Genomic DNA, 57,185 nt, shown 5'->3' with positions numbered 1-57,185 from the left:
CGCGGGGTCACTGCCGGCGATGGCTGCCGGTACGGATACGGACAGCGCCACTGTCTCCAACGCGGAGAGCGCGACGACCGGCAAGTCTTCCAGGCAAGGTTCGCATTCGCAGAAAAAGCAGTCCGCCCATCGCAAATCTACGCGCGCGGCATCGAAATCTGCCGAGAGCCAGAAAACCGAGGAAAAACAGGTCGCTGACGCGAACGGCGGCGCATCGCCAGCGACTCCCAGCGGCACCTCGCCAGCGATTCCGGAATGGCTAGCCAACGCCAACGCGCAAATGACTGCAGCCGATGCGCCCTCCGATAGCGCCAAGGCGATGTCGGCGGCAATGTCGGAGAAGGCCAACACTGTCCTGCAGTCGGCGGCAGACAAGCCCGCCGACACGGAAGCGCAGGCTGATGCCGGGGTGGTTGCCTCCGACCAGCTCAACGACGTCGATCGAGCGCTGCAGGAAACGCCCTCCTCTGAGACGCCTGCGACGCGAACGGTCGCCATAGCCTCGACCTCCAGAGCGGCGTCGGAGATCGCCACGCAGGCAGCCAGCAACGACAGTTCCACGCTGGACAAGACCTCACTGATCGGAAAGATCTTTATCGCTTTTGGCGCCCTGCTGACGGTGGCATCAGCCGCGCGCATGTTCATGGCCTAGCGGTTCGGGCGCCGGGCGCGGCAACGCCGCGTCCGGCCGATGCCGCCCCACTTGAAGCCCACCCTCGCAGCGGGCACATTGCGCGCAAATCGGTTACGCGGGGTGGATCATGGCGACGTTCGAATACATCATTGTCGAGAACAAAGGGCCGGTCGGCATCATCACGCTGAACCGGCCGAAAATGCTCAATGCGCTGTCGTTCGGCGTATTTCGCGAAATCGCGGCGGCCGTCGATGACCTCGAGGCGGACGATAAGATCGGCTGCATCCTGCTCACCGGCAGCGAAAAGGCGTTCGCCGCCGGCGCCGACATCAAGGAGATGCAGCCGAAGAGCTTCATCGACATGTTCTCCAGCGATTTCACCGCGATCGGCGGCGACCGCGTCGCAACCTGCCGTAAACCGACGATCGCGGCCGTCAGCGGCTACGCGCTGGGCGGCGGCTGCGAGCTCGCCATGATGTGCGACATCATCATCGCCGCCGACACCGCCAAATTCGGCCAGCCTGAAATTACGCTCGGCACCATCCCCGGCATCGGCGGCACCCAGCGCCTGACTCGCGCGATCGGCAAGTCCAAGGCGATGGATCTCTGCCTCACCGGACGCATGATGGATGCGGCGGAAGCCGAGCGCTCCGGCCTCGTCAGCCGCGTTGTGCCGGCGGACAAATTGATGGAGGAAGCGCTGTCGGCGGCCGAGAAGATCGCTGCGATGTCGCGTCCCGCCGCTGTCATGGCCAAGGAAGCCATCAACCGCGCCTTCGAGACGCCGCTGTCGGAGGGCATGAACGTCGAGCGCAACCTGTTCCACTCGACCTTCGCGCTGGAAGACCGCGCCGAGGGCATGGCCGCGTTCATCGAGAAGCGCAAGCCGGTGAACAAGAACAGATAGCGCCGAGCTCTCTCCGCATGTCGTCCCTGCGAACGCATGCGAACGCAGGGACCCATACGCCGCGGCCGTCGTGTTGATGCCCTGGTGCATTCGGAGGGACGACGTTGGTTATAGTGTGCCACTCCGCGCCAGCGCCGCGTTGACCAGCGCGCGGTAGGCCCACTCGGCAAACGTCTTCGGCTGACCGAGACCCAGTCGCGCCAGGCATTCGCGCTTTGAGGCATCTGGCGGCTGTGTCATCCCCTGCCACAGCAATCCGGGAAGAAGCAGCGGCGTCCGCTGCGCTTCCCGTAGCAACTGCAGCGCCGGGATCAGCCGCTGCTCGACCTCGGTGAAGTCGCTGCCGAACGGGAATGACGGCAAGAGCCCGGCCTCGCGCGCGGGTTTCAAGGCATCCGCGATCCGCTCCGGAAAGTTCTCGCGATGGCCGCGCGAAATTTCGAACTCCTTCGGCAGCTTGCCCGCATCCTTGGCGATCCTGGCAAGCTCGTCCTGGAACCGGGAGTCCGTGACCTGCAACATCGCGGCAATGGTCTCGGCGTCCGATTTGCCTCTGATATCGGCAACGCCGTATTCGGTGATGAAGACATCGCGCAAATGCCGCGGGATAGTCTCGTGACCGTAGCTCCAGCGGATATTCGAGTGCGTCCGCCTGCCCGCCTGGCGCGTTGCGTCCAGCGTCAGAACTGAGCGCGCGCCGGAAAGTGCGAAAGCCTGCGCGACGAAATTGTACTGGCCGCCCACGCCGCTGACGACGTGGCCGTTGTCGAGCCCATCGGAGACCGCCGCCCCCATCAGGGTTGCCATCATCGCATTGTTGACGAAGCGGGCACCAACGCGTGCACGGCGCTTGGCCTCCTCCTCGCCATAGAGCTGGTTGGTGAAGGACACCGGCATCATCTGGATGCGCGCGAGTTGTTCTTCCGGCATCTCGCGCAGCGCGCGATAGAGCGATTTCGGACCGAGGAAGAACGCGCCGTGCAGCGCCACGCCATCGACCTCGCGCTTGAGAATACCGGAGTCGATCAGGCCGAGAAATGCCTCGATCAGCATTTCGCTGACGCCGTAGAGTCCCTTCTCGAATGGCGCCGTCTGCACGGGCTCGGCTGCCGGCGCGAGCCGCTTCATGATCGCGCGAAACTGCGCATTGTCACGGTGGCGAACGATCAGCCCCTGCGCCAGCGCATCGCCGACCTGCCCGATGCCGATCTGCAGCGTGCCGCCATCAGGGACGAGGCTCGCGGCATGAAGACCGATTGCGTATTTGGTGTCGCTGACAGGCTCGGCCGGCGGTGCAAACAGCGGAAAATCAGTGGCGGGACTATCGAGCACGGCGGAAAATTCATCTGCCGGCAAATCGCCTGGACCCGGCATGAAAGGCAGCTCTGAATTGACCTGGCCGATCAGCTTGAACGATGCTCGTCCCTCGCCGCGGGCACGCAAGATGTCAAGCGTGGTGTCGGTATTGCAGCTCAAGCTATAGCGTGTCACGCCTTCGACCACACGTTTGGCCACCAGTTGGGTAACGACGTTCAGCCCGCGCGTCAGCAGGTAGGACGATGCGTGGGTATAATTCGCGGAGATGTAATGCTGTTGCGCGTATGGCACCTGCAACCATTTGCCGGCCAGGAAGAAAAACTCGATCACCTGGATGTTGGGCGGCAGTTCGCCGGCATGCAGAGCATTCGCATAGGACAAGTCGGGATAGCCGCCAAACAGCCGATCGATCACCGGGTCGATGAAGCGGCGTTCGAGCAGGCTTGAGGGTCGGGGCTTTTCCAGCGTCAGCGCCGAAAACAGGGTGAGCTTGATCGAACGATCGGCGGCAGCGCGCGCGTACAGCGCGTTGACGACATGATTGGCTTTGCCTAGCCCGAGCGGCAAACCGACCACGAGGTCGGTTCCAACATCGCGGATGATGTCCTCCGCAATCGATTCGGGATCGGAAAACAGCTTTGGCATCAGTTGCAGATCCGGGGCATAGCTGGAGAACCAACCGCCCTGAATCGGACGCCAGCCACCAGAGCATAGCGCATTTGCCGCGAAGTGTTGTCTGTGACGAACCGGCAACAGCCAAGCACGGATTTCACCGAATTAATGTACTGATGTCGCGCGGCAGTTTGCCTGTGGCGTCGGTGGCCCCTAAACAGGTAGACGAACCGCGGCTGCCGGGGGCGGACGGGCAGTGCGTGATCCGGAATGACGGGTAGCCGTCGTTCCTGAAGATCATGCTCAAACAAGAAGATGGAGCGGGATGGCTCGATGCAGGGTTATCGCGTTCTCGTGTCGACTACGGGATCAAATGGCTAGGCGCACCGCAAGGGTTGGCCGCATTGAAAGACGGTTGCTTCGAGCAGGCATTTGCCTTGCGGCAGCTTGTCTCGCGTTTGCCGCGCCGGCCGCGCATGGCGAAAGCCTGCCCGAGGCGCTGGCCAAAGCCTACCAAACCAATCCCGCGCTCAATGCCGAACGCGCCCGCCAGCGCGCCACGGACGAGAACGTGCCGCAGGCGCTTTCGGGTTATCGGCCGCAGATCGTCGCTACGCTGTCCGCCGGCTTTCAGGCGGTGCGCAACCTCTTGCCCGACAACACGGTCCAGTCGGCAAACCTGAAGCCCTGGACGATCGGAGTGACCGTCTCCCAGACGTTGTTCAACGGATTCAAAACCGCCAACAGCGTGCGCGTGGCGGAACTACAGGTTCGGTCCGGCCGCGAGGCGCTACGCAATGTCGGTCAGGGCGTGCTGCTCGATGCGGTTACGGTCTATACCAACGTTCTCGCCAACCAATCACTGGTCGAAGCCCAGCGCGCCAACGTGGCGTTCCTGCAGGAAACGCTGAGCATTACCCAGAAGCGCCTGAATGCCGGCGACGTCACCCCAACCGACGCCGCGCAGGCCGAGGCACGTCTGAGCCGCGGCCGCGCCGATTTGAATGCCGCCGAGGTCAATCTGGCTGTCAGCCAGGCGACATATACCCAGGTGATCGGCAACGCGCCCAGCCAGCTCCGCCCCGCTGACGCCGTGGATCGCCTGCTGCCGCGCAGCCGCGATGACGCCACCGGGCTTGCCTTTCGCGAGCATCCGGCGGTGATGGCGGCAAGCTTCGATTTCGATGTCGCCTCGACTTCAATCCGCGTCGCCGAAAGCAGCCTGATGCCGACCATCACGCTGCAGGGCAGCGCCAGTCGCAGCAAGGACTCCGATCCAACCCTCGGCACCTTCGGCACCGACCAGGCCTCAATAACCACCCAACTCACCCAGCCAATCTATGATGGCGGTATGGCCGCCTCGCAGACCCGGCAGGCCAAGGAAATTGCAGCACAAAGCCGGCAGGTGCTGGACCAGGTCCGCAACCAGGCCCGCACCGCCGCGGTCGGCGCCTGGGTCGCCAATGAAGGCGCCAAGATTGCAGTCACCGCTTCCGAAGCCGAAGTCCGCGCCGCCACCGTCGCGCTGCAGGGCGTGCAGCGGGAGGCGACCGGCGGCCAGCGCACCACGGTCGACGTGCTGAACGCGCAGCAGGACCTGATTCTGGCGAAGGCCCGGCTGATCGGCGCACAGCGCGACCGCGTGATCGCCTCCTACACTTTGCTCAGCGCCATCGGCCGGCTCGATGTCAGGAATCTCGGTCTCAACACACCGGACTATCTGCCGGAGGTGCACTACCATCAAGTGCGCGACGCCTGGCACGGCCTGCGGACGCCGTCCGGGCAGTAGGTTGTGTTTCCTGTCGTTCCGGGCGATGCGAAGCATGCGCAATTTGCGCACCTGGGAATTTATCGAAACGCCTATGCGAACCTGGAAGTCCCTGTCGGGATCCTGTGGGGCGATGAGGACACCATCAATCCGGTCGAGCAGGCCCGCGACGCTGCTGCCATCCGATACGGACCTGACCTTGCTGCCGGGGCTCGGCCACATTCCACAGATCGAAGACCCCGGCATGTTCAACGATGCCCTGCTCAAGACGCTTGCAAGACTCTAGACTGGGCAGAGATTCGAATTGGCCGGAGACATCATGGACCTCATCAGACTGTGCGGCTGGGGCTATGCAGCCCTGCTCGGCTTTGTGATTCTCACCGGCTACATCCCGGCCTTCATCGACGCCAACGACATGATCTTCGGCCTGTTTCGCCGCACCTGGTATGCCGACGGACTGCATCTGGTCTCAGCGCTATGGGCGGCAACGGCGGCGATGACCTCGCGCCGCGCTTCGGAATTGTTCTTTCAACTATTCGGCGTGTTCTATTTCGCCGACGGCATGCTCGGCCTGCTCACCGGCAGCGGCTATCTCGATTTCGGCATCCTGATCAACGGCGTTCTCAACCTGCCGCTCTCGACACGGTTTTTCGCCAACGCCCCACATCTCGCTCTCGGCGGCGTCGCAATCCTGATCGGCTATCTGCTTGCGCCGCGGACGCGGACCGCCGTTCATGCTTAAATGGCTGCGACGCATCCTTGCTGCTGTCGCGATCCTGATTGTGCTGACGGTGCTTGCACCACTGGCCTATATCGAGGGGACATGCCGGCCGTCTTCCGGCGCGACGGCTGCAAGTGCACCGGCCGCCGCTCTGCCGGCGATCGAGGAGCCGGGTTACCGGCGCAAGCTGAACAATACGTTCTTCACATTCCCCGAATGGTACATCGTCTATTCCTTCGAGGATTTCGGCCGCTTCCTCGACCGCTCCAGCGAGAGCCATTTCAACTATCTCGGACATATCTTCGGCTTCTGGCAGAGCTTCTGCACGATCAACCGCGCCGTGCCCGCGAAGGGAGAATCGCTCGCCGAAGTGAAGACGATGATTTACGTGATCGGCATCAGTTATTCCGTCGAATACGCCATCAAGGGATTCTACGAGAAGACCATTGGCCGCGTGTTCGAATGGATCAGGGGCGAGAAGCGCACGCCGCAGGATGAATTCGGCCGCGCGGTGCTGCAGGACTATGCCGCGTTCCTCTACACCATCCCCTGGTACAAATATCCGTTCCAGGAGAAGCTCGACGGACTGATGGCGATCTCGGTCCCGACACCGAGTAATTTGCGCAGTTTGGAGCGCGAGTTCGCGCTCGGTGCCGAATATTTCGTCAAGATCGGTTACGCCTCGCTGATCCAGAAGGCGCTCGACGCCAGCAATGACAACGAGCCGCGCGACATTATGTTCGCGGTCGCGACATTGCCGCCTGAGGTGCTGGCGAAGGAACCTCGCATCAAGCCGATCCGTGCGCTCAGCGCCCAATGGCAGCTGGTGCAAACGCCACGCTACAAGGCCTTTACCGATATCCTGCGGGATCTGCTGGATCAGGGTTATGGGGTTGCCGAAATCGCCGGCAATCACGACATCCTCATCACGGTGGTTGCACCCGATGCGGCCAAGCTCGACATCAATGGCACGACCGAGTTGTTCTCACTGGAACTGGATGCGCGGCCCGGCTTTCGCCGGGCGGGCCTGAAGGTCAGGATCGACCGCCTCGTGGATATCAACCGTGACCTCAAGGCCAGGGGTGCTGCGATTGAACATTTCTATGACTACTAACAAGTCTTTGCCGGCCAGAGCGACGGAATTGGGCCGGATCGCCGGCGTCATCGCCATCGTGATCTGCGGCTGGCTTGTGGTGGTCACCACGTTGACCTTCGGCTCGGCCCCCGGCAAGTCGATCGCCGTCATTGGTCCGCCGTCCCAGGCGCTGGCTGCGATCGCCAGGGCCAATGGCCGCATTCTTGCATCGAACAACTTCGTCACCATCGCGCGTTCCGACGATGTCGATTTCGTCGGCCGTCTTTACGCGGCCGGGGCGCTATTGGTGCTCGACGCCGAGCAGGCGGGCGGCTGCAGCGGCCTGCCGCCCAGGCGATTCGCCGCGCAGCTTTGATGGACCAGAGCTCCAGCCCCCCTGACCGGCCTACCTGGAACGGCTTAATCCTTTTGTACTTGCGGCGTGTCTCACTGCTTGACCCGCCCTTCGGCAACCTTGTCCACGACGATCGGGCTATCCCGGTTAACGAGTACCCATTTCGACCGAAATCGCTGTATAGTGGCGGCGGGCTGACGTTCCGGCCGATGGGAAGACCATGATCAAGACATCAATGAACCGCGTGGTCCTGCCCGTGATCGGGCTTGTTATGGCGAGCGGCATCGCGACGGCGGTCGCCGTCCACTACATCTGGCGCGAGCCCGTTGTTGACCGGAGCGGCACAAGTGTCGCGCCAAAGCCGGTCGCCGACGAGCGAACCAAGGGTCCGGCGGCGCTTGCAGCCGCGCAGAGCGAGGCAAACGCGGTCGCAGCCGCGCTGGCCGGATCGACGGCGCCCGAGAGCGGCGACGGCAATCCGGCGTTCGATGTCGCCCGCATCGAACCGACTGGCGAAGCGGTGATCGCGGGACGCGCGACGCCGGGCGTGACGGTGGAATTGCTGCGCAATGGCGAATTGCATGATCGCGTGATCGCGGATCAATCCGGGCAATTCGCCATGGTCCCGCCCCTGCTTCCGCCAGGCACTTACGACCTGACGCTGCGCGCCAAACAGCCGGACGGCAGAGTGACCACGTCCAAACAGAGCGTGACGGTGGCGCTCGAGCCGAATCTGAGGGAGCAGCCGGTCGTGGCGCTGATGACGCCAAACAAGCCCACCGTCGTGTTGTCCCAGCCGGCCCAGCCAAAGCAGGAAACCGCTGCAGTGGTGGTGGAGGCGGTCGAGATCGAGGCCGGCGGAAAGTTCCACGTGAGTGGCCGCGCGCGCTCCGGCGCTCCGGTGAGGCTCTATCTGAACGACAGCTTCATTGCGTCGGTGACGGCGGGAGCGGACGGACGCTTTGCCGTCACGGTCAATGAAGGCATCGGGCCCGGGAACTACCGCGTGAGGCTGGACGAGGTGGATTCGAAGTCCGGTACAGTGCGTGGGCGCGCCGAAGTGCCGTTCAATGCTCCCGACCCCGTGGTAACCGCGTCGGTGCCCCCGCGGACCTCACCGACCAAACAGCCAGACTCCGGCGCCCTACCGCAGTCCAAGGTGGCGGATGCCGCAGGCGCCCCCCTCCCCGACGTCACGAACGCCTCCACCGTGGTAGTGCCGAAGATCACGACTACCACGGTATCGCGCGGCGACAGCCTGTGGCGCATCAGCCAGGCCACCTATGGCGCGGGCACACGCTACGCCACGATCTACAAGGCGAACCGAGAGCAAATCCGCAATCCCAACCTCATCTACCCCGGCCAGATCTTTGTCATTCCCAACCGAGAAGCAAATCCTTAGGGAGCACCTTCAAACGGACTTCTCCGCTTCTGCCGTTTTAAAAAAGTGGCCTTCGAAAAACAACGAGCGCGTCAAGGATACTGCTTGGCCCATCCCGTACTCCATCCTTGATGGCACCTTGGACGAATGTATCACCAAGTTCTTGGAGCTGCCGCTGCGCCAGCGTCATCTCTACGAGATTCATACTGCCCCGCAGGGCGAGTTGATTCCCCGAGTCATCTCCGCCGAACTGGTCGTTGAACTCGCGAGGCTGCGCGATTTTTTGTGATGCCCAGGATCATCATTTCGCTTTGCCGCGCGATGGACGCTCGGTATGGCCGATAGGCGTCATGACGCGTACCTCTGGTAGAACGTGTTGGTGAACAGCTCGCCCGGATCGTACTTCCGCTTCGCTGCGAAGAAGTCATTGATCTGCGGGTACGAGCGCTGCAGCTGATCCTTCGAATAATGGAGCTGGTAGGGCAGGAAAAACCGGCCCTTGTGCGCGATGGTGAGGTCGATCAGTTCTTCCGTCGCCTTCTTCATGCGCCGGTTGCCCTCTTCATCGGTGGTCTGGTTGATATAGAGCACCAGCGAGAACGCCGGCTCCGGCGAATAGGTCAGGAAGTTGTTCTCCTGATGCACGACACGCACCGACGCGTTCAGCAGATTGGTCCTGTTGTCGGTCAGCACCTTGCGCATGCCGTCGACGAACGAGACGAACTGGCTACGCGGGATGAAATATTCGTGCAGGATGTCGGTATCGTTGGGCAGCGAATTGCGCAAGTAGGGCACCGAATCGTGCATCGGGTCGTTGCGGTTGACGAGGCAGGCCTCCGCCGATCCGATGGCCTGCGCCCGCGTCACGGTGCAGTTCTCCATGCGGTGCTCGATGTGCTTTTCCGACAGCCATTTCATTTCCTGAAACAGGGGGCCCTGCTTGGAGAGATTGACCGTCAGCCGGCGCAGCCTGACGCCGGAAACTTCCCCCAGCGGCTGCCGCTTGAAGTCGCTGCCATCCACCTTGGTATAAGTATAGAGCAGCAACTCCTTCAGAAAGCTGCTCGGCGCGGTCGAGAGGTGACCGTACATCAGTCCGATATCGGCATTCTTCTCGATCTCGCCTGCGAACAGCGCCGGAAACTCCTTGTAGTCCATCACGCGGCGCCCGGTCTGGTAGACCAGATTGTCGGCAATTTCGAGCTCGGCCTCGACGATCACGCCGAACAGGCCATAGCCGCCGACCACAAGGTTGAACAGGTCTGCATTCTCGGCCGCCGAGACAGTCTGAAGCGAGCCATCGGCCAGCATCACCTTCATTGACTTGATCGATTTCGCGAGCGCGCCGGCCTGATGGTCCATGCCGTGGGCATTGACCGAGATCGAGCCACCGACGGTGAAGATGTCGGTCGACTGCATGGCGCGGACGGCAAAGCGCGGATGCAGCACGTTCTGTATATCGTGCCAGGTTGCGCCCGGCTGTACTGTGACCGATCGCGAACGCTCATTGAGCACGATCTTGTTGAAGCCGCGCATGTCGAGCATGATACCGCCCTTGCGGAAGGCGTGCCCACCCATGCTGTGGCGCACGCCGGCGCTGGTAACCGCGAGCTTGTTGTCGCGCGCAAAGGCCAGCGTCTTCGCGATATCCTCGACGCTGCGAACCTCGACCACGCCGTAGATTTCGGTCTTGTTGAGACAGCTCGCATCGTTGATGCTGCCGCCAAGCTGCGACCATTTCACATCCTTGAGCGGCGCAATCGCCTTGATCCGCTCCAGATCGATTTTCGCCTGCTCGCCGCTGCCAACTGCGGGACCGCAATCCTTGTCGGCTGCAGGATCGGCCGCCAGCGCCTGAAGCTTGCGATAGCTGTAGACGCCGAGCAACACGACGACCACGGCAACGACCGACGCACCGGTTTTGAAGTTTTGTGAAAATTTTCGCATGAATTGATTCCGGGGATGGGGGATAGTCCGGGCAGGCGGATATTTAGTCAAATTTGGGCAGCTTCGGGTTCGATAGACCGGTTGCATTACCGAAGCGATAAGCCGGAGCGAACAGATGAAGGGCTGCCGAATACATGTGATGGGGGCATCGGGTGCGGGCGTCACCAGCCTCGGCCGCGCCCTCGCCAGTGCGCTGGCCGTCCCGCATCATGACACCGACGATTACTTCTGGCTGCCGACAGAGCCGCCCTACCGGGACAAGCGCGACGTCGGCGAGCGCCTGAAGCTGATGCAGGATATCTTCCTGCCGCGCGCCGCCTGGGTATTGAGCGGATCGCTAATCGGTTGGGGCGACGTGCTGATCCCAAATTTCGACATGGTGATCTTCCTCACCACCCCTCGCGAGATACGATTGCAGCGCCTGCGCGCCCGCGAGGCCACCCGATTTGGCACCGAGGCGGTGGCGCCCGGCGGCTGGCGGCATGCGGAGACCGAGCAATTCATCGAATGGGCGTCGGGCTATGAGGAGGGCAACGTGAGCCGTACTCAGGCAAAGCATCAGGCCTGGCTCGCGAAACTACCCTGTCCGGTGCTGCGAATGGATGGATCGCGGCCGCTGCCCGAGCTGGTCGCGGAAGCGCGCCGGGTGATTGGTGGCCAAGCGGCCCCTGCATGATGGAAGCCTTTCCGCGGCTCGCTTCTCCCGATAATCTGCCGCTCACTGCGGGCGAGACAACGCTCCGCGCCGGACGAGAGGACGCTTGAATTGACGGGCTTGACGCCCTGTACCTCCACCGACAATCAACAACATTATCCAGGGAGAACGCCAATGCTGACCCGACGCAGTATGATGCTTGCCTCTATCGCCGCCGGAGTAATCATGAACAACAGAACCGCCTCTGCCAAAGCGGCGCAGCCATCGACGCCGGTCAATTTCGACGTGCCCGCGGGCGCCTGCGATTGCCACACCCATATCCATCCCGATCCCGAAAAATTTCCGTTCTTCTCCGGCCGCGTCTATACGCCCGAGCTGGCCTCGCCCGAGGAAATGACCGCCCTGCACAAGGCGCTGCACATGGAGCGCGTGGTGATCGTCACGCCCTCGATCTACGGCACCGACAATTCGGCCACGCTGTTCGGCATGGCGGCGCGTGGGCCGACCGCGCGCGGGGTTGCCGTAATCGATGACAAGACTTCCGACAGCGATCTCGACCTCATGGGCAAGGCAGGCATTCGCGGCGTGCGCCTCAACCTCGCAACCGGCGGCGTCAATGATCCGAGCGTCGCGCGGCCGCGATTTACGGCCGCCGTCGAGCGGATGAAAGCGCGCGGCTGGCACGTCCAGATCTATACCAATCTGCCGATGATCACGGCGGTCAAGGATCTGGTCATGGCTTCGCCGGTGCCGGTCGTGTTCGATCATTTCGGCGGCGCGCAGGCCTCGCTTGGCGTCGAGCAGCCCGGCTTTGCCGACCTCGTCGATCTCGTCAAATCGGGCAAGGCCTATGTGAAGATTTCCGGTGCCTACCGCGCCTCGAAACTCGGCCCCGACTTCACCGACTGTGTCCCGCTCGCCAAGGCGTTGATCGGAGCCAATCCCGACCGCATCGTGTGGGGCACCGACTGGCCGCATCCGAATTCGGTCACGCCGCCCGACAAGAAGGTCACCGATGTGACGCCGCTGTTCCAGATCGACGACGGCCGGCTGTTGAACCAGCTTCCGGTGTGGGCGCCGGATGCGGCAGTCCGCAAGAAGATCCTGGTCGACAATCCGGCGCAGCTTTACGGGTTCTGAAGCCTCACCGGTGAGGCCGCGACGCGATCCGCAGGCCGGAGCGGGTCGTGGTCGTAGTCGCGCAGCCAGTTGCCGACCTTGCGCAGGCCGCCGAACGGGAACAGGTGAAATCCGGCACATCGCGCGACGGGCTCTTGGCTGCCGCCACATCGCCGGCGATCAGGACGATACGCGACCGTGGCCGGGCTGATGCGGTGCGCCAGTTCTCGGCGAGGAAGCTTTCGAGCTCGCCCGACGATCCCTGGCGTTCCTCGATACGCATGGCTTGCTCCTGCGGTTATCCCTGCCGGCATCAAGGGATGGTCACTGGAGCGCGTCAACCCGGCTATAACCGCGCGCGGCGCGAGAACACCGAGATCAGCACCGGCAGCGTCACCAGGATGACGAGCGGCGCCAGCATCATGCCGGTGACGACGACGATCGCCAGCGGCCTTTGCACCTGCGAACCGATCCCTTCCGATATCGCCGCCGGCAGCAGTCCGACGCCCGCCACCACGCAAGTCATCAGCACCGGCCGCAATTGCAGCTCGCCGGTACGGATCACCGCGCGCATCCGCTCGTAGCCTTCGTCGATTAGCTGATTGTACTGCGACAGGATGATGATGCCGTCCATCACGGCGATGCCGAACAGCGCGATAAATCCGATCGCGGCCGAGACGCTGAAAGGAATGTCCGAGATCAGCAATCCGAGCACGCCGCCGAAGATCGCCATCGGGATCACGCTCATCGCGAGCAGCGTGTCGACCATCGAACCGAAATTGAAAAACAACAATACGCCGATCAGCGCGAGGCTGATCGGCACCACGATCGACAGCCGCCGGATGGCGTCCTTCAGGTTGCCGAACTCGCCGACCCATTCGATCCGCGATCCCGGCGGAAGCTGGACCTGCTCGGCGACCTTGTCCTGCGCTTCATGGATCGCGCTGCCGAGGTCGCGATTGCGCACCGAGAACTTGATCGGCAAATAGCGCTCCTGCCCTTCGCGGTAGATATAGGCGGCGCCCGAGATCAGGTTGATCGAGGCAACTTCGCTGAGCGGGATCTGGGTGATCGACCCGCCCTGCCCCGCCACGCCGATGCGCAGGTTATGGATCGCCTCCGCGCTCTTGCGGTATTCGGGCGCGAGGCGAACGATGATCGGGAAATGCCGGTCGCTGCCGGGCTCATAGAGATCGCCGGCACTGTCGCCGCCGACCGCGACCTTGATGGTGGCGTTGATATCGCCGGGCGAGAGGCCGTAACGCGCCGCCCGCGCGCGGTCGATATCGATCTGGATCGTCGGCTGGCCGAGCGAGGTGAACACGGCGAGATCCGTGACGCCGGCCACCGTGCCGAGCACGGATTTGATCTTGTTGGCCGTATCGGTCAGCGCTTGTAGATCGTTGCCGTAGAGCTTGATCGAGTTCTCGCCCTTGACGCCCGACACCGCCTCCGAGACGTTGTCCTGCAGATATTGCGAGAAGTTGAATTCGACGCCCGGGAATTTGTCCTGCAACTGCCCGAGCAGTTGCGCTGTCAGCTCGTCCTTGTCGCGGGTGCCGGGCCACTCGCTGCTGGGCTTTAGCGGCGCGAAGAATTCGGCATTGAAGAGGCCGGCGGCGTCGGTGCCATCGTCCGGGCGGCCGTGCTGCGACACCACAGATTCCACCTCGGGCCGCGCGCGGATCATCCGGCGCATCTCGTTGACGTAGGCGTTGCCTTCCTGCAGCGAGATGGTCGGCGGCAGCGTGGCGCGGATCCACAAATTGCCCTCTTCCAGCTTGGGCAGGAATTCCAGTCCGAGCATCCGCGCGAACACGATGGTCAGCAGGACGAGACCGGCGGCGCCGGTGAGCACGATCCTGCGGTTGCTAATCGCCCACTTCAGCACCGGCACGTACAGCCGGTCGAGCTGCTTCACGATCCAGGTCTCGGCTTCCTCCAGATGCGAGGGCAGGATGATCGCGCTCAACGCCGGAGTGATCGTGAACGTCGCGAGCAAACCTCCCGCTAGCGCGTAGGCGTAGGTGCGCGCCATCGGCCCGAAGATATTGCCTTCGACGCCGCTCAGCGTGAACAGCGGCAGGAAGGCGGCGATGATGATGGCGGCGGCGAAGAAGATCGAGCGCGACACATCGGCGGCCGCCGACAGGATGGCGTGGCTCTTCATCCCCATGGTGGTTTCGAAGGAGATGTGGCTCCGCTCGGCTTCCGACAGCGCCGTCGTCTGGGTCAGCCGCCGGAAGATCGCCTCCACCATGATCACGGTCGCGTCTACGATCAGGCCGAAATCGATCGCGCCGACCGAAAGCAGGTTGGCGGATTCGCCGCGCAGCACCAGGATGATGACGGCGAAAAACAGCGCGAACGGGATCGTCGCGCCGACGATCAGCGCGCTGCGGAGGTCACCGAGGAACACCCACTGCAGCAGCACGATCAGGATGATCCCGACCACCATATTGTGCAGCACGGTGTGGGTGGTGAGGTCGATCAGATCCTTGCGGTCGTAGATCCGCTCGATTTTCACGCCCGGCGGCAGGATCGAGGAATTGTTGATGTCGTGAACCAGTTTTTCGACGCGAGCAATCGTCGGCGAACTCTGCTCGCCGCGCCGCATCAGAACGATGCCCTGCACGATGTCGTCGTCCTGGTCGAGGCCGGCGATGCCGAGCCGCGGCTTCTCCCCGATTGTGACCTGGGCGATGTCGCGCACCAGCACCGGATTGCCGCCGGACTGCGACACCATCGTGTTGTTGAGATCGTCAATCGAGCGGATCAGGCCGACGCCGCGTACCACGGCGGACTGCGCGCCGATATTGACGGTGTTGCCGCCGACATTGATGTTGGCGTTGCCGACGGCCTGCAGCACCTGCGGCAGCGTCAGCCCGTTGGCGACCAGTCTGTTGAAGTCGACCTGCAGCTCATAGGTCTTGGTCTTGCCGCCCCAGCCGGTGACGTCGATCACGCCCGGCACAGCGCGGAAGCGGCGCTGCAGCACCCAGTCCTGCAGCGTCTTGAGATCGAGCACGCTGTAATTCGGCGGGCCTTTCAGGCGGTAGCGAAAGATCTCACCGATCGGGCTGAGCGGCGAGATGGTCGGCTGCACATTGCCCGGCAGCGGCGGCAGTTGCGCCAGGCGGTTCAGGACCTGCTGCAGCGCCTCTTCATAGGTGTAGTCGAAGGAGAATTGCAGTTTGACGTCGGACAGGCCGTACAGCGAGATGGTGCGGATGGTGCGCAGGTTCTTGATGCCGGCAACCTGGGTCTCGATCGGGATCGTGATGTAGCGTTCGATCTCCTCCGACGACAGGCCCGGGCTTTGCGTCACGATGTCGACCATCGGCGGGGTCGGATCGGGATAGGCCTCGATGTTGAGCTGCTTGAACGCGATCAGGCCGCCGACCAGCACCGCGACGAACATGCCGACCATCAAATAACGGCGGCTGATTGCTAGGGCGACCAGGCGATCCATTCAGATCGAAGCTTTCAATGAGCGAGGCATCAGCTACCGGATGCGGCCCGGTCGATGAATAGGGCGCCCTTGGTGACGATCTGCTCGCCGGGCTTCAAATTGCCGACCACCTCGACGAGATCGCCATTGGTTAGGCCGGGCTTGATCTGACGCAGTTCAATGGTCTTGTCCGCATGCGCGACCCAGATGCGAACCTGGTCGCCTTCGTAGATCAGCGCCTGTTTCGGCACACCGACCGCCGGACGGTCGCCAGCCGAATAGATCGTCACATTGGCGAACATCTCCGGCTTCAGCGTGCCGTTCTTGTTGTCGATGGTGGCGCGGACCAGCAGCCGCCGCGTCGCCGGATCGATCGCGGTGGCGACGTAATTGATCCGCGCCGAAAGCGAGCGGCCCGGCAACGCCAGCACGTTGAAGGTCACGTCCTGCCCGACCGCGACGTTGGCGCAATCGCTCTCGCGGACAAAGGCCGTCAGCCAGACGGTGGAGAGATCGCCGATCACGTAGACGGGATCGCTGGCGCCGGCATTGATAAACTGGCCGGGGCCGATCTTGCGCTGGACGACGGTGCCGCCGATCGGCGCGAAGATGGTGGTCTCGGGATTGATGCGGCCCTTTTCCTGAAAGGTCGCGATATCTTCATCGGTGAGGCCGAGAATGCGCAGCTTGTTGCGCGCCGCTTCCATCGCCGTCTGCGCAGCGCGCATGTCGTTCTGCGCCTGGATCAGCGTTGCCTGGCTCTGCTGATAATCCTTCAGCGGAACCGCCTTGCCCTCGAACAGATCCTTGGCGCGTTGTCCCTGCAACTCGGCCAGCTCAAGCGCGGATTTCGCCTTGTTCATCGCGCTCATCGCGGCAATGAAGTCGTTTTGCGCCTGAATGTTGTCGGCGGCCTCGATCACGAACAGCGGCTGGCCCTTGACGACAGTGTCGCCCGGTTTGGCCAGTAGCCTGGTGACGCGTCCCGCGTAAGGCGAGAACACCGGCGTCGAACGATCTTCGTCGATTGCGATCTTGCCTTCGGTGACGTGTTCGGCGCGGAAGCCGCGTTCGGTGACGGGTTGAATGGTCAGACTGGCCCATTCAGCTGCGCTCGGCGTGTAGCGCTGCAGCCCCTTGCGCGACTGGCTCGAGATTTCCGAATGCCCGCGCTTGGGACCGCCGATCTGGGCGTAGCCATAAGCGCCCGCGCCGATGACGGTCAACAGGCCGGCGACCAACGCCAGCCGCCTCCGGGTAACCATCTGCAATTGCTTGGAAAACACGTTCAGCATCCGGGCCCGGAACCACTCAGCGACGATTTGTCTCACTTACCCGCTAATAGTGCCCAATTGACCTTTTAGACAACCTAAAAATCGAAAATCGGCCTGGCGGCGAGGTTAAAGTTTGGCGAACCGGAGTTGATCGGGGCCGACCGCCTCATTCGCGCACCGGCCATTGCGGCGGATGGGTGCCGAGCGGCATGGCCGGACGGGCCCAAAATGCCGGCGTTTTCGACAAAATCGCGGAATGCCGGACCACCCCCAGCGCACCAAAACCTGAATCGACTTCCTCAATGAACGGCATCACCGCCTCCCCCGTAAGATCACGGGTGCCGAGCCCGCCCATGACCCGGCCGAGATTCCACAGCCAGCGTCCGGTCTGCGCCAGCGACACCTGGACGTGCCAACTGCCGCCTTCACGCGCTTGCCGTGCCTTGGCCATCATGGCGCCGAACGCCATGAAGTAACCGGTGGCGTGGTCAAGCATCTGCGCCGGCAATTCCTTCGGTCCACCGATGCCGGCGGCCTGCCCCTCGGCATGGTTGAAACCGGTCGCGGTCTGCACCAGCGAGTCGAAGCCGCGCCGCTCCGCCCACGGACCAGCGGCACCATAGGCCGACAACGTGACATAAATGATGCCGGGATTGATGCGCGCCGCATCTTCCGGCGCGAAGCCGAGGCCGGCGATCGCATACGGCCGGTAGCCTTGCGAGAAAATATCCGCCTCCCTTAGCAGGCCGCGCAAGGTCGCTCGCCCCTGCTCGTCCTTCAGTTCGACAAAGCTCGTCAGCTTGCCGCGCCCGGTATCGATGGTCAGCCACGGGATCGCCGGCAGCTCGGGGCCGGAGATCAGCAGCACGTCGGCGCCATGCGCGGCAAGCGTTCGCCCCGCGACGGGACCCGCGATCACCCGCGACAGATCGAGCACGCGGATGCCGGCGAGCGGCCGCTCGCCCGCGGGCCACGGCTTTGATGCGGCCTCGCCGATCTTCGTGATCGAGACCAGCGGTAATCCGGCGAGCGCCTTGGCGTGCAGTGTCTCCGACCATTCGGCATGGGAGCGCATGAAGGCGACGACGGCGCCGCTCGCATAGGCCGCGGTCTCGAACGCCTCGCCATCCCATTGCATCAGCGCGGCCTGAACCGCCTCGCGCTCCGGCTCGCAGTTCAGCACCTTGCAGACGGCGTCGCGGTGATGCGGAAAATTGGTGTGCAGCCGCACGAAGCCATCGCGGGTCTTGTAAACGCCAGCGATCGCATCCCAGGCCGGCGGCGGCGGCTTGCCGTCGACGCGAAGGTAACGCTCGCTCCGGCATTCGACCACGGCATGGCGCATGTCAACCGCAACCTCTTGCGCCTCGCCGCTGCGCATTTTCCAGATCTCGGCCGCGGCGAGCGCGCTGGCGGCAATGCTGACCTGCGCGGCGGCAGCAACGCGAAACGAGGACGGCAATTGCGGCTCCGCGCCGGTGAGCATCAGCGCGTCGGGCGCGGACGCCTCGCCGCCGGCAGAGGTCCAGATATCAGAAAGGATTTCGCGGGGGCTTTGCATCGGCGTGTCGCTTCCGTAACGTTTCCTTTTCAATCGCACGCAACGTACCCGGATGGAGCGCAAGCGAAATCCGAGCACGATCTCGCAAGCGGACAGGCCGCTCCCGGATTGCGCTTCGCTTCATGCGGGCTACGTCCTCGCCCACGGAAGGAGTTGCAATGGCCGCCATCGATCCCTTGACGGCGGGAGCCGTTTTCCTTGCGACCGCGGCAACGGATGCGGTCTATGTCATGTTCACCTCGGCGGTGGTCGCACGCAAGCGCGTGCCGGCGGCGACCTGGAGCAGCGTCTGGTATCTGCTTTCCTCCTACGCCGTCATCAGCTACACCGAGAACTGGATGTATGTTGCCTTCGCCGCGTTCGGTTCGTGGGTAGGCGCCTACGCGACGATCACCTTCCTGCACAGCCCACCCGGAGGCCCGCCCGTGGGGGCTGCTCCGGAGTAGGTAATCTCTCCCTCCGCGCCGCCTAGATCCGACACGCTGCGGCCCATCCGCGTCCTTGCGAGCGCAGCGAAGCAATCCATGTCTCGGCGCGGGGATCGATGGATTGCTTCGCTGCGCTCGCAATGACGCTGGATACAGTTTTGCGATCTCGCGACGCGTGGCGTCCGAGCGTATGGGCAAAGCGATCGCGTGCCTACCCATCCGGCAGCGTGGGCGGATGGATGGTGGGTACGGCGCTATCGCGCCCTTGCCTAACCTACGCAGCGCCCTTCGCACTTTGAGCTTTCTCACGCGTTACCTTCACCGCTACAATGCACTGCGGACCAACAAGGAAAAACAAAAAATGGATTTGGGCTTGAAAGGCAGAAACGCCGTCGTGCTCGGCGGCACGCGCGGTATCGGGCGGGCGATTGCGGAAACGCTTGCCGGTGAAGGCTCGGGTATTGCCGTCTGCGCCCGCAACGCCGATCAGGTCGCGGGCACCGTTAGCGAGCTGAAAGCGCTTGGCGCGCGCGCCGCCGGCTCATCGGTCGACATCACCGACCCGGCCGCGCTGAAATCCTGGATAGTGGACGCGGCCCGCGAGCTCGGCAGCATCGACATGGTGTTTTCCAATGCCGGCGCGATGGCGCAAGGGTTCGATCCTGCCTCCTGGGAGCAAAACTTTCGGCTCGACGTGCTCGGCGCCGTCAACGCGTTCGAGGCCGCGCAGCCCTTCCTCGAGGCCAGCGGCGGCAAAACCGGCGATGCGGCGTTCATTATCATCTCATCGGTTTCCGCCGCACAGGCCGACGCGGCCAGCTCATACGGCCCGATCAAGGCGGCACTGATCCACATGGCCAAGGGGCTGGCGCGGCAACATGCGGGCAAGAAAATCCGCGTCAACGTAGTGTCGCCGGGCACGGTCTATTTCAAGGGCGGCATCTGGAACATGGTCGAGCAGGACATGCCGAAACGCTACCAGGATGCGCTGGCGCGCAACCCGACCGGCCGGATGGCAACGCCGCAGGAAATCGCCAATGCGGCCGTGTTCCTGGCAAGCCCCGCGTCCTCGTTCACCACCGGCTCAAACCTCGTCGTCGACGGCGCGATCTCGAACCGGGTGAATTTTTGACGACGGGGTGCCGTCAAACAGCCCGCAGGGCTGAAGCCGGAATCCATTTCACGGCTGAGATGCGGCTCAAGATTCCGGGTTCGCGCTTCGCGCGCCCCGGAATGACGGAGAGAGCACGCGGCCTCGCCTACTTGATCGTATCAGCGCCGGCCTTGCATGCCACACCATCCTGGTCGCCGGTCGCGCCGCTGCAACCGACCGCGCCGATGATCTTGCCGCCCTCGACAAGCGGGAAGCCGCCGGGAGATGCGGCCGGGGAAGGCGCCTCCAGCGTGGCGATATAGGCTCCCGCAGGCGTCTGCATCGCGTTGTTGAAGATCTGCGTCGGGCGCCGATAGCGCGCCGCGGTGCGGGCTTTGTTCTGCGAGATCGTCACCGACGCCTGCTGCGTGTTGTCCATCTTGTAGAAATAAACCAGATCGCCATGTGTATCGACGACGGAGATCGCGAGCTTCCAGTTGCGGGGAGATTTCGTCGCTTCGGCGACGACCGCCTTCACGACGTCGGCAGCGCGATCGGCGGTGATCGAATTTCCATAGGGATGTCGAACGGCATCTGGTCCGGCACCGTCGCCGGCGTGGCTGCTGGCTGTTGGGCACGAGCCGCGCCGTAGAACGCCACGGCCGCGCACGCTGCAAGGATCGCCAAAGTATTCTGACGCATGTCTTCCTCCCCAAGGGGTATTGATTATGTTGCGCCGGGCCTTCCCTGGCGTTGCCCGGCTGACATCAACACTAGGCGTTTTTCGGCATGGTTGAAACTCGCTTTGCGCGTGCGCATGCCGCGCCGGTTTGCTGCGGTCGCGAAAACAGTAATGGATTTCCCCAACGCGCTGCCAGCCGCGGCTGGTTGCGCGAACTCGGCTTGCAACTCGCGACCTAAACCGGTCAATTTGAATCGAAAAGCTAAGGGAACTTTACGAAGTTACCTTCACAGTGGCGCCCGCTTCGATGACCCGGCCGACTGGGTCTAATGACGGATGACCACGATGATTGTCGACGAGCAAAGGACAAAAGTGCAGCGCGAACCACGTCGCCAACTGCGCAAACGGCCAACATGGATGACGATCGACAATGGGATGACCAAGATCGAATGCGTCGTGCTGGACGTCTCGCCCGGCGGGGCCAAGATCGCGACTGACGCGGCGTTCGATGTCAGGGACAGTTTTGAATTGGCGCTGGTGCCCGAACACTCGACGCGCCAATCGTGCGAAGTAGTCTGGCGCCGCGGCAAGACCTATGGCGTGAAGTTCTTGTCTTGAGAGTCTGACCGCTCTGAGTTGGCTTTATTTTGTCGTGATGGCCGGGACGAGCCCGGGCATGACGAATTCGCGGCAAGGCCTCGCTTAATCGCCTGTACCTCTGAAGTCGCGGGCTCAATGGGCTCAATCGGCCCGGCTGTCATAATCCCCTTGTCCGCCGCCCTACTCTTGTCGTGATTGGCCTTGACGTATGACTGTATTATTACAGTCAGATGTCAGTTCGATTACGGCGGAGCGGCGGATGAGCTTGGAATGGCAGGCGCGGTCAGGTTCCCTGGCCTGGTCGAATCCCGTGTCCTGGTGGTGGGGCCTGTTGACGGTGGTGAGCGGCGTCAATATCGCCGCCTGGTTCGTGCTGTACCGCGAGCTTCCCGTCCAGTCCGGCAATGCTGGCAGCAGCGGCGCATCCAGTATCGGAATCATGCTGCTGTTCTGCGCGGCCTATGTGTTCGGCTGCGCCTTCAGGTCGTTTCTGCCACGCGCGGATGTGCAGCGGATCTGCTTGGTCGACACCTGGCTGTCGAGCGTCATGGTCGGACGTTCCGTGGCGACCGTTGCCGAGGTCTGCTTCGTCGTCCAGTGGGCGATCATCCTCCACCATCTCGGCACGATGACCGGCGCGGATACGGTCCTGAACGTTGCGTGGATAATCGTGCCGCTGATCCTGATCGCGGAATGTCTGTCATGGTATGCGGTGCTGACCCGAAACTATCTCGGCAATGCGATCGAGAATTCGCTGTGGGCAGTTGCCTTCTTCGCCATCGGCGTCGCGCTTTGCCGCCTGCTTCCGGAATTCAACGGTGTCGTTCGCGTAATCCTCATCGTCGCCATCGGGGGCATTGCATGCTTTCTGGCATTTCTCATGACGATCGACGTCCCGATGTATTTCAAGCGCTGGCGGACCGGAGATGCTGATGGAGACAAGCGTCTGACGCCGCGCGAGGGCCTGCGCGATGTCAGCACGCGCTGGGTCGTGACGCATGATATCGCCGAATGGAAGGAAGAGATGACCTGGATGGCGCTTTATTTCAGCCTGGCGGTCTGGTCCAGCCTGGCGCTGTGCGTGTTTTACTCGCTCGAGCATCATCTGCCGCAATACCGCACGCAGGCTGCGATCACGAGCAGAGCATCGAGCGCGCCGATCGCCGGCAGCCCGCGGTAACACCAGCCTCTCCTGAAACTTTGCGCCGTCGTGCAGGAGAGCCGGAGATTGACCCTTTCTCCGTAACGCTCAGTGAGGCGCGGGCAATCTGTCGCGGCCAGCCTCTACGGTTCCGCTGGTTTTCTGACTTGCGGTAAACCGAAATCAGGAATCTCATCTGGTCTGAAGCGTGATCGGAGGAGGAGGTTATGCAGCTATCGACAGACGATCTGCTGATACGCCAGATCAGTGCGCTGATATCAGCGACTGCTGATGCGGCATCCGCCAGCAAGGAACACGTCCCTTTCATGGAGGCAAAGTTCTACGATGCTCTGGCTGCGCATTGCGCCGAAAAGCAGCGGTTCGCAGCTATGTTTACGAGAAGTGGAGCCGGAACGGCGACAAGTGGATTGATCTACTGGTAGGCCGAAAGCAAGGGATCGGCGGGCTCTAGATTCTTGTTTTGACGCATTTTCTTGACGCGAACCGGTGTCCACTTCGCTTGAAAACGCTCTAATGAAAATCCCGTGACGGCGGCAATATCCGGACGTCGCGCGGGTGGCGGATTTTCTGTGCGGGCGTCTCAATATGATCGCGGCGATCATCGTTGAGCGGCTCGGCCAGCGCAGGCCCTGCGGGCACCGGATGCTTGCGGCTCAGCGCCTCATTGGCGAGGCCGATCAGGTCGTGGGAGCGGTCGAACATCCGTTGCGCCACCAGATGCGTCACGTTCTCCGGGCTGCTCTGGATATAGCCCTCGACCAGGATTAGGCGCGCGCCCATCACCTCTTTCCGGTACTGCTCCATCACCTTGGGCCACACCACGATATTAGCGATGCCGGTCTCGTCCTCCAGAGTCATGAAGACGACGCCCTTGGCGCTGCCCGGACGCTGCCGCACCAGCACCACGCCGGCACAGCGGACGCGGCGCTTCTCGTTCTTATGGTTGACGTCCCTGCAGGCGACGACGCGCTCTTTGGTAAACCGCTCGCGCAAGAATTCCATCGGGTGGCCCTTCAGCGATAGCCGGACTGTCTGGTAGTCGGCGACCACCTGCTCCGGCAGCGGCATCTCCGGCAGCGGCTTGGCATTCTCGTCGGGCTGCTCGCGGGCGACCGCGGCCTGAAACAGCGGCAGCGGCACGTCGTCGGGCAGCCGCCGCACCGCCCACAGCGCCGCGCGGCGGTCGAGCCCGATCGAGCGGAAGGCGTCGGCGTCGGCGAGCAGGATCAGCGCGCGCTTGGGCAGGCCGGTGTCGCGCGCGAACTCCTCCAGCGAGGTGAAGGGACGGCGGTTGCGCGCGGCGACGATGCGATCGGCCCAGTCTTTTGTTTCCACAGTGGCTGATCCACGGGCACCCCTCACCTCTCCCGCTTGCGGGGGAGGTCGGATCGCATCGATAGATGCGATCCGGGTGGGGGCTCTCTCCATACGAGCCGCGTGACTCGTGGAGGCACCCCCACCCCAACCCTCCCCCGCAAGCGGGAGAGGGAGCACTGTCCCCGTGCGGCTGGCCAAGGAGACTTCTGGCTTTAACGCATCCCGAAACGATATCTGCATTCCTTTCAACCGCTCCTCATCCTCATCGAGCCAGTGAAAGCCGTCGATCTGGCGGAAGCCGAGGCGCACGGCGCAGTACTTCCCCTCACCCTCCTCCAGCGTGTTCTGGGCAAAGCTAAAGGACACGTCGATCTCGCGGACCTCGACGCCGTTCTTGCGGGCGTCGCCGACGATCTGCGCTGGGGCATAGAAGCCCATCGGTTGCGAATTGAGCAGGCCGCAGCAGAAGGCGTCGGGATGCCAATGTTTCAGCCATGACGAGATATAGACGAGTTGCGCAAAGCTTGCGGCGTGGCTTTCCGGAAAGCCGTAAGAGCCAAACCCCTTGATCTGGTCAAAGCAGCTTTTGGCGAATTCAGGATCGTAGCCGCGCGCGACCATGTTGCCGATCAGCTTGCTCTCGTACGTGCCGATGGTACCGAGGTTGCGGAACGTCGCCATCGAACGGCGCAGGCCGTTGGCCTCTTCGGATGTGAACTTGGCCGCCTCGATTGCGATCCGCATCGCCTGTTCCTGGAACAGGGGCACGCCGAGCGTCTTGTGCAGCACGCGATACAATTCATCGGCCGGGCCCTGGTCGGGCGCCGGCGACGGGTAGCTGACCTTTTCCTGGCCGTTCCGCCGCCGCAGATACGGATGCACCATGTCGCCCTGGATCGGGCCGGGACGCACGATCGCCACTTCAATGACGAGATCGTAGAAGGTGCGCGGCTTCAGCCGCGGCAGCATGTTCATTTGCGCGCGGCTTTCGACCTGGAACACGCCGAGCGATTCCCCGCGACACAGCATGTCGTAAACCGGTTTCTCATCCTGCGGGACGGTGGCGAGCTCCCAGCGCTCGCCCTTGTGGTCGGCGATCAGGTCGAAGCATTTGCGGATGCAGGTCAGCATGCCCAGCGCCAGCACGTCGACCTTCATCATACTGAGCGCATCGACGTCGTCCTTGTCCCATTCGATGAAGGTGCGATCGTCCATCGCTGCGTTGCCGATCGGCACATAGGTGTCGAGCCGATCCTGCGTCAGCACATAGCCGCCGACATGCTGCGACAGATGGCGGGGGAATTCGATCAATTCGGTGGCCAGTTCGACGGCGAGCTCGACCATTGCATTTTGCGGATCGAGCCCGGCCTGGCGGATCTGCATCTCGTTGAGGCCCTTGCCCCAGCTTCCCCACACGGTATCGGCGAGCGCCGCGGTGACGTCTTCCGTCAGCCCCAGAGCCTTGCCGACATCGCGGATCGCGCTGCGCGGACGGTAATGGATGACGGTGGCAATGATCGCGGCGCGATGGCGGCCGTAGCGGCGGTAGACATATTGCATCACCTCCTCGCGCCGCGAATGCTCGAAATCGACGTCGATATCGGGCGGCTCCAGCCGTTCCTTGGAGATGAAGCGTTCGAACAACAGATCGACCTTGGTCGGATCGACCGAGGTGATGCCGAGCACGTAGCAGACGGCGGAGTTCGCCGCCGAGCCCCGCCCCTGGCAGAGGATGTGCTGGCTGCGCGCGTAGTGGACGATATCGTGCACGGTCAGGAAGTAATGCGCGTATTTCAATTCGGCGATCAGATCGAGCTCCTTGCGCAAGGTGGCGCGCAGCGTCTCGCTGATCACGCCGCCGAAATATTTGTCGACGCCGGCCCAGGTGAGGTCTTCGAGGTGCTCCTGCGCGGTCTTGCCCGGCGGCACCGGCTCGTCCGGATACTGGTATTTGAGCTGGTCGAGCGAAAATGAAATGCGAGAAGCAAAGCGCATGGTTTCGGTGATTGCCTCAGGCAAATCGCGAAACAGCCGCGCCATTTCATGGGCCGGCTTCAGGTAGCGCTCGGCATTGGCCTCGAGCCGCCGGCCGATCGCATCGATGGTGGTCTTCTCCCGGATGCAGGTCAGCACGTCCTGCAGCCGGCGGCGGGCGGGATGGTGGTACAGCACCTCATTGGTCGCAAGCAGCGGGATTTTTGCTGTTAGCGCGATGCGATGCAGCCGCGAGAGGCGACGCCGGTCGTCGCCGCGGTAAAGCAGACTTGCGGCGAGCCAGACGCCATCAGCCTTGGAATTTTTCAGGCGTTCGAGAATTTTCTGCGCGCCTTCCGCGTCGAAGCGGTGCGGCAGGGAAAGCACCAGAAGCTGACCCTCGGTGAAATCAAGGAGATCAGCGAACCTCAGATGGCACTCGCCCTTCTCGATCCGCGTGATGTCGTCACCGCGCTTGCCACGGGTCAGCAATTGGCAGAGCCGGCCGTAAGCGGCGCGGTCGCGCGGATAGACCAGGATGTCGGGCGTGCCGTCGATGAAGACGATCCGCGCCCCGATCAGGAGCTTTGGCTCGTGCTTGACCTCGGGATTGTCGAGCTCCTTGTAGGCGCGCACCACGCCGGCCAGCGTGTTGTGGTCGGCGATGCCGATCGCAGGGATACCGAGTTCGCTTGCCTGATGCACATAGGCGCGCGGATCGGAGCCGCCACGCAGAAACGAGAAATTGGTGGTGATGCCGATCTCGGCATAACCGGGAATGGTCACCGGGGCGTTCATGCGAACAGCCCGTGCACGAACCATCGGGGCGGAACGGCTTCGTCTTCCGCCTCCGCCGGTTCGCCGTCATAGAGCCCATCGCGAAAGATCCAGAAGCGCAGGCCCGCTTCATCCTCGATGCGGAAGTAATCCCGCGTCGGGCCGTCGCCGTTTTGTTTCCACCATTCCATCGCGATGCGTTCGGGACCCTCCACCCGCACCACCGCGTGGGTGACGCGGCGCCAGGTGAACTGGTGCGGCGGGCCGTCGGGCACGGTTGCGAACGGCACCTTGATCGGCTCCGGCTTATCGAACAGCCGCAACGGGCGCAGCGGCGGCTCGCCCTCGATACGCTCGGGCCATGCGGCCTGCGCGGCGGCCGCTAGATGATGCTGCGCCGCCACCGCCTGCACGGCGCTTTCAGGGATGTGGGTATCCTCGGGCAGATGCACGACGACGCGTTTTCCGCCGATGCGCGCAGCAATGCGGTCGATCAGCGCGGACAGCTCGTCATTATCATGGACGTTGGCGTCGAGGTCGCGCTGCTGCTGCACCACGATTTCGGTGCGGCTGGCGGAGAGTCTGATTAGATCGAAGCCGAAGCCGGGGTCGAGGGGATCGCTCAGCGCCTCTAGCCGCTCGCGAAACAGACGGTCGATCACTTCCGGCTTCGTTACCGGGCGTCCGGCCTCGACCGTAATCGTGCGCACCGCGCCGTCGGTGCGGAAAAAACTTGCTTCCAGCTTTCGTGCGCCCTTGCCCTGCTTGTCCATCGCCGTGACCAGCATGTGGGCGAGCGCGGACAGATTGAGCGCGATTACGGTATCGGTGGCGACCGGATCGGGAAAGCGCTTTTCGACGATGTAATCCGGCAGCGGCTTTCGCGGACTGATCGGGCCATCGCCCTGCCCCAGCGCCTGCTGCAACAGTGCCGTGAAGGACGCGCCGAACCGCGCGGTGATTTCGTGGTGACCTCGCGAGGCGACGTCACCGATGGTCTTTAGCCCGGCGCGGCGCAGGCCGGCGGTGATGGCATCATCCGCGCCGAGTGCCGATACCGGCAATGGGCTGACCGCTTCCGCCTCCCCGCCATCGGCGACGATCTTTCCGGAGGCGTGGCGCGTCAGCGTGCGGGCGCAGATCGCGGTGGGGGCAATCGCGGCGCTGACCGCGAAGCCGCGGCGGCCGAGCGCGCCGCTCACGATCTGCAGCAGCGCGCGCTCGCCGCCGAACAGATGGGCGCAGCCGGTGATGTCGAGATAGAGCCCATACGGCGGATCGAGCGCCACCAGCGGCGTGAAGCGGTCGCACCAGTCGGCGATGTCCTCGAGCGTCTTGCGATCGGCGACTTCGTCCGCGTCGTACACCGTCAGCTCGGGGCAGATCGCGCGGGCATTGGCGAGCGGCAGGCCGATCGAGAGGCCGGCGCGAACGGCGGCCTCATCGAGCGAATGGATCAGGATGGCGTTGTGCTGCTTGGCGACGACGACGGAGGGGAAGACTTGTTTCACCTCCCCCGCTTGCGGGGGAGGTCGCATCGCATCGCAAGATGTGATGCGGGTGGGGGCTCTCTCCACACGAACAGTGTCATTTGCGCCGACACTCCCATCCCAATCCTCCCCTGCAAGCGGGAGAGGGAGCCCGTCCAGTCTTTGCGCGTCAGCTTGCGCGGCGCTGACCTGCATAAGCCGCCGCGTGATGCGGTCGATGGGCAGGCGTGGCAGCCACAGGCTGAGGATGCGACGCCGGTTCACTGAATAGGCACTCATCGCAATTCCATTCCATGATCCAACGGCCGACCGGGCCATGACGGTTACGAACGAGCTGCGCGTCGAACACTGGCGCGCCCCATGCATTCCATGGAGCTGAAGGCGGCGAATGCGCCGCGCGGACGATCCATCTTGTCTCCGCCGTCGAAGGCCGCGGCTCCGCCGCCATCCGCAATAGCAATGCGGTGACGCCGAAGGCTGCAGCGGCCAGTGTGAGCTTGCGGCTGGCGACGAGATCGAGTTGGCGCGCCTGGCCCCAGACTTCGAGCACGACGGCACCGAGCGCATCGCAGGCCAGCGCGTCGGCGGCGGTCCGCAGCGCTGCATCGGTATCGGGTGCGCGCACGGTCACGAGCAGCCGCGGATCAAGACCCAATTCGCATAGTCCGCTGATCGACAGCGCGCCGGATTCAATTGCCGAAAAATCCTGCCGTACCCAGACCAGCGGCCGGCGCGGCGATACCCTCCCCGCGAGGCCTGCGATGAAGCCGGTTGCCGATGCGCTCTGGTGGCCTTCGGCGAACACTTCATGCACCGCTGATAGCGCAAGCCCGCCTTGCAACACAGAATCCGCTGCGTCATGGCCGAGTGTGACCTTGTTAAGGTCATGCGCACCGCCCTGCTCCAGGCGCTCGATGCTCCCGCGCAAAGTCGCAAGCGTGCTCATGCGTGCGGTGCTCATGCGCCGCTCCTTCAGGATTTGGCCTTTGCCGCTTCTTCCCTAAGTGAACTCGCGGCTGGCCCATTTGTTCATGGTATGTTCTAATATAAAGCTAACAGCACCGGCAGAGTCAATCGAGATCGACACTTTGTGGATTCATGAGTGGAATCAAAGGGATTCGAATGGCTGGATTTTGAAAACGAGAACGAAGAGTATGACATGCGCATCATCACCCTCAACAGCGAAACCGATTTCGACGGCTGGCGCACAGCGGCCCGCGCACTGGCGCTGAACGATGTCAAACCGTCCGACGTGACCTGGCGCGTGGCGGACGATGCGCCCGAACTGTTCGAGCCCACGAATCTGCCGCTTGAACCGCCCCATGGCACGTTCAACGTACCGGCCAAATTCATCGAACTGGCTGAAATCGCGATCCTGCACCGCAACCGGGAGCGGTTCGCCCTGCTCTATCGCCTGCTGTGGCGGCTGCGGCAAAACCACGACCTGCTCGCGATCGCCACCGATCCCGACGTGGCTGAGGCTACCGCCATGGCAAAAGCGGCGCGCTGCGACGAGCACAGGATGCACGCCTTGGTCCGCTTTCGCGAAGTCGGCCGCGAGCAGAAATCGCACTTCGTTGCCTGGTTCGAGCCGGAGCACCACATCGTCGAACTGGCCGCGCCGTTCTTTGCGCGCCGTTTCGCCGACATGCCCTGGTCGATCCTGACGCCTGACGTCTGCGCGCATTGGGATGGCTACATCGTCTCGATCACGCCGGGCGTCGCCACGGGCGAAGCCCCGCCCCCGGACCGGCTGGAGGAAACCTGGCGGCGCTACTGCGCCTGCATTTTCAATCCAGCCCGGCTGAAAGTGCAGGCGATGCGGAACGAGATGCCGCGGAAATACTGGCGGAACCCACCAGAGGCTTCATCGATTAACCCCCTGCTCGAATGTACCGGACGTACCGCCAGCGCGATGATCGTAAATGCGGCGACAGAACCGCAGAAACGGCGGGAACCGATCGGAGCCAGCGACAAGGCAAACGAAATGCCCCGCAAACAAGCCGACGATATCGAGACACTGCGCGAGGAAGCCGCCGATTGCCGCGCCTGCCATCTCTACAAGCATGCGACCCAGACCGTGTTCGGCGAAGGCCGGCAAACGGCGCGGATCATGTTGGTTGGCGAGCAGCCCGGCGACAAGGAAGACATCGCCGGAAAACCCTTCGTCGGTCCGGCGGGACAAATGCTCGACCGTGCGCTGGAAGAAGCCGGCATCGACCGCCGCAAGGTCTACGTCACCAACGCGGTGAAGCATTTCAAGTTCGTGCCGCGCGGAAAGATCCGCCTGCACCAGAAGCCGAACACGCCGGAAATCAAGGCATGCCGGCAATGGTATGAGCGCGAGCTGGCCGCGATCAAACCCGACCTGGTGGTGGCGATGGGCGCCACTGCGGCGCAAAGCGTGTTTGGGAAAATTACCCCGATCAACAAGAACCGCGGTCGCACGATCGGTCTCGATGACGGAACACAGGCGCTGGTGACGGTACACCCGTCCTATCTATTGCGATTGCCAGATGCGGAATCCAAGGCGCGGGAATACCAGCGCTTTGTGCAGGATCTCAAAATAGCCGCCGAGGCGCTGCGAAAATCGGCACGTGCGGCCTGAAATCCGCCAATCCGGTAGCCGCAATTTCTGGTGAAATATCACGGGAAAAATTGATAATTTCACTTGCAACCATTAATTGATAGAGGGCACAATCGCATTCTCAAGGGATGTGGGACGTTTGTCACGCTACGACGCTCCCGCATGGTCGACGCGCTGCGCGGTTCCCTACCTCCAGCCCCGGCGCCGTGCAGCGCGCGACCCACGTCATCCAGTGCCTCCTGACGGTGCACTGCACTGCACGGACCGCGCTGGCGTTTCTACCCGCTCGCCACGGCCTCCAATTCCGCAATATTGAACTTGACCATCTTCAGCATGGCCTCCGAAACGCGCTTGGCTTTGGCGGGATCGGGATCGTTCATTAATTCGACGAGCCGTTTGGGCGCAATCTGCCAGAAGAGCCCCCAGCGGTCCTGTAGCCAGCCGCATTGCTCGATCCTGCCGCCCTCTCGCAAGGCATCCCACAAGCGATCGATCTCGGCCTGCGTGTCGCATTCGATCATGATCGAAAAACTGTGGTTGAACGGGTCGAGAGGACCCGCCTCGATCGCCATGTAGCGCTGGTCGCCCAGGTTGAAGGCCGCGATCTTGACGCTGCCGGCGGGGCCGCTCGGGCTCTCGGCAGGCAGCGACGAGACCCATTGGATTGACGAGCCGCTGATCAGCGAGGTGTAGAAGCCGATCGCGGCCTCCATGTCCTTCTCGAACCAGAGATGCTGTGTAACCTTCATCGACGCTCCTTTGTCAAATAGCAGCCGCGCACACGGCTGCTTTCGTTCCAAAGACGGATGAAAAGGATGGCTCCCGACATCTGCGATGAAATTTTCCGAGGTTCGCGATGATGTCTAACGATTCCAAGGGGAAGCGGCCGACATAACCAGCACATAGCCGTTGCCGCGCCAACGCTCCCAGTGTCGGACCCACCAGCTACCGCCACCCTGTCATCTAACCTTCAAGTGCGTCGGTCAAAAATACCACCTCTCATCGTATTCTTTTGACGGGGGTCAGAATGACCGATCTTGCACTCAACTCATCGATGGGCGACGCGCCGTCTGTCCAGCCGGCTTCGCGACCGAACCTCGACAAGGGTTTCAATCCGCTGACCCTGATCCTTTTCAGCGGCATCCTCGCCGCCGGGATGCTGTATGTCGCTTACAGCATCTACGTCGACATTGACGCGACTGGCATGCGCGTCACCACTTACCTGCCCTACATTCTCCTGTTCGTGGCGCTCCTGATCGCGCTCGGCTTCGAGTTCGTCAACGGCTTCCATGACACCGCCAATGCGGTCGCGACCGTGATCTACACCCATTCGCTGCCGGCGGAATTCGCCGTGATGTGGTCGGGCTTCTTCAATTTCCTTGGCGTGCTGCTCTCTTCCGGCGCGGTTGCGTTCGGCATCGTCTCGCTATTGCCGGTGGAATTGATCCTGCAGGTCGGAAGCAGCGCCGGCTTCGCGATGGTGTTCGCGCTGCTGATCGCCGCCATCATGTGGAATCTCGGCACCTGGTATTTCGGCCTGCCGGCATCCTCTTCGCACACGCTGATCGGCTCGATCATCGGCGTCGGCATCGCCAATGCGCTGATGCGCGGCCGCGACGGCACCTCGGGGGTCGACTGGAGCAAGGCGACCGAGATCGGCTACGCGCTGCTGCTCTCGCCACTGTTCGGCTTCTGCATGGCGGCGATCCTGCTGCTGGCATTGAAGTTCATCGTCCGCAATCCCGCGCTGTACGCCGCGCCCGAAGGCAACAAGGCTCCGCCGCTGTGGATCCGCGGCATCCTGATCGCAACCTGCACTGGCGTCAGCTTTGCGCACGGCTCCAACGACGGCCAGAAGGGCATGGGCCTGATCATGCTGATCCTGATCGGCACGGTCCCGACCGCCTACGCGCTGAACCGCGCGCTGCCGGAATCCCAGGTGGCACAGTTCCAGAAGACCTCGGACGCCGCCTCCAAGGTGATCGCCGCCAAGGGCGCCGGCCACAGCATCATCGGCGATCCGCGACCGGCGGTGACGCAATACGTCTCCGCTCGCAAGATCAGCGAAGGCACCTACCCTTCGCTGGCCGTGCTGGTGAAGGACGTCGGCGATCAGGTCCAGAAATACGGTACGCTGAACAAGGTGCCGGCGGAGGCCGTCGGCAACACCCGCAACGACATGTACCTGACGTCGGAAGCCATCCGCTTCCTGATGAAGGACAAGGAAAACGACCTGAGCAAGGAAGAAGTCGACACCCTCAAGGCCTATAAGGGCTCGCTCGACAGCGCGACCAAGTTCATCCCGATCTGGGTCAAGATCGCGGTCGCGATCGCGCTCGGCCTCGGCACCATGATCGGCTGGAAGCGGATCGTCATCACCGTCGGCGAGAAGATCGGCAAGTCGCATCTGACCTATGCGCAAGGCGCATCCGCTGAGATGGTTGCCGCCTCCACGATCGGCGTCGCCGATGTGTTCGGCCTGCCCGTATCCACCACCCATGTGTTGTCTTCCGGCGTCGCCGGCACGATGGCGGCCAACGGCTCTGGTCTGCAGATGGCGACGGTTCGCAATCTCCTGATGGCATGGGTGCTGACGCTGCCGGCCGCGATCTGCCTGTCGGCAAGCCTGTACGTGCTGTTCTCGAATCTGTTCTGAACACTACCGAGCCGCCCGGAAACGGAAGGTGTTCGATGCAGGATCAACCGGCCGCCGCGCTTTCTCCATCCCGGGACGGCACGGCGCGGTCATCGCCGATCGCGGGGCTGGTCTGGGCATTCCGCATCCATGCGGACGGCGTGCCGGAATCGCTTCCGGTCGACCGGCCCATTCCATTTTCCCAGGATGGGCTGCTCTGGCTGCATTTCAATCTGGCTGACGCCCGCGCGCTGCAGTGGCTGACGCCGGCCAACCTCGGAGTTCCGGCGCCAGCGCGGGCACTGCTGCTCTCAAAGGACAATTACCAGCAACTTCACACCGTCGAGGACTGCGTCTATGGCGTGATCTCGGATCTGTTGCGCGACGTCGGCGAGGCAACCGAGGACACCGGATATCTCCGGTTCGTCATGACCGAGCAGATCCTGGTCAGCGGCCGGCATCATGCACTGTGCGCGGTCGACGCCACCCGGCGCGCGCTCGAGGCGGGCCATCGCGTCGACAGCGCCGCCGCGCTGCTTGAGACGATCGTCGAGCACGTCGCCGACACCATGGACGGCATCGCAGATCGCGTGGCACAGGCCCTTGACGGCGTCGAGGAAAAGGTGTTGTCGGACTCTACGGCAGACCAGCGCCAAGAGCTCGGCCGCCTGCGCCGTACCTGCGGCCGCCTGCATCGGCAGTTGTCGGGCCTGCGGATCGTCCTCCACCGGTTCGAGCACAAGCATCTCGACGATCTGAAGCCTGCGCTGCGGCTGCGCGCCGGCAAGCTCGCCCAGCGCCTCGACGGCCTCGATCACACCATTGTCGAGATGCGCGAGCGCAGCCGGCTCTTGCAGGAGGAGCTTCATCTGAAGATCGAGGAGCAGGGCAACGACAATATCAGAGTGCTCTCGATCCTGACGGCGCTGCTGCTGCCACCGACGCTCGTCACCGGCGTTTTCGGCATGAACACCAAGGGGCTGCCGTTCAGCGATCTCGAAACGGCCTTCCTGTGGGCGGCCTTGCTGATCGTTCTCTCCTCGCTTGCCGCCTATCTCATCATGAAGCGCGTCGGCATCATCAGGTAGCGGCGGGATCACCGCAGATGTTCGCGTTGCGTAGATTGGCGATATCGGCAGCCTATCTTGCAGCCGCCATGGCAAGTTCAGGCGCGTCCGCCGGCGCCAAGGATGAATCCGCCGCCGAATGGCTCGCGCCAAAATGGTACAATGAATGGCATGACGGGCTTGCCTCCAAGGGACTGAATTTCGGCGCAATCTGGATCGGCGACAACATTACAAATGTCTCGGGAGGATCGCGCCGCGGCGCCATCCATTTCGGCCGCTTTGACCTCTCGGCCGACGGCGATCTGGAGAAACTAGCCGGCTGGACCGGCGGCAGGTTCTACGTCAATGCGCTCGGCATCTACGGCCGCGGATTGTCGCGCAACTACGTCCACAACCTCGCCACCATCAGCGAGATCGAGGCGCTGCCCGAGGCACGCCTCTACAACGCCTATTTCGAGCAAAGCTTCTACAGCAATGCGCTCAGCATCAGGATCGGGCAACAGGCGGCGGACGTCGAGTTCTTCGACAGCCAAACCGACGATCTCTTCATCAATGGAACGTTCGGCTGGCCCGCCAACAAGGCCAATAACCTTCCGGCCGGCGGTCCGGCACCGCCGATCGCAGTGCCCGGCATTCGCGTCAAGGCGACCCTCTCGGACCAGGTCACCCTGTTCGGCGCGGTGTTCAACGGCAATGCCGCACGGTCGGGCGAAGGTGATCCGCAGCTTCGCGATAACCATGGCATGGCGTTTCGGGTGAACGACCCGCCATGGTTCATCGGACAGGTGCGCTTAAGCTATGACCTCGACTTTGCGGGAAGGACTCTCCCCGGCAATTTCACCCCGGGAGCCTGGCGCCACACCGGGCAATTCGACGACCAGCGTTTCACAGCACAGGGGTTGTCGATCGCGGACCCCAACGGCTCCGGTATCGCCGCCAAACTTCGCGGCAATTTCGGCATCTTCGCCGTCGTCGAGCAGACGCTCTACCGCCCGCCGGGCGCAACCGAAAAGGGTGCGTCAGCTTCGCTGCCGGGAGTGACGGCGTTCGCGCGGATCGCCTATAGCCCGCCCGATCGAAACCTGATCGACCTTTATGCCGACGGCGGCATCGGCGTCAGCGGCCTGATCGCCGGCCGTCCGGTCGATCGGCTCGGGATGGCGGTGGCCTACATGCGGATTTCCCACTCCACACGAAATCTAGACCGTGACGTCAGGTTATTTTCCGGCTTGCCAAGCCTAGTGCGCAGCAATGAGACGCTGCTTGAGTTGATCTACGAGGCCCACCTCAAGCCCGGTTGGCTACTCGCTCCGTATTTCCAATATGTGTTCCGTCCCTCCGGCGGCATCCCGAGTCCGAACGCTCCGACCGGCCTGTCGCGGATCGGCGACGCCGCCGTGTTCGGCGTGACCACGACGGTCAGGTATTGAGCGCGGCGAGTTGCCTTACCATGCCAGCCGCTCACGAAGAAGGTGCGCTCCCTCTCCCGCTCGCGAGGGAGGGTCGGGGTGGGGTGTCTCCACGGGCGACACTGCCCGAGTGGAGAGAACTCCCACCAGGCGCTTCGCCATAGCCGAGGCTTTGCCTCGGCGTCTCAGAGGACGGCCACCGAAGGTGGCCTAAGCCTCCCCCCGCAACCGGGAGAGGTGAAGCGCGCCTGCGGCCAACTTATCTGACCAAGAATCATCATACTCTAGCGGCAAATAGAGAAGGCCTGCACTGAAGATACAGGCCTTCCTTGATGCGTCGTCGAACTTCAGGTGCAATCGCAGTTGAAGTGGCTACGCCGCCGCCAGCTTGTTCTCGACCAGTTTGATCCAATACGAGGTGCCGTACACGATCGCCTCGTCGTTGAAATCATAGGCGGGGTGATGCAGCCCAGCGCTGTCGCCGTTGCCGCAGAAGATGAACGCGCCCGGCCGCGCCTCCAGCATGTAGGAAAAATCCTCCGCGCCCATCAGCGGCGGCATCTCGTGAACGTTCTGGGCGCCGGCCACCTCCTTGGCCACCCGCGTGGCGAATTCGGTCTGCTCGGCGTGGTTATTGGTGACGGGGTAGCCGCGCTCGTAAGTAAGGTCGATCTTCGCGCCGGTCATGCGGGCTACGCCCTCGCAAACTTCACGGACCCGCTTCTCGACGGTTTCGCGCACTTCCGGCGTCAGCGTCCGCACGGTGCCGCGGAGTTCGGCGGTCTGCGGGATCACGTTGCGCGCGTTGCCGGCGTGGAACTCGCAGATCGAGACCACTGCGGAGTCCAGCGGATCGATGGTCCGCGACACGATCGACTGCAGGGCGGTGATGAGCTGTGAGCCGACCAGCACGGAATCGATGCACTTGTTCGGGCGCGCGGCATGGCCGCCGAGCCCTTCGATTTTGATGTCGATTGAGTCGGTCGCGGCCATCACCGGGCCGGTTCTAATGGCGAAGGAGCCGATCGGAATTCCCGGCCCGTTATGCATGCCGTAGACCTGCTCGATGCCGAACCGGTCCATCAGCCCGTCCTTGATCATGGCGGCGGCGCCCGCCCCGCCCTCCTCGGCCGGCTGGAAGATCACGACCGCGTCGCCGGCGAAATTCCTGGTCTCGGCGAGATACCGCGCTGCCCCCAAAAGCATCGCGGTGTGACCGTCATGGCCGCAGGCGTGCATCTTGCCGGGCGTCTTGGAAGTGTGAGGAAGATTGGTCTGTTCCTCGATCGGCAGTGCATCCATGTCGGCGCGAAGCCCGATCACCTTGATCTCGCCCCTGCCGGGCTGTTTGCCCTTGATGACGCCGACGACACCCGTGCGGCCGAGGCCGGTGACGACCTCATCGCAGCCGAATTCGCGCAGCCGGTCTGCCACCAATGCTGCAGTGCGGTGGACATCGTAGAGCAATTCGGGATTTTCATGAATATCGCGGCGCCAGGCCTGAATATCGGGTTGCAGATCGGCGACGCGGTTGACGATGGGCATGGGATTTCTCGAACCTCAGTTGGAACGCTAAGGCTTTTGTAGCATGCAAGCCGCGGTCCACCCAAGACGCACAAGGAACACGCTGCCCCGGCAAGAATGCCGGGCTTGTCCCAGCCTTCCACGTCTGACTATTAGGACAGAGAGGTGGACGGGCGGAAACGAACAATGCCGAAACGGCTTGAGGGCGATTTCGATTACATCGTGGTGGGCGCCGGCACCGCCGGCTGCATCATGGCCAACCGGCTGTCGGCCGACCCGAAGAACCGCGTACTGATCCTGGAGGCCGGCGGCAACGACAACTGGATCTGGTTTCACATCCCGGTCGGCTATCTCTTCGCGATTGGCAATCCGCGTTCAGACTGGATGTTCCGGACCGAGCCGGAGCCCGGGCTCAATGGGCGATCCCTTGCCTATCCGCGTGGCAAGGTGATCGGCGGCTGCTCCGCCATCAACGCCATGATCTCGATGCGCGGGCAATCCGCCGATTACGATCACTGGCGCCAGCTCGGCCTGACCGGCTGGGGCTATGACGACGTCAAGCCGCTGTTCAAGCGGCTGGAGGACCACTTCCTCGGCGAAAGCGAACATCACGGCATTGGCGGCGGCTGGCGCATCGAGGCGCCGCGGCTGTCCTGGGAAGTGCTCGATGCGGTGGGCGACGCCGCCGAAGAAATGGGCATCAAGCGCATTCCTGATTTCAACACCGGCGACAATGAAGGTGTGAGCTATTTCCACGTCAACCAGAAGCGCGGCCGGCGCTGGTCGTCCGCGCGCGGCTTCCTCAAGCCGGTGCTGAACCGTCCCAACCTGCGGCTGGAAAAGCACGTGCTGGTCGAGCGGCTGATCGTCGAGAACGGCCGTGCGGTGGGCGTGCGTTTCCTGCAAGGCAATGAAGTGGTCGAGGTGCGTAGCAAAGGCGAAGTCGTGTTGTGCGCGGGATCGATCGGCTCCACGCAGGTGCTGCACCGCTCCGGCATCGGACCCGCCGACTGGCTGTCGCCGATCGGCATCGATGTTGTGCTCGACAGACCGGGCGTGGGGCGCAATCTGCAGGACCATCTGCAGCAGCGCGCGATCTACAAGGTCGAGGGCGTCCGCACGTTGAACGAAACCTACTGGTCACTGGTCCGACGCGGCATCATGGGCCTCGACTATGCCTTCCGCCGCCGCGGGCCGCTGACCATGGCGCCCTCACAGCTCGGCATCTTCACCCGCTCCGATCCGCGTCGCGCGCGCGCCAACATCCAGTTTCATGTGCAGCCGCTGTCGCTCGACAAGTTCGGAGATCCGCTGCACCGCTTTCCCGCGATCACGGTGAGCGCCTGCAACCTGCAGCCGACCTCGCGCGGCACCGTGCGCATCCGCTCGGCAAGACCCGACGAAGCGCCGTCGATCGCGCCAAATTATCTTTCGACCGACGACGACCGTCAGGTCGCAGCCGATGCCATCAGAACCACGCGGCGGCTGATGAAGCAGAAGCGGCTCGAACGCTATCATCCAGTCGAATATCTGCCCGGCCCCAGCGTCGGCGACGATGATGAGTCACTGGCAAAGGCCGCCGGCGATATCGGCACCACGATCTTCCACCCCGTCGGCACCGCAAAGATGGGCACCGCCAACGACCCGATGGCTGTCGTCGACGAGCGGCTGCGCTTTTACGGCATCGGCGGTTTGCGTGTCGTCGACGCTTCGGTGATGCCGACAATCACGTCGGGAAATACCAACACACCGACGGCGATGATCGCGGAGAAAGGGGCGACGATGATTTTGGAGGATGCGAATAGCCGCTTCCTCTAACGAAGCGCGAAATTTCCCGCGCTACTGCGCCCTGCGATGGTGCCTCATCGATCTCTGCCGCAGTCGCGGCTCGGGCGTGGTCACCCCCTCGCCGTAATAGGCATTGGAATTGTAGTAGGCATTCGATTGATCGAATGACCGATAGGAGCCGCGGCCCCCGAGCACATCGGCATTGGGGTGATAGAAGGAATAGGCGCCGGGCTCCTGGATCGCGGCTTGCGCGAACACGGGCGTTGCGATCGCGGTCATCAGAAACGCGGCGGCGAGTGTCGGGATAGACTTGGTCATTGGCGAGATCCTCTTTTGTCATGAAGTCATTCCACCAATTGGGTATCGCACCGTGAAAGCGGATAGTTGTCACCGTGATTTGAAAAGCCGTGCGTGATGATGCGCGATCGCGTGAACGTGCGGAAATATCGATTGCCGGCAAATGCGCAGAATATTCGCCTACAAATGAAGCGATCGGAGCAATGCTTTCGCTATTGCGCGACAGTGGTGTAGTGCGGATTAGCGAAAGCGTAGTCCGCCCTACGAATCTCGCATGCTACGTCTGCGGCGGATAGCGCTCGAAGGTCGGCAGCTCGTGCGCGCGCTCCATCCAATGAATGCGCTCTGCCGTCTGGATGTGCATCATCGCCGGCACGGCGTCGGGATCGTCATAGGTCGCGCTCTGGATGTCGACGATGCCGGGCATGATATTCGCATTGGTGTAGAACAGACCGGTGCCGCAGTCGGCGCAGAATTGCCGCCGGCCGTGTTCGGAAGACTTGTAGAGCTTCGGCGTTCCCTTCGTCACCTTGAGCGCATCCTCCGCATACATCGACCAGCCGACCATCGGCGCGCCGGCGTGGCGGCGGCAATCGGTGCAGTGACACAATGCATGAACGATGGGTTCGCCCGCGATCTCGTAGCGAATTGCGCCGCAATGACAGCCGCCGGTGACGTTGACCATGCTCTCCTCCGATCGATGCAGCCCGGCCCGCTCGATAATTTTGGAGTTGGCGGCTTCAACGCAATGGACTTGGCATTGCGTCGTACTGTCGCGACTACGCCGACTTCCTGACCGCGTTGTCGACCAGCGTCTTGCCGAGCGACCAGATCGCGCCGGGGACCTTGTGGCTGGCGGCAATGACGTCGTCGAACGCCTTCTCGATCCAACTGCAGTCTTCTTCCGTGATCACGAGCGGGGGCAGCAGCTTGATGGTGTGGCTGCCGTGGCCGGAGACCTGCGTCAGGATCTTGTGATCCTTGAATAGCGGCACGGTGATGAGCTGGCAGAACAGGCCCTTGTTGGCGGTCTCCAGGATATTCCACGACGCCTTCAGCTTCAGCGATTTCGGCGGACCGAACTCGATGCCGATCATCAGGCCCTTGCCGCGCACTTCCTTCAGCAGTTCATAGCCGGGCACCATGCGGGTCAGCGCAAGCCGAAGCTCGGCGCCGCGCCTGGCGGCCTGCTCGACCAGCTTTTCCTGCTTGATCACATCGAGGGTTGCGATACCGGCCGCCATCGCGAGATCGTTCTTCGAAAACGTCGAGCCGTGCACGACCGCGCGGTCCATCTGGCTGAAGATCTTGTCGAAGATCGACTTGCGCGTGAGCAGCGCGCCGACCGGAACGTGGCCGCCCGATAGCGCTTTCGAGAGCAGCACCATGTCGGGCTCGACATTCCAGTGCTCGACCGCGAGGAATTTTCCGGTGCGGCCGATGCCGGTCTGGATCTCGTCGGCGACAAAGATCGTGCCGTATTTTTTGCACAGCGCGTGCGCGCCGGGAAGGAATTCATCCGTCGGCAGATTGACGCCCTTGCCCTGGATCGGCTCGACGATGAAGGCCGCGACCTGGCGCGACGACAAGGCTTGTTCAAGCGCTGCGAGATCGTTGAACGGAATCTGCGTGCATCCCGGCAGCAGAGGCTCGAAACCGCTGCGGAAATTCGCGTCGTCCATCAGCGACAGCGCGCCATAGGACAGGCCATGGAATGAATGCGAGCAGGACACGATGCCCGGACGGCCGGTCGCACCGCGCGCGAACTTGATCGCGGCCTCGACGGTCTCGGCGCCGGAATTGGCAAAGAACACCTTGTCCAGATATGGCACATGCTCGAGCAGGCGTTCCGCCAGGACGCCGGCGAGCGTCGAGATGTCGAGTTGCACCAGATTGGGAAAATCGGCATCGAGCACGCTTTTCAGCGCGTAACGCAGTGCCGGATGATTGCGGCCAATCGCAAAAACGCCAAATCCGCTGAGTAGATCGAGATAGCGGGCCCCGTCACGATCGAACAGGTATTGACCTTGACCCTTCTGAAAGCCCACATCGTAGCCGATGGTCTTCAGCACCCGGACGAGTTGCTCATTCAGGTGGCGTGCATGCAGGGAACTGCGCTGCGCCTGCCGCTCTACAAACAGCTCGGAAACGTCTAGATATGAATCTGGCATTGGCTACATACGTCGGTTGATGGCCGTTTCGTCAACTGAAAACGCTGAATGCGGCGTTTTGACCCCCGCTCTGGATCATCTACTTAAACACAGGTTTGGACCATGTTGCACTGCCCAAGAACTGTCGCGCGCACAATAGTGTATTCGGGAATCTTTTTGGCCACAGGTATTACTACGGCGTTGGCCGCCGACCCGACCGGCGACTGGAAGGTGGCAGATGGTGTGGCCAATATCCGCGTCGCCCAGTGCAACGGTAACATGTGGGGCGTCGTTTCCTGGGAAAAGACGCCGGGCGGCAAGGACAAGAACAATCCGGATGTCGCCAAGCAGAGCCGGCCGACCTTGGGCATGCCGATTCTGATCGACATGAAGAAAAAACCCGGCGTCGATGCCTGGGAGGGCCAAGTCTACAACGCCAAGGACGGACAGCTCTACTCTTCGACGATCAAGCCTGTCGGTGCCGACCAGCTCGAGATTCAGGGCTGCGTGCTGGGCTTCCTCTGCGGCGGAGAGACCTGGACCCGGGTCGGACCGCCGATTCCCTCGAGCCCTGCCAACAGCATGGCCAAGGGCGCGCCGAAGGCTGGACCGGGCGCTGCACCGAAGGGTACGGCTTCGACGAATCCGGCACCGACGACTGCGGCACCGGCTGCTCAGCCGGCAGCGCCGAAGACCACGGGCACGGCAAATCCGGCGCCCCCGCCGAAGGCCGCGCCTGGTCAGAAGCAGACGGCCGCCGCCCAGCCGAGCGATATCGGCGATATCTGCCTACTTCCCGATATCGCGCGGTTTGCCCATTAGCGCGGGCTGGAACAACAGCACCGCGGCCAGTGTGATGACGAACGACAGTGCCAGCAGTTTTCCCATGCTGGCGGTGCCGGGATGGCTGGATAGCCACAGGCTTCCGAACGCGGTCGCCGTCGTCAGCGCGGAGAAGAAGATCGCGCGCGTCAGGCTCGACTGCAGCAGGTTGGTCCGGCCTTCGCGCCATGCCGTGACGTAATAGATCTTGAAGGCGACGCCGACGCCGAGCAGCAGCGGCAGTGCGACGATGTTGGCGAAGTTGAGCGGCAGTTCGATCAGCACGCAGAGTTCCAGCGTCACGGCGCCGGCTACCAATAGCGGCACCATCGTCATCAGCACGTCGGTGATCCGCCGCAGCGTCAGCCAGAGCAACAGGCTGATCACCACCAGCGCCCAGATGCCGGCGTGAATGAACGCCTTGACGATGGTGTCGCCGGATTTGAGGATCGACACCGGCCCGCCGATCGCGTTGGGCTCGGCGGCCAGCACCGCATCGGCAAAGCGCCGCAGATTGTCGTTGTCGTTGGGATCGCCCTTCGGCAACGCCTCAACGCGGATCAACCCGTCCTTCGACTTCCAGCTGTTCAATAGTTCCGGCGGCAGCGTCTTCAGCGTGACCGGGCCCGCCTGCATCGTATTCCTGAGCTGATCGAACACGATCTTCAGCGGCGTAACGAAGATGTTCTGCGCCTTGTCGCGCGTCGCCTGGTCGCTTCCGGCGAGCTTCGACAGCGCATCGGCCAGCCTTCGCGAGGCCACCGCGCCCGGCCCCTTGCCCTCGCCCGCGGTCCTGCGCAGGCTGTCGACCGAACTCTTCAGCGCCTCAACATTCTCTTCATCGGTGGGCGCAGCATCGACCGAGTCGGGATTGAGCGCCGGACCCACCACCTTCGCCGCCTTGGCGATCAACTGAAGCTTTGCCGGCTGATCCCCAGGCACGAAACTGTCGATCGACATCACGCGCAGCACTTCCGGCAGCTTTTCCAGCCGCGCCTCGATCTTCTTGGCTTCAGCTTCCGAATTGGTCAGCACGTTGATGGCGTTGGCGCCGGTGTTGGGGTCCTTGCGCAGGTCGAGGAAGGTCGCAATCGATTCGGCCTTCGGATTGCGCAGGTTGATCGGATTGAAGTCGAACTTCATATAATAGAGCAGCGGCAAGCCGGCCACGACGAGAAGCAGCGTGCCGACGACGATGATGACGCGGTGCCTTTCGAGGAATTCGTCCACGGGCGCCAGAAACGCGTAGCCGACCGGCTCGCTTTCGCCGGGCGGATGCAGCAGCTTCAGCATGGCCGGCAGCACCGTGATGCTGGAGAAGAACGCGATCAGCATGCCGGCGCCGGCGATCTTGCCGAGCTCGGAAATGCCTTTGTAGTCGGTCGGCAGGAAACACAGGAAGCCGGCCGCGGTCGCCATCGCCGCGAGCGACAGCGGGACCGCCGAACGGCTGGCTGCGCTCTCCAGCGCCACGGCCAAATCTTCGTTGTTCTTGAAACGCTCGGAACGGTAGCGGACGCTGAATTGAATGCCGAAATCGACGCCGAGGCCGACGAACAGCACGGCAAAGGCGATCGACAACAGGTTCAGCGATCCCACCATCATCAGGCCGACGGCGGTGGTGATGGCAAGACCGATGAACAGATTGACGAACACCGCGAAGATGATCTTGCCCGAGTGCAGCGCCATCCAGAGGATCACGAGAACGATGAGGACGGTTGCGATGCCGTTGAGGATCGCGCCGTCCTGCACGGTCGAATATTCCTCGTTGGCGATCGGAACCGGGCCGGTCAGCCGCACGCGCGCGCCGTACTGACCGGCAAAATTGAGGTCGACCGCGGCCTGCCGGATCGCGTCGGTCGCATCCTTGCCGGGTTCGAGCGCGTTGTAATCGAGCTTCGGCTTGAACTCGATAAAGGCGCGGCGGTCGGCATCGGTCAGCGGCTTGTCGCTGACGAGTTCGCGCCAGGAGAAGGTCGCCGTCCCCTTGTTCAGGATGTCCTCGACCGTCTGGCTGATCAGGTTGAACGGACGCTCGGCGTTGTCGAGCTTGACCTGCCCGCGCTTAACGCCGGCAAGCCCGGTCTCCAGCGCGCCGGTCAGGCCGCGGATCGAGGGATCGCCAGCCATGATCTCGATCAGGGGGGCCGCTGCTTCGAGCTGCCCCGCAACCTTGCCGACTTCTTCCACCGGCAGGAACAACAGCCCGTTCTTTTCGAAGAACTCGCCGGAGCCGAGCGGCTGCACGGATTCGAAATGCTTGGTGTCGCCGGCGAGCTTTGTCGAAAGCGCCCGGCTCGCGGCGCTGGCGAGCTCGGGCGTCGGCGCCTCGACGACAGCGAGGATCAGTTTCTCGCGATCGAACGCGTGCTCGAACTGATTGTCGCGCTTTCGCCAGTCGAGGTCGGGCGAAATCAGCGTGTTGATGTCGGTGTTGATGGCGAAATGCCGGGCGGCGTAATAGCACGCCCCAACTGCCAGAAGCAGGGAGACGACGACAACGAGAGTGGCAAACCGCGTACAGGTTCTGACAATCGCGACAACAATGCTGGTCAGCACTTCGTTTCTTTCTGAATCTCAAAGGAGAGCTGGGCGAAAACGCCCGCTATCTAGCGGAGTTCCGGGAGCCGATCTAATGTTGTTTTGGTCACTTCCCGGAGGGTTCAAGCGAAGCCGCCGAACGGACCGGGACGCTGTTCGAAAGGCGGTATAGCCCGTTCCGGAGGGCGATAAAGTGACGAACCGGTGAGGAACCCGACGTCAGGAAGTAGGGTTATTGGTATTTCGTTACCAAAATCTTGGTAACCATTGCGCGATCCACCCTTTTCTATCTGCACGATTTTTGACACATAGTGCTGCGCTTCCATCTACTTGGGTGGGGATTACCTACGGGTTCCGGTCGCGGCGTGGATTTTGCAAAAATCCCGTGTGACCGGCTGCACGGAGACCTTCGGGCGAATTTGCGAATTCAATACCTCTTGCAACTTGCGTAATGGACATCCCATGGAAGTGTATCTAGCGCAGCCCCGCGGATTTTGTGCGGGCGTCGTGCGCGCCATCGAAATCGTTGAGCGTGCGCTCGAGAAATACGGTCCGCCGGTCTATGTCCGGCACGAGATCGTGCACAACAAATACGTCGTCGAAAGCCTAAAGGCCAAGGGTGCGATCTTTGTCGAGGACCTGACTGAGGTTCCGCCGCTCGCGGTAACCGTATTCAGCGCCCATGGCGTGGCCCGCAGCGTCGAGGAAGAGGCCGCCGCCCGCGGCCTGCCCGTCCTCAATGCCACCTGCCCGCTGGTCACCAAGGTCCATAATCAGGGCAAGCGGTATATGTCCAAGGGCCGGACCCTGGTCCTGATCGGGCATGCCGGCCATCCCGAAGTCGAGGGAACCATGGGCCAGGTTCCGGGTCCGGTTCTCCTGGTTCAGAGCGTCGAGGACGTGGCGGCCCTGACCCTGCCGACCGACGCCCCGGTGGCCTACATCACCCAGACCACCCTCAGCGTCGATGACACAAAGGACATAATCGCGGCCCTTCAGGCCAAATTTACAGATATTCAAGGTCCCGACATCCGGGATATCTGCTATGCGACACAGAACCGCCAATCTGCGGTAAGGGATCTGAGCAAACTGGTGGACGTCATCCTGGTGGTGGGGGCTGCCAATAGTTCCAATTCAAACCGGCTCCGCGAAATCGGCACCGAGGCCGGCGTCGCGAGTTATCTCATTGCCGACGGGAGCGAGCTGAACCCTGATTGGTTGAAGGATGCGAAAGCCGTCGGCATCACGGCGGGCGCCTCGGCGCCCGAAGTTTTGGTCGATGACGTAATCGAGGCTTTGAGGCGTATCGGACCCGTCAAGGTGTCGGTGCTTCCCGGGCGGGAGGAGAATATCGAGTTCCGGCTTCCGGCCGAACTGACTGCGGGTTGATTGACGTCACAGGTTCCAAGTCCGGGCCCCAAGCCCGGACCCCAAGTCCAGAAAGAAATCTCCAAAATGGCAATACCGTTCTTCAAGGAAATGCGTATCGGTGGCTACCTGCTCAAGCAGAAGCTGCTGGGCCGCAAGCGCTATCCGCTCGTCCTGATGCTGGAGCCGTTGTTCCGCTGTAACCTCGCTTGCGTCGGCTGCGGCAAGATCGATTATCCCGATGCGATCCTCAACCGCCGCATGACCGCGCAGGAATGCTGGGACGCGGCCGAGGAATGCGGCGCGCCGATGGTGGCGATCCCCGGCGGCGAGCCCTTGATCCACAAGGAGATCGGCGAGATCGTGCGCGGCCTGGTGGCGCGCAAGAAGTTCGTGTCGCTGTGCACCAACGCGCTGTTGCTGGAGAAGAAGCTCGACCTGTTCGAGCCCTCGCCCTACCTGTTCTTCTCGGTGCATCTCGACGGCCTGAAGGACCATCACGACAAGGCGGTGTCGCAGAAGGGCGTGTTCGACCGCGCAGTCTCCGCGATCAAGGCTGCAAAGGCGCGCGGCTTCACAGTCAACGTCAACGCCACGATCTTCGACGGTCATCCGGCGGAAGAGATCGCAAAGTTCCTCGACTTCACCACCGAACTCGGCGTCGGCGTCTCGATGTCGCCGGGCTACGCCTATGAGCGTGCGCCGGACCAGGAACACTTCCTCAACCGCACCAAGACCAAGAAGCTGTTCCGCGACGTGTTTGCGCTCGGCAAGGGCAAGAAGTGGAATTTCATGCATTCCGGCCTCTTCCTCGACTTCCTGGCCGGCAACCAGTCCTATGAATGCACCCCGTGGGGCATGCCGGCGCGCAATATCTTCGGCTGGCAGAAGCCGTGCTATCTGCTCGGCGAAGGCTATGCCAAGACCTTCAAGGAGCTGATGGAAACCACCGACTGGGATTCCTACGGCACCGGCCGCTACGAAAAGTGCGCCAACTGCATGGCGCATTGCGGCTACGAGCCGACCGCCGCCACTGCGGCGCTCCATAACCCGCTCAAAGCGATGTGGGTGGCGCTCAGGGGTGTGCGCACCTCGGGTCCGATGGCGCCCGAGATCGACCTCTCCAAGCAGCGCCCGGCGCAGTACATCTTCTCCGAACAGGTCCAGAAGAAGCTCTCGGAAATCCGTCGCGACGAGGCGGCTGCCGCTGCCGCCAAGCAGCAGGAAAAGGCCTCCACCGCCGCCTAAAGCGAATTGGCGAAAAAATCAGGGCCCCGGTTCTCAAGCGAACCGGGGCCCTTTTCTTTTGTTTGACGCCTTTCGAAATCCAACAATCGGCGCAGCGCGGATCAGATCTCCGCGGTGGCGAAAGCGCCCTCGCCGCTGTGCAAGAAACCGCGGCAGCCGCGGAGCGAGCGCAGCGCGCGGTTGAAGTCGAGTCCCGTGGAGACCAGCGCACGCAGTGATCGCGGATTGCGCGCCACCCCACGCAGTACCTTGCCGAGATCGATGTCGCCGTTCGGTTTGATGGCGTTCTTGGCGATCGCGGGAAGCGCGCGGCTGGCCGGATCGGAGATCACCCGCAGTGCCGCGAACGGCAAGCCAGCCTCGGCCGCGTAGGCTGCGGCAATATGGCTCTCCATATCGACAGCCGCCGCGCCTGTCTCCGAGTGCAGCGCGGCCTTGCAGGCGGTGGCCGCGATCACCTGTTCCACGCCCGAGAGAACGCCACGGACCACGCGCCGACGCCGCAATGCCGCACGTGCGATCATTTCCTCGTTCAGCGCCAGCCCTGCCAGAAAGCGGGTATCGCCTGCCAGAACCTCGGTCGCCACCACCACGTCGCCTGACTTCAGCGACGGATCCAGCCCACCGGCGACGCCAAACGAGATCACACCCCTGAAAGTGGTAGAATCAAGCGTTGCCAGCAACGCGCGCAATTGCTGCGGATCGCTGGAACTGCAGATGACGATCATGCCGGGCCCGGCCGCGATGCGGGCTTCCTGCACCAAACCTGTAACAATCAAAACCGGCCGCGAATCGATCGAATTGCGATCAACCAGATTGTCTGCCGCGGCGGCCGCCGCCCCCCAAGTCACATCCCGACCCCTACCACCCTGCTGTTGGTGCTTCTCAAATTCCGGTACCGCGCCAGCGCCCAGAGCGGAAAGAATTTCGAGTAGCCATGATACCGCAAATAAAACACCCGCGGAAAGCCTGTAGCCGTGTATCGCGCCTCATCCCACAGCCCTTTCTCGTTCTGTGTGGCTTTTAGGTACTCCACGCCTCGGACAACAGCCGGATTCTCCACCTCCCCGGCCGCCATCAGTCCAAGCAAGGCCCATGCCGTTTGCGAAGACGTCGATGGGGCGCCCTCGTATCCCTTGTAGTCCAGCCGATAGCTGACCGCGTCCTCGCCCCAGCCGCCATCCTTGTTCTGGATCGAAACCAGCCAGTTCGCCGCTTTGCGAATCATCGGGTCCTGGTGGTCGACGCCGGCGGCGTTGAGCGCACACAGCACCGACCAGGTTCCATAGATGTAATTGAGGCCCCAGCGGCCATACCACGACCCTTCTGCGAGCTGCGTGCGACGCAAATAGGCGATTCCATCCGCGACTGTCTTGCTCGTCTTGGCCGTCTCGCCGAGTTGCGCCAGCATCGAGATGCAGCGCGCGGTGACGTCCTCGGTCGGCGGATCGAGCAGCGCGCCGTGATCGGAGAACGGGATGTTGTTGAGATAGTATTCCAGATTGTTGACGTCGAAGGCGGCCCAGCCGCCGTCGCGGCTCTGCAGGCCTTCGATCCACTCGCGACCGCGCGCAATGGCCGAATCATAATCCTTGCTGCCGGTCTGCCGACGCTCGCGATCCATCGCCATCACCACAACAGCGGTATCGTCGAGATCGGGATAGTGCGCATTGTTGTACTGAAACGCCCAGCCGCCGGGCCGGACGTCCGGCGCCTTCACCGCCCAGTCGCCCTTGAGGTCGAGCACTTGTCTCGGCTTCAGCCAGTCAAGGCCCTGCTTCATCTTCTTCAGCGTGTCTTCGCCGCCCGCCTCCGCCAGCGCGTGGCAGGTCAGCGCGGTGTCCCACACCGGCGAGACGCAGGGCTGACAGTAGGCCTCGTGCTCGCCGATCACGAGCAGCTTGTCGATGCCTCGGCGAGTGACCGCACGCGGCGGATAGTCGGGACCCTTGCCGAGCGCGTCATACATCATGACGATGTTGGCCATCGGCGGATAGATCGCGCCCATGCCGTCCTCACCGTTCAGGCGCTCTTCGGTAAACGCAAGCGCAGCGTCGATGGCGCGCTGGCGCAGCTTCTTCGGAAACAACGGTTCGACGACACGCAGGATCTTGTCGAGCGTACTGAACAGCGCATACCAGCCCCAGCTCTGATGCGGCGCCTTCTTGTTCATGCCGACCGATTTTGGATCCTGCAGGAACAGCTCGTCGATGCCGACGCCCTTCGGGTTCTTCGCGAGCGGCTTCAGCGCCGCCATCACCATCAGCGGCACCATCGTGGTGCGCGCCCAATAGGAAATCTTGTTGATGTGGAACGGTGACCACATCGGCAGCAGCATGATCTCGACCGGCAACACCGGCACCGCGCGCCAGCTCAGCACACCGTAGAACGCGAGCAGGAATCGCGTGAAAACGTTGCTGCCGGCGGCGCCGCCGCGCGAGCGGATTGCCTCGCGCGCGCGCACCATGTGCGGCGCATCGACGGAATCGCCGATCATCTTCAGGGCGAAATAGGATTTGACGCTGGCACTCATGTCGAAGGCACCATCCTGCACCAGCGGCCAGCCGCCATGGTTGCCTTGCGTGCGGCGGAGATAATTCGCGATCTTGGCTTCAAGCGCACTGTCGATGGGTTCACCGAGATAGTGGCGCAGCAGGATATATTCCGCCGGAATCGTGCTGTCGGCTTCCAGCTCGAACACCCAGTGTCCGTCGGATTGCCGGTAGCCGAGCAGCGCTTCGGTTGCTGAAGAGATGCTCTTCTCCAGCGCGATGGGATCGACTGTCGCGACGGAATCGACTGCAATTTTTTTGTCTATGGAAAGCATTCGCTAGACATCCCTCTATTCGCGACCGGGCTCTGTGAAGCCGGTCACGCAACTCATCCTCAGGCTTAACGCCTCGCCAGGACCAGATCGGCGGCGCGGTCGCCGGACCGCACCGATCCCTCGATGGTTGCCGGCAAGCCGGTATCAGTCCAGTCGCCGGCGAGAAACAGGTTTTTGAACGACGTCACCGCCCCCGGCCGCAGCGCATTCTGCTCCGGCGTCGCTTCGAACGTCGCGCGGCGCTCGCGCACGATCTGCCAAAGCGGCAAAGGCGGTTCTCCCGGCAGGCCGGCTGCCTTGCAGACATCCCGCCAGATCGCCAGAGCGAGCTCTTCGCGCGGGATGTCGACCAGGCGGTCGCCATTGCTGATGGTCACGGAGAGCCGCTGCGGAAACGCAAACAGCCATTCCACGAGGCCACCGACGACGCCGAGAATGGGCGCGGCGTCCCGCGGCGGGTCGTAGCGGAAATGCGCATTGACGATCGCGCGGAATTTCGTCGGGGTCTTCAGCCCCGGCAATAGCGCCGCCGCAGGGCGCGGCGGCACCGCAAGCACCACGGCGTCGTCGGGCCCGAGCGCGATCGTGTCGCTGCCGAATCTCAGTTCGCCGACGACATCGCCGGTCATCGCGAATTCGCGCAACTCGTGGCCGAGCTGGATCGTGGCGCCCTTGTCCTGCAACAGCTTGATCGCCGGCTCCACCAGCACCGCGCTCAAGCCGTCGCGCGCGATCAGCGGCCGGCAGGCCTGCCCGCCTGCCAGCAGCGTCTCCCGCACGATTGCGCCGGCGAGGCCCGCCGAACCCTCGGGCGGATCGACATTGAGCGCAGCAAGCAGCAACGGCTGCACCAGCCGCTGGTACAGCGTGCCGTCGCACCGGATCGTGCTGCCGACCAACCTGTCGGTCCCTGCCCAGATCAGCGGCATCAAGCCGAGATAGTCGAGCAGTTTTGTATCGGGGACGCGGCGCGCCTCGTCGAGTACCCACAGCGGCAATTTGCCTTCGCCGAGGTCGAGCAGCCAGCGCTGGCCGGTCATGATGTCGACGAACGGAAACTGCGCGAGCTTTGGTCCGACCAGCCCCACCTCGGTGCCGATCGATCTGGCATAGGCCCGCGCATGGCGGTTGCCGGACAACAGCAAATGGTTGCCGTTATCGATGGTGAGATTGGTAGCGGCGTCGAAATAGGACCGGCAGCGGCCACCGGTGTGCTGCGTGGCCTCATGGACATGCACCCGGTAATTGGCGTTGGCGAGCCGCACCGCCGCCGAGAGGCCGGAAATGCCGGCGCCGATGATGTGAACGTTTTTCTGCATCAGATGATCGCGTAACGGAGAAGGATGGCGATCTTCGCCCATTTGTGGACGCGGACCGGCTCGCGCGGGGCGGCAAAGCCCCTGGCCAGCAACAAATCAAGGATCGTGCGGTAATATTTCGACATGATCCGCGGCGCGCGCACGGCGCGGCGCGAATTACGCTTCATGATCTCGTCGGATTTTTCGAAATGCTTTTTCGCCCGCTCGGCCAGTGGCAGGCAAACTTTCGGCAGCGCGCGATCGGCGATCACCTTCTGCGGATTGTCGCTGGTGATGCCGGCAAGCAGCAGGCTTTCGCGCGGCAGATACAGGCGGCCGAGGCCGGCATCTTCGTCGATGTCGCGCAGGATATTGGTCAATTGCAACGCGCGGCCGAGATGGTGGGCGAGCAGGATGCCGTCTTCCTCGGGCAGACCGAACACGCGCACCGACAAACGTCCGACGGCGCTGGCGACGCGATCGCAATAGAGATCGAGCGTGGCAAGATCCGGGGCGCGGATGTCCTGCGGCACGTCCATCTCCATGCCGTCGACGATCGCCAGAAAATCCTCGCGCTTGAGGCCGAAGGTCTTGACCGATGCAACATAATCCTGCAGGCGCGGCGGCGGATGGCCTTGGTAGAGAGCATCAATATCGTCTCGCCATTGCTGCAGCGCGGCCAGCCGTTCGGGCCGCGGCCCATCGGAATCGGCGATGTCGTCGACCTGCCGACAGAAGCTGTAGATCTGGAACATCGCCTCGCGCTGGCTGCGCGGCAGAATGCGCATCGCGGCATAGAACGAACTGCCGGACGCGGTGGTGCCGTAATCTGCGTTGGCCGCCGCCGTCTGCACCGTCATGCGCCGGCTGCCGGTCTTGTCAGCGGGCGACGTCCCATCGCTCGCCTGATGATTTCGCCAGCAACACCGCCGAAGGTGTAGCCAAGCAGCTCCAGCGGGCTCAGATGCACGCGTTCGCTGAGGGGATCGCGCACCTTCAGCATGCCGACAATCTTGTCCGCAAACGCCTGGATCACGGCAATGTCGAGCCCGAGCCGGAAATCCTTCACTTCGGCATTGAGCGATTTGCTCTCGTTGAGGAGGGTTTCGGTTCTGGCCGCGAGCGCGTGAAGACACTGCAGCAGCGCCGGCTGCGACTTCGCCTCGCCGAGCATCTCGACGGTGGCGGCGCTTGCGGCCAGCGCGTCGCGCGGCAGATAAACGCGGTTAAGGTTTTTGTAGTCCTTGCCGCAATCCTGCAAATGGTTGTTGATCTGCAGTCCCGCGCACAGCGCGTCGGATGCCGCCCAGGTCGCGGTGCTCTCGCCATGGACGTCGAGCATGAAACGCCCGACCGGCATCGCCGAATAGCGGCAATAATGAATGACTTCGTCCCAGTTTTCGTAGCGCAGCTTGGTGACGTCCATGCGGAACGCGACCAGCACGTCGAGCGCGTGGCGCGGCGCCATCGAACGCTCGGCGAGGGCTTGGCGCAGGCTGACCGCTTCCTTCTGCGTATCGCCCTTGCCCAAAAGTTCCGCCTCGAGCACGTCGAGGTAGCGCAGCTTCTCATCCGCGCCGAGGGACGCATGATCAGCGATGTCGTCGGCCGTCCTGACGAAATTGTAGAATGAGAGAATCAGCGCCCGGTGACGCGGATGAATGATCCACGACGCGACCGGAAAATTCTCGTCGCGGTCGGTCTTTCCGGATCGCAGGTCGCTCGCGCTGGTCATCAATAACTGGCTACATCAATCGGGATTGGCGGCATGCGCCGGTACTTCGGCGCATGCGAGAAGATCGCGAGCCCCATATAGGGGAATACGCCGCCAAAACCAATGCTATATGGGCGGATTAGCCCCGCCCGTGACCCACGTCATAGAGGCCGAAAATGGCTTCTCAGCGAGGGTTAACGGACGCTAGCCGCGTCTTATTGGCCGTTGTTCTTCAGAACCTGGTCGCAGGCGTTGCTGATCTTGGACCGATGCTCCTTGAGGCACGCCAGGATGGTGAGATCGCCTTGGTCGATAACCGGACGGCAGAACTTCTGCACGTCGCGGGTGCAAGCCTTTTGCTCCTCCGGCGTTCCGCTGCGCTGTTGCTGGGCGAACGCGACGGTCGACGAAACCGAGATCGACAACAAGGTGAGGGCTAGGAGAGATTTACGCATCGTATTCCTTCATTTTCGGCAGCAAGAAATCCTGTTCCCGATTTGCGTCTTGGCATCGCCGGAACGGATTTGTCTGGATGGCAGGCGCCGGGTAGCGCAGCAGCGAGCGCAGGACAAGCATGGTAAATGCGGCCAAATTTACGGCGATCCCAGCCTGCCAAATAATCAACTGATAGCTGCCAAATAACTGACTGATATCTAAAGTGTATTTTTGCCACAGCTGTTCCGCAATTGGCTGTTGCAGACAATGCGGCGCAAAGCTAGATGCTGCGCCGACGCAGCCGATGTGAATGGTTTGATTCCATTCGGCCGCTCGTACTTCTTTCGGCGGCAAAGGCCGGAAACAGCACGCTGCCATTTGAACCTAAGATACTGCGGGAACACTAAATCTTCGATGCGGCGAGACGTATCTTTGCAAGAGACGTCTAATTTGAGGGGAAACTCACTATGAAACTGTTTGGTTCCAGCTTGTTCGGTCAGGCTCTCGCAGCAGCCGGGGTCGGCGCCGCGCTCATGTTATCGGTCACCGCAAGCCATGCCCAGGCAGGAGGCCCGTTTGCCGGCTTTGACGGAAACTGGAGCGGCACCGGAACGGTCGCGCTTTCCAACGGCACCACCGAAAACATCCGCTGCAAGGCCGACTACAAGGTCAACGCCAACGGGCTCGGCCTGAAGCAAAACCTGCACTGCGCCAGCGACAGCTACAAGTTCGACCTGTCGAGCGACGTCACCAGCCAGGGTGACCGCATCTCCGGCAACTGGAGCGAAAAGAGCCGAAATATCTTCGGCAACCTTCAAGGCACCGCCGGCGGCGGCCAGATCGAGGTGTTCGTCGAAGCCTCGGGATTTGCCGCCAACCTCAATCTGCGCACCACCGGCAACAAGCAGATCGTGCAGATCGACTCCAAGGGCGAGATCCGCGGCGTCAAGATCACGATGACGAGGACCTGACGCAGTCTTTCGAAGCCTCGCGTTTTCGAACAGCTTGAAAGGCAGCGCCTCAGCGCTGCCTTTTTGTTTTGCGCACGACAACTGCCGGATCAGCCGAATTTCCAGCACCAGCAGGAATCGCCGCGATCCCGGCGTTCCGTCACTTCGACGCGCATGAAGCGGTCATGCGCCAGCGCGGCGCCCACCCACAATTCATTCCAGGCATCGAACACGGCGGGCGACAGCGCTTCACGCTCCGCCATCAGGCGCCACGAGGTCTGGCGCACGATGGCGCCTGAGCCTTCCACCTGCAATTCCGCATCGTCGTCCTGTCCGCGGGCAAGGCGGGCGAAGGCATTCGCAAAACCCACCGCTCCGGCTTCCACGCCGCCCAGCATCGCGGCGACTTCGTCGAAGGTGTGCATCCCGACCAGCCGCGCAGCCGCGCCCGCGAGATGGCCGCCCTCTTCCGGGCCGAGCACGTTGATCGTCTCCGGCACGATCGAGGTGATGTATTCCATCGCATAATTGCGCAGCACCTTCTGCAGCCGTTCCTCCGGCCATGTATTCGCCGGCAGTCGCGGCGCGAGATCGGCGCGGAATGGCGGACAGCGCTCGCCCGGCGAAAACTGCAGCCGCTCCTCAGGCGCGAGATCGCGGTCCCACTCCTTGTAGTACCCCTCAAGCCCCGGCTGGCCGTCGACGGTCTGGCCCGTGCAGACAAAACCGAGCCTCGGGTTGCCGAGCACGACGCCGTTGTTGGCGTGCCATCCGCGCAGCATCGCCCGGGATACTTCGGACGGGATGCCGCAGATCGCGGTGCCGGACCAGATCCAGCGCGGCGGCGGATAGCGCACCCAGGCCTTGGTGTCGCTCTCATGGACATATTCGACCTTCACGCCGCCGACCTGGTTGGAGAGATAATGATACTGCGCGCAGGCCACCGCATGCGGCAGGCGGTCGAGGCCGAGTTTCTTCAAGCCCGGCAGAAAGCGCGCCAGTTGCTGACGCCGGAAGGTGCGAAACACCACCTCGGCGGCGCGCGGGGCGCCGGCCCGCGAGGCCAGCATCAGGATCAGCCCGGTGAGATAGGAATGATAGATGCGTTCGACCGCACGGTAAGCGGCGGCGTCGGCCGCAAGGTTAGCGGCTAATCCTGCAGAGGTCATTCCTCAGCCTCCCTGCCGCTACCATTGGCCGGCGGCCGTTGTTACTAGCAGCGCTCGCTATTCCGCAGCCTTGTTCTCGACCGGCGCGGCGTGACTGACGCCGCGGATCCTTTCCGACAGATTGATCAGGAACATCGAGGTCGGCCGCAGGATGAAGAGGTCGGCAACCAGGGCCGCGATCATCGAGAACGCGCTGAGCCAGCCGAACAGCCGCAGCGATGGCAGGTCGGAGAATACGGTGACGCCGAGGCCGCAGGCCAGCACCACCGTGGTCAGAATCAGCGCCGGGCCGACCAGCACGGTGGCGCGCTCGACCGCCAGCCCCGCGGTCACGCCCGGCTTGCTCTCCAGCCGCAGGCGGTTGAGGAAGTGGATGGTGGCTGATAGCCCGAGGCCGAAGGACACGGTGAGCGCGACGACGCTCGCGAATTGCAGCCCCTCGCCCAATATCCAGAGCACCGTGCCCGACGCCACCACAGGGAATATGCCGGGCAGGATGCAGGAGAACATCACCACGACCGAGCGGAATGCAAGGCCGATGAAGATCGCAACCAGCAGGAATTCGACGGTTAGGCCGGCATTGAGCTTCGAGATCATGTTGGCGCTGTTGCGCGCGGCGATCGCCGACAGCCCGGTGACAGCAATCTCATAACCTGGATGCTCGGCGCGCACCTTGTCCAACGCCTTGTCGAGCTTGTCGACAACAGGAAGGATTTCGCTCGAATCGAGATCCGGTACGCGCCCCGAGACCACCACCGCATCCTGTTCGGCCGAGATGAAGCGGCGGACCAGATGTTCGGGAATGACGCTGACATATTCCTTCAGGGTTGCGACATCGGAGCTGCCTGCCTTCTCCGCGAGCCAGCGGCGCAGTGTTTCCAGCGACCAGACATTGCCGACGCCGGCCGATTTTTCGACCATGGAGTGAACGTCGGCGATCGTCTTCAAGGTGTCCGGCGCGTAGAGCGAGGCGCCCTTGGGGAATTCGATGAGCACGTCGATCGGATTGGCGCCGGTGAGCTTGGCGTCCAGCCGGCCTGATGCCGCAACCGCCTG

Annotated in this window: 51 protein-coding genes (2 of these 51 cut by a window edge); 25 read left to right on the top strand and 26 right to left on the bottom strand. The window is 62.8% G+C overall.

The genetic code is table 11. From position 1 onward, the window contains the following. On the top strand, positions 1–652 hold the 3' portion of the coding sequence (locus tag HCN50_RS05030) for a hypothetical protein (protein ID WP_311967030.1). It extends 203 nt beyond the left edge of the window; 652 of the gene's 855 nt are visible here — the last part of the coding sequence; its start codon lies beyond the left edge, outside the window; the stop codon is at positions 650–652. A gap of 109 nt (positions 653–761) precedes the next feature. Further along, a complete protein-coding gene (locus tag HCN50_RS05025) occupies positions 762–1,541 on the top strand; it encodes an enoyl-CoA hydratase (protein ID WP_171708538.1) in 780 nt (259 codons plus the stop codon). Positions 1,542–1,649: 108 nt separating this feature from the next. Here HCN50_RS05025 and HCN50_RS05020 read toward each other — a convergent pair whose 3' ends face one another. Beyond that, on the bottom strand, positions 1,650–3,503 hold the full coding sequence (locus tag HCN50_RS05020; protein ID WP_171708537.1) for an acetyl-CoA hydrolase/transferase C-terminal domain-containing protein: 1,854 nt from the start codon (positions 3,501–3,503) through the stop codon (positions 1,650–1,652). Positions 3,504–3,843: 340 nt separating this feature from the next. Between HCN50_RS05020 and HCN50_RS05015 the strand changes: the two genes are divergently transcribed. The 7 genes from HCN50_RS05015 to HCN50_RS33425 all read left to right on the top strand — a co-directional run bounded on the left by HCN50_RS05015 (position 3,844) and on the right by HCN50_RS33425 (position 9,059). Next, positions 3,844–5,259: a TolC family outer membrane protein gene (locus HCN50_RS05015; RefSeq protein WP_171708536.1), complete on the top strand. Its 1,416-nt coding sequence runs from the start codon at positions 3,844–3,846 to the stop codon at positions 5,257–5,259. 34 nt (positions 5,260–5,293) lie between these two features. Beyond that, on the top strand, positions 5,294–5,524 hold the full coding sequence (locus HCN50_RS05010; RefSeq protein WP_210264788.1) for a hypothetical protein: 231 nt from the start codon (positions 5,294–5,296) through the stop codon (positions 5,522–5,524). A 33-nt stretch (positions 5,525–5,557) separates the two neighbouring features. Then, a complete protein-coding gene (locus tag HCN50_RS05005; RefSeq protein ID WP_171708534.1) occupies positions 5,558–5,980 on the top strand; it encodes a hypothetical protein in 423 nt (140 codons plus the stop codon). Then, positions 5,973–7,073 (top strand): hypothetical protein, encoded by a 1,101-nt coding sequence (locus HCN50_RS05000; protein ID WP_171708533.1) that lies wholly within the window; start codon positions 5,973–5,975, stop codon positions 7,071–7,073. The genes HCN50_RS05005 and HCN50_RS05000 overlap by 8 nt, the downstream gene beginning before the upstream one ends. Further along, positions 7,063–7,410 carry a hypothetical protein gene (locus HCN50_RS04995; protein ID WP_171708532.1) on the top strand — a complete coding sequence of 116 codons (348 nt, stop codon included), beginning with the start codon at positions 7,063–7,065 and terminating at the stop codon, positions 7,408–7,410. Before HCN50_RS05000 ends, HCN50_RS04995 begins: the two co-directional genes overlap by 11 nt. A gap of 199 nt (positions 7,411–7,609) precedes the next feature. Then, positions 7,610–8,791 carry a LysM peptidoglycan-binding domain-containing protein gene (locus HCN50_RS04990; protein WP_171708531.1) on the top strand — a complete coding sequence of 394 codons (1,182 nt, stop codon included), beginning with the start codon at positions 7,610–7,612 and terminating at the stop codon, positions 8,789–8,791. 118 nt (positions 8,792–8,909) lie between these two features. Continuing rightward, entirely contained in the window at positions 8,910–9,059 is a 150-nt protein-coding gene (locus HCN50_RS33425; RefSeq protein WP_235976788.1) for a hypothetical protein, read from the top strand. Positions 9,060–9,118: 59 nt separating this feature from the next. Here the strand turns inward: HCN50_RS33425 and HCN50_RS04980 are convergent, their stop codons facing one another. Beyond that, on the bottom strand, positions 9,119–10,717 hold the full coding sequence (locus HCN50_RS04980; RefSeq protein WP_171708530.1) for an FAD-binding oxidoreductase: 1,599 nt from the start codon (positions 10,715–10,717) through the stop codon (positions 9,119–9,121). A gap of 115 nt (positions 10,718–10,832) precedes the next feature. Between HCN50_RS04980 and HCN50_RS04975 the strand changes: the two genes are divergently transcribed. Both HCN50_RS04975 and HCN50_RS04970 read left to right on the top strand, forming a co-directional pair. After that, positions 10,833–11,393, top strand: a complete 561-nt coding sequence (locus HCN50_RS04975) for a P-loop NTPase family protein (RefSeq protein WP_171708529.1) — start codon at positions 10,833–10,835, stop codon at positions 11,391–11,393. Positions 11,394–11,546: 153 nt separating this feature from the next. Further along, a complete protein-coding gene (locus tag HCN50_RS04970) occupies positions 11,547–12,512 on the top strand; it encodes an amidohydrolase family protein (RefSeq protein ID WP_171708528.1) in 966 nt (321 codons plus the stop codon). A gap of 4 nt (positions 12,513–12,516) precedes the next feature. Here HCN50_RS04970 and HCN50_RS04965 read toward each other — a convergent pair whose 3' ends face one another. The 4 genes from HCN50_RS04965 to HCN50_RS04950 all read right to left on the bottom strand — a co-directional run bounded on the left by HCN50_RS04965 (position 12,517) and on the right by HCN50_RS04950 (position 18,777). Then, positions 12,517–12,774, bottom strand: coding sequence for a hypothetical protein (locus tag HCN50_RS04965; RefSeq protein WP_171708527.1), 258 nt, complete (start codon positions 12,772–12,774; stop codon positions 12,517–12,519). 63 nt (positions 12,775–12,837) lie between these two features. Then, positions 12,838–15,963: an efflux RND transporter permease subunit gene (locus tag HCN50_RS04960; RefSeq protein WP_171708526.1), complete on the bottom strand. Its 3,126-nt coding sequence runs from the start codon at positions 15,961–15,963 to the stop codon at positions 12,838–12,840. Between the two features lie 29 nt (positions 15,964–15,992). Further along, positions 15,993–17,207 (bottom strand): efflux RND transporter periplasmic adaptor subunit, encoded by a 1,215-nt coding sequence (locus HCN50_RS04955; protein ID WP_376700263.1) that lies wholly within the window; start codon positions 17,205–17,207, stop codon positions 15,993–15,995. Positions 17,208–17,382: 175 nt separating this feature from the next. Further along, positions 17,383–18,777: a CoA transferase gene (locus tag HCN50_RS04950; protein ID WP_171708524.1), complete on the bottom strand. Its 1,395-nt coding sequence runs from the start codon at positions 18,775–18,777 to the stop codon at positions 17,383–17,385. Between the two features lie 158 nt (positions 18,778–18,935). Between HCN50_RS04950 and HCN50_RS04945 the strand changes: the two genes are divergently transcribed. Next, positions 18,936–19,223: a hypothetical protein gene (locus HCN50_RS04945; RefSeq protein WP_171708523.1), complete on the top strand. Its 288-nt coding sequence runs from the start codon at positions 18,936–18,938 to the stop codon at positions 19,221–19,223. Positions 19,224–19,566: 343 nt separating this feature from the next. After that, positions 19,567–20,337 carry an SDR family NAD(P)-dependent oxidoreductase gene (locus tag HCN50_RS04940; protein ID WP_171708522.1) on the top strand — a complete coding sequence of 257 codons (771 nt, stop codon included), beginning with the start codon at positions 19,567–19,569 and terminating at the stop codon, positions 20,335–20,337. Positions 20,338–20,464: 127 nt separating this feature from the next. Here the strand turns inward: HCN50_RS04940 and HCN50_RS33420 are convergent, their stop codons facing one another. After that, entirely contained in the window at positions 20,465–20,836 is a 372-nt protein-coding gene (locus HCN50_RS33420) for a GlcG/HbpS family heme-binding protein (RefSeq protein WP_311967019.1), read from the bottom strand. Further along, a complete protein-coding gene (locus HCN50_RS33415; protein WP_235976786.1) occupies positions 20,833–21,000 on the bottom strand; it encodes a hypothetical protein in 168 nt (55 codons plus the stop codon). Before HCN50_RS33415 ends, HCN50_RS33420 begins: the two co-directional genes overlap by 4 nt. 325 nt (positions 21,001–21,325) lie before the next feature. On the opposite strand from HCN50_RS33415, the gene HCN50_RS04930 reads away from it, so the two are divergent. The 3 genes from HCN50_RS04930 to HCN50_RS04920 all read left to right on the top strand — a co-directional run bounded on the left by HCN50_RS04930 (position 21,326) and on the right by HCN50_RS04920 (position 23,164). Beyond that, complete coding sequence (locus HCN50_RS04930) at positions 21,326–21,598, top strand: PilZ domain-containing protein (protein ID WP_171708521.1); 273 nt, start codon at positions 21,326–21,328, stop codon at positions 21,596–21,598. A 241-nt stretch (positions 21,599–21,839) separates the two neighbouring features. Continuing rightward, positions 21,840–22,760 (top strand): hypothetical protein, encoded by a 921-nt coding sequence (locus tag HCN50_RS04925; RefSeq protein ID WP_171708520.1) that lies wholly within the window; start codon positions 21,840–21,842, stop codon positions 22,758–22,760. A gap of 188 nt (positions 22,761–22,948) precedes the next feature. Then, complete coding sequence (locus HCN50_RS04920; RefSeq protein WP_171708519.1) at positions 22,949–23,164, top strand: hypothetical protein; 216 nt, start codon at positions 22,949–22,951, stop codon at positions 23,162–23,164. An 88-nt stretch (positions 23,165–23,252) separates the two neighbouring features. On the opposite strand, the gene HCN50_RS04915 is transcribed toward HCN50_RS04920, so the two are convergent. Genes HCN50_RS04915 through HCN50_RS04905 form a run of 3 tightly spaced genes read right to left on the bottom strand, consistent with a single transcriptional unit; the run spans position 23,253 to position 29,261 of the window. Beyond that, a complete protein-coding gene (locus tag HCN50_RS04915; RefSeq protein WP_311967547.1) occupies positions 23,253–26,819 on the bottom strand; it encodes an error-prone DNA polymerase in 3,567 nt (1,188 codons plus the stop codon). Between the two features lie 8 nt (positions 26,820–26,827). Next, positions 26,828–28,579, bottom strand: a complete 1,752-nt coding sequence (locus HCN50_RS04910; RefSeq protein ID WP_376700252.1) for a Y-family DNA polymerase — start codon at positions 28,577–28,579, stop codon at positions 26,828–26,830. Next, the gene (locus tag HCN50_RS04905; protein ID WP_171708516.1) at positions 28,470–29,261 is read right to left on the bottom strand and encodes an ImuA family protein; all 792 of its coding nucleotides are present in this window, start codon (positions 29,259–29,261) and stop codon (positions 28,470–28,472) included. The genes HCN50_RS04910 and HCN50_RS04905 overlap by 110 nt, the downstream gene beginning before the upstream one ends. A 198-nt stretch (positions 29,262–29,459) precedes the next feature. Here HCN50_RS04905 and HCN50_RS04900 point away from each other — a divergent pair, with 198 nt between their 5' ends. Beyond that, a complete protein-coding gene (locus HCN50_RS04900) occupies positions 29,460–30,908 on the top strand; it encodes a UdgX family uracil-DNA binding protein (RefSeq protein WP_171709171.1) in 1,449 nt (482 codons plus the stop codon). Between the two features lie 257 nt (positions 30,909–31,165). On the opposite strand, the gene HCN50_RS04895 is transcribed toward HCN50_RS04900, so the two are convergent. Next, a complete protein-coding gene (locus HCN50_RS04895) occupies positions 31,166–31,636 on the bottom strand; it encodes a VOC family protein (protein ID WP_171708515.1) in 471 nt (156 codons plus the stop codon). 278 nt (positions 31,637–31,914) lie between these two features. On the opposite strand from HCN50_RS04895, the gene HCN50_RS04890 reads away from it, so the two are divergent. Genes HCN50_RS04890 through HCN50_RS04880 form a run of 3 tightly spaced genes read left to right on the top strand, consistent with a single transcriptional unit; the run spans position 31,915 to position 36,019 of the window. Next, a complete protein-coding gene (locus HCN50_RS04890) occupies positions 31,915–33,543 on the top strand; it encodes an inorganic phosphate transporter (RefSeq protein WP_171708514.1) in 1,629 nt (542 codons plus the stop codon). Positions 33,544–33,578: 35 nt separating this feature from the next. Next, complete coding sequence (locus HCN50_RS04885; RefSeq protein ID WP_171708513.1) at positions 33,579–34,610, top strand: transporter; 1,032 nt, start codon at positions 33,579–33,581, stop codon at positions 34,608–34,610. A gap of 17 nt (positions 34,611–34,627) precedes the next feature. Continuing rightward, a complete protein-coding gene (locus HCN50_RS04880; protein ID WP_171708512.1) occupies positions 34,628–36,019 on the top strand; it encodes a carbohydrate porin in 1,392 nt (463 codons plus the stop codon). 351 nt (positions 36,020–36,370) lie between these two features. On the opposite strand, the gene HCN50_RS04875 is transcribed toward HCN50_RS04880, so the two are convergent. Further along, the gene (locus HCN50_RS04875; protein ID WP_171708511.1) at positions 36,371–37,543 is read right to left on the bottom strand and encodes a M20 aminoacylase family protein; all 1,173 of its coding nucleotides are present in this window, start codon (positions 37,541–37,543) and stop codon (positions 36,371–36,373) included. A gap of 165 nt (positions 37,544–37,708) precedes the next feature. Here HCN50_RS04875 and HCN50_RS04870 point away from each other — a divergent pair, with 165 nt between their 5' ends. Then, positions 37,709–39,340, top strand: coding sequence for a GMC family oxidoreductase (locus HCN50_RS04870; RefSeq protein WP_171708510.1), 1,632 nt, complete (start codon positions 37,709–37,711; stop codon positions 39,338–39,340). 21 nt (positions 39,341–39,361) lie between these two features. Here the strand turns inward: HCN50_RS04870 and HCN50_RS04865 are convergent, their stop codons facing one another. The 3 genes from HCN50_RS04865 to hpnO form a co-directional block, all read right to left on the bottom strand. Beyond that, on the bottom strand, positions 39,362–39,628 hold the full coding sequence (locus tag HCN50_RS04865) for a hypothetical protein (RefSeq protein ID WP_171708509.1): 267 nt from the start codon (positions 39,626–39,628) through the stop codon (positions 39,362–39,364). Positions 39,629–39,884: 256 nt separating this feature from the next. Continuing rightward, positions 39,885–40,292: a GFA family protein gene (locus tag HCN50_RS04860; protein WP_171708508.1), complete on the bottom strand. Its 408-nt coding sequence runs from the start codon at positions 40,290–40,292 to the stop codon at positions 39,885–39,887. A 94-nt stretch (positions 40,293–40,386) separates the two neighbouring features. Then, on the bottom strand, positions 40,387–41,778 hold the full coding sequence (hpnO, locus tag HCN50_RS04855; protein ID WP_171708507.1) for an aminobacteriohopanetriol synthase HpnO: 1,392 nt from the start codon (positions 41,776–41,778) through the stop codon (positions 40,387–40,389). Positions 41,779–41,880: 102 nt separating this feature from the next. Between hpnO and HCN50_RS04850 the strand changes: the two genes are divergently transcribed. After that, a complete protein-coding gene (locus HCN50_RS04850) occupies positions 41,881–42,579 on the top strand; it encodes a DUF2147 domain-containing protein (RefSeq protein WP_171708506.1) in 699 nt (232 codons plus the stop codon). Here the strand turns inward: HCN50_RS04850 and hpnN are convergent. Further along, the gene (gene hpnN, locus HCN50_RS04845; RefSeq protein ID WP_171708505.1) at positions 42,547–45,138 is read right to left on the bottom strand and encodes a hopanoid transporter HpnN; all 2,592 of its coding nucleotides are present in this window, start codon (positions 45,136–45,138) and stop codon (positions 42,547–42,549) included. The genes HCN50_RS04850 and hpnN overlap by 33 nt on opposite strands. Before the next feature lie 444 nt (positions 45,139–45,582). On the opposite strand from hpnN, the gene ispH reads away from it, so the two are divergent. Further along, on the top strand, positions 45,583–46,509 hold the full coding sequence (gene ispH, locus HCN50_RS04840) for a 4-hydroxy-3-methylbut-2-enyl diphosphate reductase (protein WP_171709170.1): 927 nt from the start codon (positions 45,583–45,585) through the stop codon (positions 46,507–46,509). 66 nt (positions 46,510–46,575) lie between these two features. Beyond that, entirely contained in the window at positions 46,576–47,736 is a 1,161-nt protein-coding gene (gene hpnH / locus HCN50_RS04835; protein ID WP_171708504.1) for an adenosyl-hopene transferase HpnH, read from the top strand. A gap of 101 nt (positions 47,737–47,837) precedes the next feature. Here the strand turns inward: hpnH and HCN50_RS04830 are convergent, their stop codons facing one another. The 7 genes from HCN50_RS04830 to HCN50_RS04800 form a co-directional block, all read right to left on the bottom strand. Then, positions 47,838–48,551 carry a phosphorylase gene (locus HCN50_RS04830; RefSeq protein ID WP_171709169.1) on the bottom strand — a complete coding sequence of 238 codons (714 nt, stop codon included), beginning with the start codon at positions 48,549–48,551 and terminating at the stop codon, positions 47,838–47,840. A gap of 32 nt (positions 48,552–48,583) precedes the next feature. After that, the gene (gene shc, locus HCN50_RS04825) at positions 48,584–50,563 is read right to left on the bottom strand and encodes a squalene--hopene cyclase (protein ID WP_171708503.1); all 1,980 of its coding nucleotides are present in this window, start codon (positions 50,561–50,563) and stop codon (positions 48,584–48,586) included. 65 nt (positions 50,564–50,628) lie between these two features. After that, entirely contained in the window at positions 50,629–51,882 is a 1,254-nt protein-coding gene (gene hpnE / locus HCN50_RS04820; RefSeq protein ID WP_171708502.1) for a hydroxysqualene dehydroxylase HpnE, read from the bottom strand. Further along, positions 51,882–52,721, bottom strand: coding sequence for a presqualene diphosphate synthase HpnD (gene hpnD / locus HCN50_RS04815; protein WP_171708501.1), 840 nt, complete (start codon positions 52,719–52,721; stop codon positions 51,882–51,884). Before hpnD ends, hpnE begins: the two co-directional genes overlap by 1 nt. Continuing rightward, the gene (gene hpnC, locus HCN50_RS04810) at positions 52,718–53,596 is read right to left on the bottom strand and encodes a squalene synthase HpnC (RefSeq protein WP_171708500.1); all 879 of its coding nucleotides are present in this window, start codon (positions 53,594–53,596) and stop codon (positions 52,718–52,720) included. The genes hpnD and hpnC overlap by 4 nt, the downstream gene beginning before the upstream one ends. Positions 53,597–53,790: 194 nt before the next feature. Continuing rightward, positions 53,791–54,030 (bottom strand): cysteine rich repeat-containing protein, encoded by a 240-nt coding sequence (locus HCN50_RS04805; protein WP_171708499.1) that lies wholly within the window; start codon positions 54,028–54,030, stop codon positions 53,791–53,793. Further along, the gene (locus HCN50_RS04800; protein WP_171708498.1) at positions 54,023–54,364 is read right to left on the bottom strand and encodes a hypothetical protein; all 342 of its coding nucleotides are present in this window, start codon (positions 54,362–54,364) and stop codon (positions 54,023–54,025) included. Before HCN50_RS04800 ends, HCN50_RS04805 begins: the two co-directional genes overlap by 8 nt. Positions 54,365–54,477: 113 nt before the next feature. Between HCN50_RS04800 and HCN50_RS04795 the strand changes: the two genes are divergently transcribed. Continuing rightward, a complete protein-coding gene (locus HCN50_RS04795; protein ID WP_171708497.1) occupies positions 54,478–54,981 on the top strand; it encodes a hypothetical protein in 504 nt (167 codons plus the stop codon). Between the two features lie 89 nt (positions 54,982–55,070). Here the strand turns inward: HCN50_RS04795 and HCN50_RS04790 are convergent, their stop codons facing one another. Next, positions 55,071–56,129 carry a hypothetical protein gene (locus tag HCN50_RS04790; protein WP_171708496.1) on the bottom strand — a complete coding sequence of 353 codons (1,059 nt, stop codon included), beginning with the start codon at positions 56,127–56,129 and terminating at the stop codon, positions 55,071–55,073. A gap of 57 nt (positions 56,130–56,186) precedes the next feature. Continuing rightward, positions 56,187–57,185, bottom strand: partial view of an efflux RND transporter permease subunit gene (locus tag HCN50_RS04785; protein ID WP_171708495.1) — the end only. The gene runs 1,392 nt beyond the window's last position; the window shows 999 of its 2,391 coding nt (coding positions 1,393–2,391); the start codon falls outside the window, past its right edge; it ends in the stop codon at positions 56,187–56,189.

It is taken from the genome of Bradyrhizobium archetypum, from assembly GCF_013114835.1.
GTDB classification, from domain to species: Bacteria; Pseudomonadota; Alphaproteobacteria; order Rhizobiales; family Xanthobacteraceae; genus Bradyrhizobium; species Bradyrhizobium archetypum.
This window is presented reverse-complemented; position numbering and strand designations above follow the sequence as displayed.

Excerpts from the sequence above, each read along its gene's own strand:
- HCN50_RS04940 (WP_171708522.1), top strand. The coding sequence starts at position 19,567 with ATGGATTTGGGCTTGAAAGGCAGAAACGCCGTCGTGCTCGGCGGCACG.
- HCN50_RS04990 (WP_171708531.1), top strand. The coding sequence starts at position 7,610 with ATGATCAAGACATCAATGAACCGCGTGGTCCTGCCCGTGATCGGGCTT.
- HCN50_RS04975 (WP_171708529.1), top strand. The coding sequence starts at position 10,833 with ATGAAGGGCTGCCGAATACATGTGATGGGGGCATCGGGTGCGGGCGTC.
- HCN50_RS04970 (WP_171708528.1), top strand. The coding sequence starts at position 11,547 with ATGCTGACCCGACGCAGTATGATGCTTGCCTCTATCGCCGCCGGAGTA.
- HCN50_RS04925 (WP_171708520.1), top strand. The coding sequence starts at position 21,840 with ATGAGCTTGGAATGGCAGGCGCGGTCAGGTTCCCTGGCCTGGTCGAAT.
- HCN50_RS04930 (WP_171708521.1), top strand. The coding sequence starts at position 21,326 with ATGATTGTCGACGAGCAAAGGACAAAAGTGCAGCGCGAACCACGTCGC.
- HCN50_RS04995 (WP_171708532.1), top strand. The coding sequence starts at position 7,063 with ATGACTACTAACAAGTCTTTGCCGGCCAGAGCGACGGAATTGGGCCGG.
- hpnD (WP_171708501.1), bottom strand. The coding sequence starts at position 52,721 with ATGACGGTGCAGACGGCGGCGGCCAACGCAGATTACGGCACCACCGCG.
- HCN50_RS04965 (WP_171708527.1), bottom strand. The coding sequence starts at position 12,774 with ATGCGTATCGAGGAACGCCAGGGATCGTCGGGCGAGCTCGAAAGCTTC.
- HCN50_RS05005 (WP_171708534.1), top strand. The coding sequence starts at position 5,558 with ATGGACCTCATCAGACTGTGCGGCTGGGGCTATGCAGCCCTGCTCGGC.
- ispH (WP_171709170.1), top strand. The coding sequence starts at position 45,583 with ATGGAAGTGTATCTAGCGCAGCCCCGCGGATTTTGTGCGGGCGTCGTG.
- HCN50_RS04870 (WP_171708510.1), top strand. The coding sequence starts at position 37,709 with ATGCCGAAACGGCTTGAGGGCGATTTCGATTACATCGTGGTGGGCGCC.
- HCN50_RS04945 (WP_171708523.1), top strand. The coding sequence starts at position 18,936 with ATGGCCGCCATCGATCCCTTGACGGCGGGAGCCGTTTTCCTTGCGACC.
- HCN50_RS04960 (WP_171708526.1), bottom strand. The coding sequence starts at position 15,963 with ATGGATCGCCTGGTCGCCCTAGCAATCAGCCGCCGTTATTTGATGGTC.
- HCN50_RS05000 (WP_171708533.1), top strand. The coding sequence starts at position 5,973 with ATGCTTAAATGGCTGCGACGCATCCTTGCTGCTGTCGCGATCCTGATT.
- hpnC (WP_171708500.1), bottom strand. The coding sequence starts at position 53,596 with ATGACCAGCGCGAGCGACCTGCGATCCGGAAAGACCGACCGCGACGAG.
- HCN50_RS05020 (WP_171708537.1), bottom strand. The coding sequence starts at position 3,503 with ATGCCAAAGCTGTTTTCCGATCCCGAATCGATTGCGGAGGACATCATC.
- HCN50_RS04805 (WP_171708499.1), bottom strand. The coding sequence starts at position 54,030 with ATGCGTAAATCTCTCCTAGCCCTCACCTTGTTGTCGATCTCGGTTTCG.
- HCN50_RS04850 (WP_171708506.1), top strand. The coding sequence starts at position 41,881 with ATGTTGCACTGCCCAAGAACTGTCGCGCGCACAATAGTGTATTCGGGA.
- hpnH (WP_171708504.1), top strand. The coding sequence starts at position 46,576 with ATGGCAATACCGTTCTTCAAGGAAATGCGTATCGGTGGCTACCTGCTC.
- HCN50_RS04880 (WP_171708512.1), top strand. The coding sequence starts at position 34,628 with ATGTTCGCGTTGCGTAGATTGGCGATATCGGCAGCCTATCTTGCAGCC.
- HCN50_RS05015 (WP_171708536.1), top strand. The coding sequence starts at position 3,844 with ATGGCTAGGCGCACCGCAAGGGTTGGCCGCATTGAAAGACGGTTGCTT.
- HCN50_RS04900 (WP_171709171.1), top strand. The coding sequence starts at position 29,460 with ATGCGCATCATCACCCTCAACAGCGAAACCGATTTCGACGGCTGGCGC.
- shc (WP_171708503.1), bottom strand. The coding sequence starts at position 50,563 with ATGCTTTCCATAGACAAAAAAATTGCAGTCGATTCCGTCGCGACAGTC.
- HCN50_RS04860 (WP_171708508.1), bottom strand. The coding sequence starts at position 40,292 with ATGGTCAACGTCACCGGCGGCTGTCATTGCGGCGCAATTCGCTACGAG.
- HCN50_RS04890 (WP_171708514.1), top strand. The coding sequence starts at position 31,915 with ATGACCGATCTTGCACTCAACTCATCGATGGGCGACGCGCCGTCTGTC.
- HCN50_RS04875 (WP_171708511.1), bottom strand. The coding sequence starts at position 37,543 with ATGCCCATCGTCAACCGCGTCGCCGATCTGCAACCCGATATTCAGGCC.
- HCN50_RS05025 (WP_171708538.1), top strand. The coding sequence starts at position 762 with ATGGCGACGTTCGAATACATCATTGTCGAGAACAAAGGGCCGGTCGGC.
- HCN50_RS05010 (WP_210264788.1), top strand. The coding sequence starts at position 5,294 with ATGCGCAATTTGCGCACCTGGGAATTTATCGAAACGCCTATGCGAACC.
- HCN50_RS04895 (WP_171708515.1), bottom strand. The coding sequence starts at position 31,636 with ATGAAGGTTACACAGCATCTCTGGTTCGAGAAGGACATGGAGGCCGCG.
- HCN50_RS04865 (WP_171708509.1), bottom strand. The coding sequence starts at position 39,628 with ATGACCAAGTCTATCCCGACACTCGCCGCCGCGTTTCTGATGACCGCG.
- HCN50_RS04885 (WP_171708513.1), top strand. The coding sequence starts at position 33,579 with ATGCAGGATCAACCGGCCGCCGCGCTTTCTCCATCCCGGGACGGCACG.
- hpnE (WP_171708502.1), bottom strand. The coding sequence starts at position 51,882 with ATGCAGAAAAACGTTCACATCATCGGCGCCGGCATTTCCGGCCTCTCG.
- HCN50_RS04920 (WP_171708519.1), top strand. The coding sequence starts at position 22,949 with ATGCAGCTATCGACAGACGATCTGCTGATACGCCAGATCAGTGCGCTG.
- HCN50_RS04910 (WP_376700252.1), bottom strand. The coding sequence starts at position 28,579 with ATGAGTGCCTATTCAGTGAACCGGCGTCGCATCCTCAGCCTGTGGCTG.
- HCN50_RS04950 (WP_171708524.1), bottom strand. The coding sequence starts at position 18,777 with ATGCAAAGCCCCCGCGAAATCCTTTCTGATATCTGGACCTCTGCCGGC.
- HCN50_RS04790 (WP_171708496.1), bottom strand. The coding sequence starts at position 56,129 with ATGACCTCTGCAGGATTAGCCGCTAACCTTGCGGCCGACGCCGCCGCT.
- HCN50_RS04905 (WP_171708516.1), bottom strand. The coding sequence starts at position 29,261 with ATGAGCACCGCACGCATGAGCACGCTTGCGACTTTGCGCGGGAGCATC.
- HCN50_RS04980 (WP_171708530.1), bottom strand. The coding sequence starts at position 10,717 with ATGCGAAAATTTTCACAAAACTTCAAAACCGGTGCGTCGGTCGTTGCC.
- HCN50_RS04795 (WP_171708497.1), top strand. The coding sequence starts at position 54,478 with ATGAAACTGTTTGGTTCCAGCTTGTTCGGTCAGGCTCTCGCAGCAGCC.
- HCN50_RS04955 (WP_376700263.1), bottom strand. The coding sequence starts at position 17,207 with ATGGTTACCCGGAGGCGGCTGGCGTTGGTCGCCGGCCTGTTGACCGTC.
- hpnO (WP_171708507.1), bottom strand. The coding sequence starts at position 41,778 with ATGCCAGATTCATATCTAGACGTTTCCGAGCTGTTTGTAGAGCGGCAG.
- HCN50_RS33415 (WP_235976786.1), bottom strand. The coding sequence starts at position 21,000 with ATGCGTCAGAATACTTTGGCGATCCTTGCAGCGTGCGCGGCCGTGGCG.